This window comes from Rossellomorea sp. DUT-2 (assembly GCF_052665285.1).
Genome location: NZ_JBQPEO010000009.1, coordinates 1 through 57,671 on the forward strand (window position 1 = coordinate 1; position 57,671 = coordinate 57,671).

Annotated in this window: 53 protein-coding genes (1 of these 53 running past the window's edge); 8 read left to right on the forward strand and 45 right to left on the reverse strand. The window is 41.5% G+C overall.

All coding sequences use genetic code 11. The features are described from left to right. Positions 1 to 22 precede the first annotated feature (22 nt). From ACOSV2_RS21335 to ACOSV2_RS21370, 8 genes are all read right to left on the reverse strand, one after another. Positions 23 to 445 (reverse strand): RND transporter, encoded by a 423-nt coding sequence (locus tag ACOSV2_RS21335; RefSeq protein ID WP_428975036.1) that lies wholly within the window; start codon positions 443 to 445, stop codon positions 23 to 25. 158 nt (positions 446 to 603) lie between these two features. Then, entirely contained in the window at positions 604 to 741 is a 138-nt protein-coding gene (locus ACOSV2_RS21340; protein ID WP_428975037.1) for a hypothetical protein, read from the reverse strand. Between the two features lie 113 nt (positions 742 to 854). Further along, the gene (locus tag ACOSV2_RS21345; protein WP_428975038.1) at positions 855 to 1,523 is read right to left on the reverse strand and encodes a DNA alkylation repair protein; all 669 of its coding nucleotides are present in this window, start codon (positions 1,521 to 1,523) and stop codon (positions 855 to 857) included. Positions 1,524 to 1,865: 342 nt separating this feature from the next. Beyond that, positions 1,866 to 3,443 carry a SagB family peptide dehydrogenase gene (locus ACOSV2_RS21350; RefSeq protein WP_428975039.1) on the reverse strand — a complete coding sequence of 526 codons (1,578 nt, stop codon included), beginning with the start codon at positions 3,441 to 3,443 and terminating at the stop codon, positions 1,866 to 1,868. A gap of 20 nt (positions 3,444 to 3,463) precedes the next feature. After that, complete coding sequence (locus ACOSV2_RS21355) at positions 3,464 to 5,410, reverse strand: TOMM precursor leader peptide-binding protein (RefSeq protein WP_428975040.1); 1,947 nt, start codon at positions 5,408 to 5,410, stop codon at positions 3,464 to 3,466. After that, complete coding sequence (locus ACOSV2_RS21360; protein ID WP_428975041.1) at positions 5,407 to 7,311, reverse strand: putative thiazole-containing bacteriocin maturation protein; 1,905 nt, start codon at positions 7,309 to 7,311, stop codon at positions 5,407 to 5,409. The genes ACOSV2_RS21355 and ACOSV2_RS21360 overlap by 4 nt, the downstream gene beginning before the upstream one ends. Positions 7,312 to 7,446: 135 nt before the next feature. After that, complete coding sequence (locus tag ACOSV2_RS21365) at positions 7,447 to 7,716, reverse strand: heterocycloanthracin/sonorensin family bacteriocin (protein ID WP_428975042.1); 270 nt, start codon at positions 7,714 to 7,716, stop codon at positions 7,447 to 7,449. 290 nt (positions 7,717 to 8,006) lie between these two features. Continuing rightward, positions 8,007 to 8,948, reverse strand: coding sequence for a DHH family phosphoesterase (locus ACOSV2_RS21370; RefSeq protein WP_428975043.1), 942 nt, complete (start codon positions 8,946 to 8,948; stop codon positions 8,007 to 8,009). 93 nt (positions 8,949 to 9,041) lie between these two features. Between ACOSV2_RS21370 and ACOSV2_RS21375 the strand changes: the two genes are divergently transcribed. Further along, complete coding sequence (locus ACOSV2_RS21375) at positions 9,042 to 9,347, forward strand: YtpI family protein (RefSeq protein WP_148970857.1); 306 nt, start codon at positions 9,042 to 9,044, stop codon at positions 9,345 to 9,347. A gap of 360 nt (positions 9,348 to 9,707) precedes the next feature. Here the strand turns inward: ACOSV2_RS21375 and ACOSV2_RS21380 are convergent, their stop codons facing one another. From ACOSV2_RS21380 to ACOSV2_RS21395, 4 genes are all read right to left on the reverse strand, one after another. Continuing rightward, positions 9,708 to 11,027, reverse strand: a complete 1,320-nt coding sequence (locus tag ACOSV2_RS21380) for a DRTGG domain-containing protein (protein ID WP_428975044.1) — start codon at positions 11,025 to 11,027, stop codon at positions 9,708 to 9,710. Positions 11,028 to 11,332: 305 nt separating this feature from the next. Further along, positions 11,333 to 11,575, reverse strand: a complete 243-nt coding sequence (locus ACOSV2_RS21385) for a hypothetical protein (protein ID WP_428975045.1) — start codon at positions 11,573 to 11,575, stop codon at positions 11,333 to 11,335. 104 nt (positions 11,576 to 11,679) lie between these two features. Then, a complete protein-coding gene (locus ACOSV2_RS21390; protein WP_428975046.1) occupies positions 11,680 to 12,360 on the reverse strand; it encodes a metal-dependent hydrolase in 681 nt (226 codons plus the stop codon). Positions 12,361 to 12,526: 166 nt separating this feature from the next. Continuing rightward, positions 12,527 to 12,892 (reverse strand): winged helix-turn-helix transcriptional regulator, encoded by a 366-nt coding sequence (locus ACOSV2_RS21395; protein WP_219166601.1) that lies wholly within the window; start codon positions 12,890 to 12,892, stop codon positions 12,527 to 12,529. Between the two features lie 181 nt (positions 12,893 to 13,073). On the opposite strand from ACOSV2_RS21395, the gene hxlA reads away from it, so the two are divergent. Further along, positions 13,074 to 13,706, forward strand: coding sequence for a 3-hexulose-6-phosphate synthase (gene hxlA / locus ACOSV2_RS21400; RefSeq protein WP_044339358.1), 633 nt, complete (start codon positions 13,074 to 13,076; stop codon positions 13,704 to 13,706). Between the two features lie 7 nt (positions 13,707 to 13,713). Further along, complete coding sequence (gene hxlB / locus ACOSV2_RS21405; protein ID WP_341356776.1) at positions 13,714 to 14,271, forward strand: 6-phospho-3-hexuloisomerase; 558 nt, start codon at positions 13,714 to 13,716, stop codon at positions 14,269 to 14,271. Between the two features lie 162 nt (positions 14,272 to 14,433). On the opposite strand, the gene ald is transcribed toward hxlB, so the two are convergent. Next, positions 14,434 to 15,552 (reverse strand): alanine dehydrogenase, encoded by a 1,119-nt coding sequence (ald, locus tag ACOSV2_RS21410; RefSeq protein ID WP_428975047.1) that lies wholly within the window; start codon positions 15,550 to 15,552, stop codon positions 14,434 to 14,436. 241 nt (positions 15,553 to 15,793) lie between these two features. On the opposite strand from ald, the gene ACOSV2_RS21415 reads away from it, so the two are divergent. After that, on the forward strand, positions 15,794 to 17,122 hold the full coding sequence (locus tag ACOSV2_RS21415) for a purine-cytosine permease family protein (protein WP_428975048.1): 1,329 nt from the start codon (positions 15,794 to 15,796) through the stop codon (positions 17,120 to 17,122). 195 nt (positions 17,123 to 17,317) lie between these two features. Here the strand turns inward: ACOSV2_RS21415 and ACOSV2_RS21420 are convergent, their stop codons facing one another. The 7 genes from ACOSV2_RS21420 to ACOSV2_RS21450 form a co-directional block, all read right to left on the reverse strand. After that, a complete protein-coding gene (locus ACOSV2_RS21420) occupies positions 17,318 to 18,010 on the reverse strand; it encodes an HNH endonuclease (RefSeq protein WP_428975049.1) in 693 nt (230 codons plus the stop codon). Continuing rightward, on the reverse strand, positions 17,997 to 19,271 hold the full coding sequence (locus ACOSV2_RS21425) for an AAA family ATPase (RefSeq protein ID WP_428975050.1): 1,275 nt from the start codon (positions 19,269 to 19,271) through the stop codon (positions 17,997 to 17,999). Before ACOSV2_RS21425 ends, ACOSV2_RS21420 begins: the two co-directional genes overlap by 14 nt. 228 nt (positions 19,272 to 19,499) lie before the next feature. Then, positions 19,500 to 20,738 (reverse strand): PIN-like domain-containing protein, encoded by a 1,239-nt coding sequence (locus ACOSV2_RS21430; RefSeq protein WP_428975051.1) that lies wholly within the window; start codon positions 20,736 to 20,738, stop codon positions 19,500 to 19,502. A 13-nt stretch (positions 20,739 to 20,751) separates the two neighbouring features. Next, positions 20,752 to 21,018 (reverse strand): PIN-like domain-containing protein, encoded by a 267-nt coding sequence (locus ACOSV2_RS21435; protein WP_428975052.1) that lies wholly within the window; start codon positions 21,016 to 21,018, stop codon positions 20,752 to 20,754. A 711-nt stretch (positions 21,019 to 21,729) separates the two neighbouring features. Next, on the reverse strand, positions 21,730 to 21,969 hold the full coding sequence (locus ACOSV2_RS21440) for a hypothetical protein (protein ID WP_428975053.1): 240 nt from the start codon (positions 21,967 to 21,969) through the stop codon (positions 21,730 to 21,732). Between the two features lie 124 nt (positions 21,970 to 22,093). Further along, positions 22,094 to 22,516, reverse strand: coding sequence for a hypothetical protein (locus tag ACOSV2_RS21445; protein ID WP_428975054.1), 423 nt, complete (start codon positions 22,514 to 22,516; stop codon positions 22,094 to 22,096). A 365-nt stretch (positions 22,517 to 22,881) separates the two neighbouring features. Beyond that, entirely contained in the window at positions 22,882 to 26,112 is a 3,231-nt protein-coding gene (locus ACOSV2_RS21450; RefSeq protein ID WP_428975055.1) for an nSTAND3 domain-containing NTPase, read from the reverse strand. Between the two features lie 166 nt (positions 26,113 to 26,278). Between ACOSV2_RS21450 and ACOSV2_RS21455 the strand changes: the two genes are divergently transcribed. Continuing rightward, positions 26,279 to 26,689 carry a GIY-YIG nuclease family protein gene (locus ACOSV2_RS21455; RefSeq protein WP_428975056.1) on the forward strand — a complete coding sequence of 137 codons (411 nt, stop codon included), beginning with the start codon at positions 26,279 to 26,281 and terminating at the stop codon, positions 26,687 to 26,689. A gap of 665 nt (positions 26,690 to 27,354) precedes the next feature. Here the strand turns inward: ACOSV2_RS21455 and ACOSV2_RS21460 are convergent. The 11 genes from ACOSV2_RS21460 to ACOSV2_RS21510 all read right to left on the reverse strand — a co-directional run bounded on the left by ACOSV2_RS21460 (position 27,355) and on the right by ACOSV2_RS21510 (position 40,929). Further along, complete coding sequence (locus ACOSV2_RS21460) at positions 27,355 to 28,209, reverse strand: malate synthase (protein WP_428975057.1); 855 nt, start codon at positions 28,207 to 28,209, stop codon at positions 27,355 to 27,357. 749 nt (positions 28,210 to 28,958) lie between these two features. Then, the gene (locus ACOSV2_RS21465; protein WP_428975058.1) at positions 28,959 to 29,255 is read right to left on the reverse strand and encodes a hypothetical protein; all 297 of its coding nucleotides are present in this window, start codon (positions 29,253 to 29,255) and stop codon (positions 28,959 to 28,961) included. A gap of 145 nt (positions 29,256 to 29,400) precedes the next feature. Further along, the gene (locus ACOSV2_RS21470) at positions 29,401 to 32,463 is read right to left on the reverse strand and encodes an efflux RND transporter permease subunit (RefSeq protein ID WP_428975059.1); all 3,063 of its coding nucleotides are present in this window, start codon (positions 32,461 to 32,463) and stop codon (positions 29,401 to 29,403) included. A 106-nt stretch (positions 32,464 to 32,569) separates the two neighbouring features. Then, complete coding sequence (locus tag ACOSV2_RS21475; RefSeq protein ID WP_428975060.1) at positions 32,570 to 33,919, reverse strand: sensor histidine kinase; 1,350 nt, start codon at positions 33,917 to 33,919, stop codon at positions 32,570 to 32,572. Next, on the reverse strand, positions 33,912 to 34,589 hold the full coding sequence (locus tag ACOSV2_RS21480; protein WP_428975061.1) for a response regulator transcription factor: 678 nt from the start codon (positions 34,587 to 34,589) through the stop codon (positions 33,912 to 33,914). Before ACOSV2_RS21480 ends, ACOSV2_RS21475 begins: the two co-directional genes overlap by 8 nt. 675 nt (positions 34,590 to 35,264) lie before the next feature. Then, entirely contained in the window at positions 35,265 to 36,203 is a 939-nt protein-coding gene (gene rbsB, locus ACOSV2_RS21485; RefSeq protein WP_428975062.1) for a ribose ABC transporter substrate-binding protein RbsB, read from the reverse strand. A gap of 10 nt (positions 36,204 to 36,213) precedes the next feature. Beyond that, on the reverse strand, positions 36,214 to 37,167 hold the full coding sequence (rbsC, locus tag ACOSV2_RS21490; protein WP_428975063.1) for a ribose ABC transporter permease RbsC: 954 nt from the start codon (positions 37,165 to 37,167) through the stop codon (positions 36,214 to 36,216). Next, positions 37,160 to 38,650, reverse strand: a complete 1,491-nt coding sequence (locus ACOSV2_RS21495; RefSeq protein WP_428975064.1) for a sugar ABC transporter ATP-binding protein — start codon at positions 38,648 to 38,650, stop codon at positions 37,160 to 37,162. The genes rbsC and ACOSV2_RS21495 overlap by 8 nt, the downstream gene beginning before the upstream one ends. 18 nt (positions 38,651 to 38,668) lie before the next feature. Then, the gene (rbsD, locus tag ACOSV2_RS21500) at positions 38,669 to 39,055 is read right to left on the reverse strand and encodes a D-ribose pyranase (protein ID WP_428975065.1); all 387 of its coding nucleotides are present in this window, start codon (positions 39,053 to 39,055) and stop codon (positions 38,669 to 38,671) included. Then, on the reverse strand, positions 39,052 to 39,942 hold the full coding sequence (gene rbsK / locus ACOSV2_RS21505; RefSeq protein WP_428975066.1) for a ribokinase: 891 nt from the start codon (positions 39,940 to 39,942) through the stop codon (positions 39,052 to 39,054). The genes rbsD and rbsK overlap by 4 nt, the downstream gene beginning before the upstream one ends. A 6-nt stretch (positions 39,943 to 39,948) precedes the next feature. Further along, a complete protein-coding gene (locus ACOSV2_RS21510; protein ID WP_428975105.1) occupies positions 39,949 to 40,929 on the reverse strand; it encodes a LacI family DNA-binding transcriptional regulator in 981 nt (326 codons plus the stop codon). A 541-nt stretch (positions 40,930 to 41,470) separates the two neighbouring features. On the opposite strand from ACOSV2_RS21510, the gene ACOSV2_RS21515 reads away from it, so the two are divergent. Then, complete coding sequence (locus ACOSV2_RS21515) at positions 41,471 to 41,932, forward strand: NUDIX hydrolase (protein ID WP_428975067.1); 462 nt, start codon at positions 41,471 to 41,473, stop codon at positions 41,930 to 41,932. Between the two features lie 184 nt (positions 41,933 to 42,116). Then, entirely contained in the window at positions 42,117 to 42,626 is a 510-nt protein-coding gene (locus ACOSV2_RS21520) for a GNAT family N-acetyltransferase (protein WP_428976800.1), read from the forward strand. A gap of 419 nt (positions 42,627 to 43,045) precedes the next feature. Here the strand turns inward: ACOSV2_RS21520 and ACOSV2_RS21525 are convergent, their stop codons facing one another. Together ACOSV2_RS21525 and ACOSV2_RS21530 are read right to left on the reverse strand one after the other, a co-directional pair. After that, complete coding sequence (locus tag ACOSV2_RS21525; protein ID WP_428976801.1) at positions 43,046 to 43,678, reverse strand: type 1 glutamine amidotransferase family protein; 633 nt, start codon at positions 43,676 to 43,678, stop codon at positions 43,046 to 43,048. A gap of 74 nt (positions 43,679 to 43,752) precedes the next feature. Then, positions 43,753 to 44,715, reverse strand: a complete 963-nt coding sequence (locus ACOSV2_RS21530; protein ID WP_428976802.1) for a helix-turn-helix transcriptional regulator — start codon at positions 44,713 to 44,715, stop codon at positions 43,753 to 43,755. Positions 44,716 to 45,714: 999 nt separating this feature from the next. Here ACOSV2_RS21530 and ACOSV2_RS21535 point away from each other — a divergent pair. Then, positions 45,715 to 46,887 (forward strand): iron-containing alcohol dehydrogenase, encoded by a 1,173-nt coding sequence (locus tag ACOSV2_RS21535; RefSeq protein WP_428976803.1) that lies wholly within the window; start codon positions 45,715 to 45,717, stop codon positions 46,885 to 46,887. A gap of 378 nt (positions 46,888 to 47,265) precedes the next feature. Here the strand turns inward: ACOSV2_RS21535 and ACOSV2_RS21540 are convergent, their stop codons facing one another. The 12 genes from ACOSV2_RS21540 to ACOSV2_RS21595 form a co-directional block, all read right to left on the reverse strand. Further along, complete coding sequence (locus ACOSV2_RS21540; protein ID WP_428976804.1) at positions 47,266 to 47,748, reverse strand: DUF5661 family protein; 483 nt, start codon at positions 47,746 to 47,748, stop codon at positions 47,266 to 47,268. A gap of 73 nt (positions 47,749 to 47,821) precedes the next feature. Beyond that, the gene (locus ACOSV2_RS21545) at positions 47,822 to 48,283 is read right to left on the reverse strand and encodes a hydrogenase maturation protease (RefSeq protein WP_428976805.1); all 462 of its coding nucleotides are present in this window, start codon (positions 48,281 to 48,283) and stop codon (positions 47,822 to 47,824) included. Then, entirely contained in the window at positions 48,283 to 49,689 is a 1,407-nt protein-coding gene (locus ACOSV2_RS21550) for a nickel-dependent hydrogenase large subunit (protein ID WP_428976806.1), read from the reverse strand. The genes ACOSV2_RS21545 and ACOSV2_RS21550 overlap by 1 nt, the downstream gene beginning before the upstream one ends. Continuing rightward, on the reverse strand, positions 49,682 to 50,587 hold the full coding sequence (locus ACOSV2_RS21555; protein ID WP_428976807.1) for a hydrogenase small subunit: 906 nt from the start codon (positions 50,585 to 50,587) through the stop codon (positions 49,682 to 49,684). Before ACOSV2_RS21555 ends, ACOSV2_RS21550 begins: the two co-directional genes overlap by 8 nt. Further along, positions 50,587 to 51,096, reverse strand: coding sequence for a cytochrome b5 domain-containing protein (locus ACOSV2_RS21560; RefSeq protein ID WP_428976808.1), 510 nt, complete (start codon positions 51,094 to 51,096; stop codon positions 50,587 to 50,589). The genes ACOSV2_RS21555 and ACOSV2_RS21560 overlap by 1 nt, the downstream gene beginning before the upstream one ends. Before the next feature lie 38 nt (positions 51,097 to 51,134). Continuing rightward, positions 51,135 to 52,142 (reverse strand): hydrogenase expression/formation protein HypE, encoded by a 1,008-nt coding sequence (hypE, locus tag ACOSV2_RS21565; RefSeq protein WP_428976809.1) that lies wholly within the window; start codon positions 52,140 to 52,142, stop codon positions 51,135 to 51,137. A 5-nt stretch (positions 52,143 to 52,147) separates the two neighbouring features. Next, positions 52,148 to 53,254, reverse strand: coding sequence for a hydrogenase formation protein HypD (gene hypD / locus ACOSV2_RS21570; protein WP_428976810.1), 1,107 nt, complete (start codon positions 53,252 to 53,254; stop codon positions 52,148 to 52,150). Continuing rightward, positions 53,211 to 53,462 carry a HypC/HybG/HupF family hydrogenase formation chaperone gene (locus ACOSV2_RS21575; protein WP_428976823.1) on the reverse strand — a complete coding sequence of 84 codons (252 nt, stop codon included), beginning with the start codon at positions 53,460 to 53,462 and terminating at the stop codon, positions 53,211 to 53,213. The genes hypD and ACOSV2_RS21575 overlap by 44 nt, the downstream gene beginning before the upstream one ends. 25 nt (positions 53,463 to 53,487) lie before the next feature. Next, positions 53,488 to 55,779: a carbamoyltransferase HypF gene (gene hypF, locus ACOSV2_RS21580; protein WP_428976811.1), complete on the reverse strand. Its 2,292-nt coding sequence runs from the start codon at positions 55,777 to 55,779 to the stop codon at positions 53,488 to 53,490. Continuing rightward, a complete protein-coding gene (hypB, locus tag ACOSV2_RS21585; RefSeq protein ID WP_428976812.1) occupies positions 55,764 to 56,423 on the reverse strand; it encodes a hydrogenase nickel incorporation protein HypB in 660 nt (219 codons plus the stop codon). The genes hypF and hypB overlap by 16 nt, the downstream gene beginning before the upstream one ends. Next, positions 56,420 to 56,779, reverse strand: a complete 360-nt coding sequence (locus ACOSV2_RS21590) for a hydrogenase maturation nickel metallochaperone HypA/HybF (RefSeq protein ID WP_428976813.1) — start codon at positions 56,777 to 56,779, stop codon at positions 56,420 to 56,422. Before ACOSV2_RS21590 ends, hypB begins: the two co-directional genes overlap by 4 nt. A 609-nt stretch (positions 56,780 to 57,388) precedes the next feature. After that, a protein-coding gene (locus ACOSV2_RS21595) for a M20 family metallopeptidase (RefSeq protein WP_428976814.1) crosses the window boundary here: on the reverse strand, positions 57,389 to 57,671 show its final stretch. Its footprint extends 914 nt past the window's final position; 283 of the gene's 1,197 nt are visible here — the last part of the coding sequence; the start codon falls outside the window, past its right edge — the gene reads right to left on this strand; the stop codon is at positions 57,389 to 57,391.

The window sequence follows — 57,671 nt, forward strand, 5'->3', positions numbered from 1 at the left end:
AGAAGATGTCTTCTTAACCTTTTCACCTAAGAAAATAAACTGTATAGGAAATAATCATCGTGATGGCGACTAAAACAGATATTACTAGACCAATAACCCCTAGTATGCCAACCCATCCTACTGTATAGGTGATAAAATATAATTGATATCCGAAACCTAAAAGTATTATAGCTAAAGGAACATTAAAAGGAAATGTACGTTTCCAAACAAGTGCTAATACTACAGATAGGAAAAGCAATACTATTCCAAGGGTAGAATTTGCAGTGTCCCATCGGAATTCCATTCGAGATTGCCCCGCATCCTCAGCTTGTGGGTTGGACAGGTTTTTTACTCCTTCTGAAGCTTCGGAAATCAGAATAAGCCCCATCAGCACAATAATCCCGAATACAATCCAATTAATCTTTTGAAATTTCTTATTCCTCTTCAAAATTTGTTCTTTGGTCAAGCTCTCACCTCTCCGTTGTTAGAGAATGAAAAAAAGTTACTTAATTACTCAAAAGAAATTTCTTTAAGGGTTATTTCTTCTTCTGTTAACCTGCCCTTTACTTTAACAAGGGGGCTGCTTATTCAGCAAACACCTCCATTTATGGTTACAAAATTTCATTAATTGAAAATTAGCTTTAAATAATCTGCGTGACCTCTTATTAGTTCAATTTCTTCGTCAGTTGATACCCAAAAGAATTGAAAAGTAAGTCCTTTTTCTTCTCCTCCACCTGTAGGATTGTGCTCCCAGAATTCCAAAATTCCCCTCCAATAAAAAAAGGATCTGGAAGCTTACTTTCAGATCCTTTCCATATTGACGCTTTGAATTCCTTTATTTTCACATCAAACCCTTATGAATTTTTCAGTGGTAACTAATTATTAATTCGTTTGTTAACTTCAATCGTAATGAACTCCGGCAAATAATTGGGAGTACATCCTTTTGATACCATTTCATCTTTGTAAAGACCCGTTTTCTCACCAAGTTTCATACAACGTGCTCGATACTTTTCATCATAAACGCCTATCCAGCCTGCGGTAAAATTCATAGCCCATTGAACTTCCGGTTCTTCCTGCGTAATAGTAGCTTCAATTGCAGATAGTAAGTCTGCGGTGTTATCAGGCGGTGTTTGTCCAGTCCATCTCAATCTCGCTTGAAAATACCAGAAAGCTCGTCTTTGAAGAGCAGAAGGACTATTTTCCCATGACTCCATCAATGCAATGTTTTTCTTGTCTTTGGTGAACTGATTAGCCATTAACCAATCCATTAAGTTATTTCGCTCATCATATGTGTGAGTCTGCATATCCTGATCAAGCTTATTTAGTACATCTTGTGAAAGAAGTTTTTTGTCCATAATTAAGATTGCCAATAGTCTTGGCAAAAACTCTCCGGTTGACCAAAGTTCCATAGCTAGTTCGTGATCTTTTTTAATGTCCTTCGCGATTTTTCGTAAGTCGCCTAGCTTAGTTTTACTAGTGATCTGAGGTAGAATGTTTTCTGCTTTTGATGAGCGTTTTATTTCTGTGCTTTTATTAATATTCATTTGCCACAACTCCTTCTTAAAGCACTGTTAGTCCTTGGCAGGATATATCAATAAATAATTTTCATTATAAGTCTTATTGCATACAATTGTACCATAACAATGTAAAAGGAATGATTCATTTTGCCGTTATTTATGATACGGTTCCCCACTACCAGTGCTAAACTACATCTTCAACAATCTGGCCCTTTAACTGAATAACCATCAAAAAAACATCGCCTCATTTCATTCTGAAATGATATATCTCCGGTTAGAGAGGAACCTTCCCCGCTCTACTGTCAAAACAAAAAGGAGATGCAAATCCACTACAAACAGATTTACTCCCCTTATTCTCCTTACTCATGTTCAACTTAGCAAACTCCCTTTCATCCAAGCCCGCTCCCGAAAAGGTCCGATCGGTATTTGGATCAAGGTCGTTTGGCCCTTTGAATCTAGTTTGTAAATTCCATCCGTCAACGTTGTATCAAACCCAAGCAGCGGGTGTCCGCCAAACCCGCAGGCAGATGAAGACAAAAGCAGGCGCTGTACAAGCATTCCGGCTTCCATTTGCATGATTCTGTAGCCTCTGTAGCCCAGGGTGTCTTGATAGTAATCTTTGTTTCCTATGATATGAAGGCATAGGGGCACTTGAAGCAAATTGACGTTATCAAGTGACAGACCTGATTGAAGCTGAAGACGATAATCTCCTGAGCTGATTTCCTGCAATGAATGGCGGCCGATGTCATATGCGTATGCGCCATTCGGTACGCCTTCCACATTATAAAAACAGCCAAAAATAGAAACACCGGATTCACTACCGTAAGGAACTTCGTCGATGTCGCTACGGAACGAGTAGGACTGAGTGGCTTTTTTCAATATCGTCGCGAGTTTCTGCTGACTGACCTTACCCATGACAAAATCCATTTCAGGGGAATGGCGATTTTTGCATGCTTCAACAAAATCATACGTAAAGGACTCCACCTCTGGCAGAAGGATTTCGTTTTCCCCTGTTCTAAAAACCTGTTGTTTTCCTAGTTTCTGAAAATCGCCTGTTGAATCGATTTGGGAAGCCTCATTCACTGCCAGTAACATAGGAAACTCTCTAATCCTTTCCGACTTTTCGTAGAGTTCTGCAGAAATAGCCGGCAGCTCGCGGCATAATTCTTCTGCGCTGAGTGTCCGGAACACTCCCCTCCCAGTTCCAGCCCAATTCGTTGCAGCAACCGAAAGCGGGATGACGGAATAGACGCTTTCCTCCTCCTCTGTCAGCCCAAGCAAACGATTGATCGCTGAGTCCAGAAATTGAACATATACCCCTGACTCGAATCCGAACCGTTTGGCCGTTTCCAGCAGCTGTCCCTTGAGGACACCGGCATCCAGTCCCTGCAGCCGATAGGAAAAGTTATTGTATTTAAAGAAGTTTTTCCAAAATCGTGTGGAGACAAAGGCTGCGCCAAAACACGTTGAGATATCGCAGCGATTGCCGAGTGCCCGTTCTAAGTACGAATCGACATTCCCTTCCCGGAGCAGGACGAGGCGATGGTGGGCGACATCATAATGGTAGATTCCAGCGGGCAAATCATCCAACTTTAAATAGATATAGAGTTCATTTGGGTAAAGCGCCCCTCCTGATGGAGCAAACCGCCGATAGGAGTGGATGGGGTAAGACTCCTGATCCAGAGAATCATCCGGATCCACCGACTGGCTTACCCCGGTGATGCCATAGACATACCAGAGAAAGTGCCCGATTCTTTCTAAATCGGGTGTTGACGGCGGCTGGCTCTCGATCAGTGACACAGGTACTTCCAGAGACAATGGCACAGCCCGCAAATCCTGGTAAAGCTTGTAGGGAAGAGGGGCATCCTCCCAGTCCACTTCCCAGTTTGGCTGATTGGCCCGATTGATATTACATTGCAGATCTTGTAAAAATCCTTCCAGACTCATCCTCCTTACCTCCTAGTACCTTAAGGAAACGGATGCGGTTTTTGATTGAGCTGCTCATAGGTCAGCGGTCGGTCATAATATCCCAGTTCTGCAGGGACGTTAAGGACTCTATCCAACCCTGTCAGACGGGTGAGATGATGTCCGAATGTCATGGGAAGCATGCCGGGAATCAAGACTTTCACACAGTATAGTCCGTTCTTTTCAAGTTCTGGTGCGGTTTGATCAACGACAATGACATCAAGGTTCCGGTTTCGGAATCTTTCAAGAATATCCTTCAGGTCATCCGTAAGATCACTGTGATCGGAACTCCAATTGAATTCCTCCTTGAAACTTCGCGAAGGCCGGCTGTCATCCTGTAAAAATTTGAAACGTTCCTCGGCCTGGGGCAGTCCATACAGCATACCGTGATCATCCATCTGCCTTACGAGGGAATCATCGTCAAGCATTTTTTCGTAATTCCCCTTGTTCTTATCCAATTTTTCATCCAGATTCAGCATCATCCCGGCGAGCTCCTGAATCGCGCTTTTTGCCGCTCTCACTGGATCCAGATGGGCACCCGCCGCGAGGATCAGATTCAACCCTGTATCCTTCCTGTTCTTGGCCATCGCAAAGACGCTTGGAATTCCGTGCTCCATGGTAGAGTCATACAAATGTAGATCATACCCTGCGACCGCCCGCATCCGGTCAATCATTAACTGCAGTTCTTCGTCCTCTGCTGTAAGAGGGTCAAGACTCGGCAGGTTGAGCTCGGCATACCAGGTCAAAAGGAACGAATCCCGTTCGACCACCTCCATGATTCCGTAAAAAATCGCTTCCTCCCTGCTTCCTCCAAGTGCACAGCCATTGGACGTTTCATAGACAAAACCGGATGAGCTGCAGCCCAGACTGTAATAGGCAAGGAGCTCAGGGACAAGGAGCTGACGCTCATCGATGAGTGAATAACCCCACACCCAGTCCATTGCCCGATCAGGGTCAAACTTTTCAAATGGGAAACCCGGCATGGCGTACTGCTCGTCGGTGTGGACGCCGACCTTTAGGGGATTCAGTGCATGCTCCGCCAACTGTCGGTAGCTGTCATGGACGACTGTCCTTTTGCCCCGGGGCTGCAAACCGCAGTGACGTTCCAATCCTTCAAGAATGGCTGTCAGCTCGCTGTCTGAGTAGACTTGAGTCCGGCCGGCCGTCCCTTCATCCCCGGAGAACATCGGCATATTGACGCTCGCATCGGCAAATGGCGTCACCAGGTCATACATCTTGCTGTTGAAAAGTCCGGTCCGATTATCCAGATAGTCTTTGATCAGGACATTTTTCAGTTCATCCAGGGGAGTACAGCGGAAACTGCCGGCATGGATCTTCGGACTGGGTTTGAGGGAAACACGTGCTAACTCTGGTGAATCGTCTGATATCGGGCTGCAATTATGGCATAGTGAGTCGGGAACGAAAGAGTGCCAGGAGCTGTTCAATGTTTTCAAGTCGGTTAGACATACCCTTCCTTTGGAGTGTGGCTTTGCCCCTTCAAGGACCCGGCTAACTTCTGCTGCGATGATGTGAGCCATGTGCACTAAACCGGTATTCGAAGCCCATGGATCTTTTGTGATTCCACCCACTTCAGCGAGTTTTTCCTGTACCTCCCGCATTTCATTCCGTTCCTTTCCTCCAAGGAGACGTCTCAAATCGGCACATTGTGAGCATCCTGGTGTGTTCGGTAGAACCAATGGGCCGATGATTCCCTCTCCGAACGAAACGAAGCCTCTCATCCATGGGATAGACGACTCCCTCATCACTTCTTCTGCCATTTGATGCACAGCCGGATTCCATTTATCATCAAGTGTCAGCACCAGATCTGTCTGTGCCGGGAACTTTTTTTCAACGTTTTCTTGCCGGAAAACGGGATACCGCGCTGAAATTTGTGCACATACAAGGTCCGCAAGCAGCCCATCCCCCACAATCACCACGAAAGAATTCATCCGTTTTCCTCCTCTCGCAGCAGCACACCAAACACGCCTTCGAGCTCCTGTTTAAAAACGGACTCAATATTCAGTTCATATACCACTACCTGCTTCTGATTCCTTTTCAAGGTTTCGATTGCTTCTTTCAGGAGCTGGGTCCTGTCTTCACTAGCTGGAATGGTGATCCTCTCTGGCTTTCCTTGCTCTAACGCAACAACAACCGGTGTTGCGTCGAAAGCCTCCTTATCGTTCTGAGCTAGAAAGAGCGCTTGTTGCAGAGAGTTCCTCAGTGCCATGGTGATCGTTACATCGGTATTTCCATACCAGCCATTCCTTCCACGAACATAGACGACAGGAAATCCGGCCAATTCCTCCCCTAATCCGATTTCCGGCTGGCCTTGCATGGTGGTCAGTGCCTGTAGATAATAACGGCATGCCTCATCCTCAACCTTATCCAATTCAAGACGGGAAATCGTACTGCTTTGAACCGATTCTCTTTTCCTCAGCCCATCAGTCAAACACTTCCGAAGACCGCGGCCGAGGCATTCTGCAAACGTCGCTCCTGCGCAGGTGGCCATATACTCACCTGTCTCCCGAGGAACAATCAAACTGGCCAATCTTGAAGCGTATCTCTCTATCCCTCTTAACCCGGCTTCCCGGCGTGCTTCTACATGGGTCAAGCCGCTGCAGATCACCTCATCCAGCAGTTCCGCAGGACCCTCGGTCAGGACATCGACCGGCTGCACACGGCATTGAGCCAATGGCAGCTGCTTCGTATCTCCTTCTTCCCATACATGAAATATCCCCGTTTCTTTTGACGTTAGCAGAGTAAAGAGATATAGCACTTTCTCACGGTCAGATCTTTCTGAAACCTGTTCGATCCGTGACTCCACACTCTGAACCGCTTCAGCTGCTAAATGCCCTGTCTCCAGGGGATGGGATAAAAAAGAATGCCAGCTTCCTTCAAGCGTTTCTGTATCCATCAGAAAGATTCGATTTCTCTGATTGGATTTTGACACTCCCGTTAGCTCTTTGAATAGTTCAAAGACAATCATATTTGCAAGCATCGCTCCAGGGATCGCCGATTCCATCGAAAACTGATTTTCTTTTCGTAAGGCAGTAGAATGGACGCGCCTCCATGCAGATTCCCATCCAGCCTCGGAATCAGGGTGGATGATGGGTCCTGCGATTCCTGTCTGCCTGTTGCAAATCGCCGGAATCAACAGCTTCTTATCGGTCCGGCAAATGTCATGGAGGAGGTCCAATTCCTCAAGGTTTTCGTTTTGACTACCATATAAAATGGAATCAAAGGGCTTCAGGGTCTCCCGCCATCCGTCTTCACTGAATCCGACTTCCAGGAGGTCTACCTCCGGATCCGTTTTACGCGCATGTTCCACGAGTTCCTGCAGCCGCCCTCTATTCGTCGGTACCTCATCGGTCAAGAGCACCTGCAGCTTAGCCAATCCGGATTCAATCAGCGATGAAACGAGTGAAGTCAGAAATGGGCCAGATCCCACTGCCAGGACATTGGCCCCGCGGTAGGTTTCAAACCTTGAAGCGCCCGAACCTGCCAAACTGTCGACAAATTCGATCTGTGATGCGAATTTACTCACTGCATGTTGGGGCAGCTGGTGTGGCAGATCCTTGCTCACGTCCCGGACAAATCCGTTTTTATGCAAAACCTCCGCTATTTCCATGACCCTGTTTATATAAGGTTCAGGCAGTCCGTTCGTCAAATACTCAAGGGAGTACTCCCCATTAAACATCGGAAGCAGCTTCTCAACCCACTGATCGATTCCACGTCCCTCCATGCGGAAAGAGCATTGGTTATTCCTAAAGAAAACACCGCTGTTTGGTTCAGGGAGATAAAACGTATCCCTCTTTACTTTTAAACGCATAGAAGGGTCCAATTTTTCCATAGCGCTCCTCCTTACACCCGCTAATGTGACTATCATTATCATCGTATGTGTCTCACTTTGTCCCTTATGTATAAAAAAAGACCCCTGCACTGACTCGTACAGGGATCATGTTGAAAACGAAATTCTAAAAGCTGATTAACGGCCGCAGCGTCCACATCTGCCGCAACCGCCACACCGGCCACCTCCGCCGCATCTTCCGCACCCACCGCAACGGAAGCATCCACCACAGCCTCCACACCCAAAACAGCTAAAGAAGCATGAGAACCCAAAGCCAAAACAGCCGCCAAATCCAAGGAAGAGTCGTTCGTCATTAGGATCATACATGTTTTGATCCCATGAAACAGGTTGTGTTGCCTGGAAATCACCAACATTCAGATTTTGAATTTCATTGTGAAAATGATTCATCAATTTTATTACCTCCCAAGTAAGTTACCCATTGTCTCTCACAATTAAGGAACAAGAACAGTCGAGCTTTCCAAGAAAAAAATTCTGTCATTTAGGTAAATTCACTATATATGAACACTCCCAAACAATTTATGTCACCTTGCTGGGTATTGTGATTGATACAAAAGCCTATTTTACAGGGACATGAACAAAAAAATACTCCCGTCAATGGACCGGAGCTTGAACCTTTTTATCTAGTTCCGTCAGAACATGAAATAGAGGAGCCGGCATCTGCCGGCTCCTCTTAAGACTTATCTATGATTCCTGCACACTTCTCTTAAATCCTTCATCACTTCTTCTTTTTCTTCCCATGAATAAATCGAAGCCCCTGCTGCCAGTGGATGTCCTCCGCCGTTGTATTTTTTGGCGATGGTGTTGATGATTGGTCCTTTGGAACGGAGGCGGACCCTGATTTGATCACTTTCTTCAATGAAGAAAACCCATGCTTTGATGCCTTTTACGTTCCCCAATGTACTGACCAGTAAAGAAGCTTCTGAAGGAATGACCTGATGCTCTTCAAGAATTTCTTTCGTCATGATCATGCTTGCACAGCCATCCTGATCCATTTCGAAGTTTTGAAGGACATATCCGTGCAGCTTAATGACATTGGAATCAATCTCGTACATTTTATTGAATAGTTCATTACGGTCAAAATCAAAGCGAATCAATTCACCTGCGATATCGAACGTATTCTGGGTTGTACTTGGATAAAGGAATCTTCCCGTGTCCCCCACAATCCCGGCAAATAAAAGCCTTGCGCCCTCATCAGATAGCGTGAGTCCTTTATCCTTACCGAACAAGTAGAATTCATAGATCATTTCGCTTACTGAGCTTGCGGATGTATCGATCCATAAATAGTCTCCATATGCATCTTCATTGGGATGATGGTCGATTTTAACGAGCTTATCCCCTAATGTATAGCGTCTGTCACAGATCCGTTCTTCATTAGCCGTATCGCACACGATGATTAAAGCTCCTTCGAACACATGGTCTTCAATGACATCCAGGCGTTTTAAATAATGAAGACTTTCATCTTCTTGCCCGACGGCATAAACCTTTTTATCCGGGAAGGACGTTTTCAGCATTTCCACGAGGCCTCCCTGGGAGCCGTATGCGTCAGGATCCGGGCGAACATGTCTATGTACGATGATGGTTTCATATTGTTTGATGAGTTCCAGTATTTGTTCTTTCATGGGAATCTCCTTTGTAGTGGATTTTTTATTTGGCATTCTGTCCTGATATCTGTAAAATAGTAGCGAGAGAAGTCAACGATGGAGGACAAAACTATGTATTTTCTCGCACTACTGATTGTCGTAACATTCACGTTTTATGTCTTTTATAAAATCAGACAGGTTCGAACGAATCGACCAATGGAAAAGAAATGGTTATCGGCAAAGGCAAGCATTGCCCTTGGGCTATTTGTTGCCTTATTTGGTATAAACCAGCTGTTTTTATTCCCAGGAACGCTGACGTATTTTATCGGCGGTCTTTTTATCCTGATCGGGCTTGGAAGCTGCTGGGCAGGATATAAGCTGTACAAGCATGTGCTCCCGTATGCTCAGAGGGAAGCGAAAGAACTGGATAACCAATAAATGCGACAAAAGACTGGATGCTTATCCGGTCTTTTTTTTCTGATTTCTTAGTCAGTGGATTGATTTTTTCAGGTAAAAAAAGCATCCTTTTGTTCAATTATCGGGTGAAAGATGACCTTTTAAGTAGCCTATGGATGAAAAAGCGGTCATTCTTCAACTTTCCGAACCGATTTTGGCTACTTATGACCCTCTTCCCGGATTTATGAACCGGATTTCGTTACTTATGATCCTCTTTCCAGATTTATGATCCAGTTTCGGCAACTTATGAACCGGAAATTCATTTTATGAACCTTTTGTCGAACATTCTACAAGTGATTCCAGAAAATCTCACATCCATCATTTGCTTATTCAGAAACAAACTTAATGACGATCAATCAGCTGACAGATCATCAGGGATTTTCCGACCATTACACCTTCACAATATACTTCTACATCCACTTTACCAAATTTCCTTCCGACGTCGAGCACTTTCGGGTGAATTTCAAGCATACTCTCCATTTGAACAGGCTTGATGAAATAGATGGTCATATTTTCGATGACGATATCACCTTTTTTGTAGGGCTTCAATGAACGATTGGCCGCTTCTGTCATTAGTGTAGTGAATACGCCATACGAGATCGTACCAATTCCCGTGGTCATCTGAGGAGTCACCGCAAAAAGGTAGACTTCTTTATCGCCCTTCTTTTCACCCGCTGCTTCTACTCCGTTACTGATCAAATCATCAATCGTTTCCCCGACCTGTGGCTGCCTTTGGATCATTTGCAATGCCTTTAATACGTCCTGACGACTGATTATTCCCTGGAGCCTGTTTTGTTCATTCACTACGGGAAGTAATTCGATCCCTTCCCAGATCATGATATGGGCGGCAGAGGCTACGCTTGTATTCGGGCTGACGGTGATCGGTTGTTTGGTCATGATCTTATCGATCCCCGTATACTTTTCCTGCCCCATGACGTCTTTAGAGGTGACCATGCCATGTACTTTCAGGTTGTTATCCACTACCGGGAAACGGCTGTGGAACGTATACTGATTCTTTTCGTACCATTCCTCCAACGTATCATCTATATGCAAGTACGCTGTGTCATCTGCTTTTGTTAAAATATCTTCTACTAATACGATTTCTTTTTTGATGAGCTGATCATAGATGGCCCGGTTGATCATGGTCGCCACTGTAAAGGTGTCGTAGGAAGTAGAAATGATCGGGAGTTCGAGCTCATCTGCAAGCTTCTTGACATGATCCTCTGTATCGAATCCCCCGGTGATCAGGACGGCAGCACCGGCTCTCAGTGCGTGCTCATGGGCCTGGGTCCGGTTTCCGACGATCAATAGGTTCCCAGCTTCCGTGTATCTCATCATAGCCTCAAGCTTCATGGCTCCAATGACGAACTTATTGAGCATTTTATGTAATCCCGTTCTTCCACCCAATACTTGTCCATCAATGATATTGACCACTTCTGCATAGGTGAGCTTTTCGATGTTATCTTTCTTCTTTTGTTCGATCCGTATCGTCCCGACGCGCTCGATGGTGCTGACGTATCCTTTTGTTTCGGCATCCTTGATTGCTCTATATGCCGTTCCTTCGCTTACGGTCAATGCTTTTGCAATTTGGCGGACGGAGATTTTTTCACCGACTGGCAATGTATCTATGTAGTCTAATATTTGTTCGTGTTTAGTAGCCAAGCTTTTCACCCTTCTTTATAACGTCCTGCTTCATATGTTTATTATAATGTGAAAAGCGTGGTGTTTCAATTTTATCGGGGCTTTCGATAGTGAAAGCCCCACTTTAGATGAGAGAGTGCTGGTTGATTTTCGCTGCAGGGGCTAATCTAAAGTGGGGCGTGAGTTGAGCCTCCTCGGGCTAAAGCCCTGTGGGGTCTCAACTTTCCCGCTATTCCCGCAGGAGTCGAGCACCTTCCGCTCCAATCAACATCAGCGGTTCGGTTCTATCAAGTTCACGTAAAACAATACCCTATTAAATAAAAAACTCATCCAAATGATCTTGATCTGACTTTCCGCACCGGCTTGGATTTCAACTTCTTGCCCTTACTTGTTCCTTTAGGTGTGTAAAGAAGGGCTGCGAGGTTTCCGGCTACTACACAGGTGGCGAGTACGAGCCAGCCGATGGCGAAGATCCCTTCCTGGCCTTCTGCAAAGATGGACATGCGGGGGGCTCCGTAATAGATGAGGGCCCCTGTGAATAGTAGACAGAGAATGTATCGTTGTTTCATACGTTTTTCCTCCTCTCTAGGCTTGTATCATGTATATGCGAGAGAATGGAGGATATTGTGTAAACATGAGAAAAAGGGTGATGCAATTGCACCACCCATACCATTTAATATTCGATTACATCTCCAGCCTTCATGACCTGTCCTTCACAATCTTCAAGCAAGTCGATGAACTTCTGTGGGTCCTGCTTGATCGGCGGGAACGTGTCATAATGAATCGGCACGACTTTTTTCGCTTTTAAGAAGCTTGCTGCCGTCGCTGCATCCTCTGGTCCCATTGTGAAATTATCACCGATGGGTAGGAAGGCAAGGTCGATTGGATGACGTTCCCCGATCAGTTTCATGTCGGAGAATAGCCCCGTATCTCCTGCATGGAAAATGGTTTTTCCTTCAATCATTAAGAGAACGCCTGCTGGCATACCCATGTAGATGATTTCATTGCCGTCTGTGATCAGACCGGATCCGTGGAACGCCTGAGTTAGTTTCACTTTCCCGAAGTCAAACTCATAAGCTCCTCCGACATGCATCGGATGAGTTTTCACTAGTTGCCAGCTTAGGTAAGTAGCCAATTCGTGGTTAGCGATAACTAATGAATCGTTTTTCTTCGCCAACTCGACCGTGTCACCTACATGATCGTTGTGACCGTGTGTAAGGATGATCACATCGGGTTTCTCGTCATCCACTTTAAGATCTGTCAGTTCGTTTCCATTGATGAACGGATCGATAAGGATCGTTTTACCGTTTGTTTCGATTTTCACTACTGAATGTCCGTGATATGAAATCTTCATTTTGCATCTCCTCCAAATAAACTTATCTATTTTTCTTACTCTCGTATGCTATTTTATGTTATACCCCAATTTTATAAAAATAAGCGAGTAGTGGCAATTAAGTTGTTGTCTCTACTCATATAAAACAGTAAAAAAACCAAGGTTAACCCTTGGTTAGAAAGACTATCTATTTTACCGCTGATTGATCATCCGTTTCCTTTTCCAGTACATTCTCGATATAATCTTTGCCCCATTCATACATAGCCTCTAAGATTGGTAACAGTCTTTCCCCATGCTCGGTAAGTGAGTATTCAACTTTTGGTGGGACTACAGGATAAACTTCTCGGTGTACGATTAAATGATCTTCAAGTTCGCGTAGTTGGTTTACAAGCATTCTTTGGGTAATTCCCGGCATAAGGGACTTTAATTCACCAAATCGTTTCGTTCCTTCCTTGCCTAGATGCCATAAAATCAACATTTTCCATTTACCACCGATTACTGCGAGGGTTAATTCTTTTTCACAGTTAAAATTTTTCTCTCCTAAATTTGGCATTTACGTCAACTCCCCTTTATTTCATCCAATAGTATACTTTTTGTCACTATATGCGATAAATGTGCGTACTTTAAATTTATTTACATACTGATTATACTAAACAACATGCTAGTGAGTAAATACATTCTCATGACAACACTTAGCATAACCAATTAAAATTTATTATAAGGAGCGAATTTAAATGAAATTACAATTAGCATTAGATCTTGTGGATATTCCAGGAGCCATTGCATTAGTAAAAGAGGTAGAAGAGTATATTGATGTAGTAGAAATTGGTACACCTGTGGTGATCAATGAAGGCCTAAAAGCAGTGAAAGAAGTAAAAGCAGCATTCCCTGACTTAACCGTATTAGCGGACTTAAAAATTATGGATGCAGCCGGATATGAAGTAAGTCAAGCCTCTGCTGCAGGTGCTGACATCATTACGATTCTTGGAACGGCAGAAGACGAGTCAATCAAAGGCGCAGTAGAAGAAGCCCGAAAACAAGGTAAACAAATCCTTGTTGATATGATCGCCGTGAAAGACGTTGCAGCCCGTGCGAAGGAATTGGACGAACTTGGTGCCGATTATATCTGTGTACACACAGGTTATGATCTGCAAGCTGTAGGAAAAAATTCCTTTGAAGATCTACACACGATCAAAAGCGTTGTGAAAAATGCCAAAACGGCAATTGCCGGTGGAATCAAATTAGAAACACTACCTGAAGTTATTAAAGAACAGCCTGACCTCATCATTGTAGGTGGCGGGATTACAAGCAAAGAAGATAAACGAGCGACTGCACGTGAAATGCAGGAATTAATTCACCAAGGGTAATGAAACGATGAAGTCTACTCAATATTTAGCCAAAGTCGTGGAAGAATTAAGACAAACAGTGCACTTAATCTCTGATGAAGAGGCAGAGAAATTAGTAAACCTGATTTTAGAATCCAAGAAAATCTTTGTGGCTGGTGCTGGCAGATCTGGATTGATGGGGAAATCTTTTGTGATGCGAATGATGCACATGGGGATTGATGCCTATGTCGTTGGGGAAACAGTAACAGCTAACTTAGAAAAGGATGATCTATTAATCATTGGATCAGGTTCAGGAGAAACCAAAACGTTAGTGGCCATTGCTGAGAAAGCAAAAAGCTTGGGAGGTACCGTCGCAGCAATAACCATTTCTCCTGATTCAACCATTGGAGAATTAGCTGATTTGACCGTTACATTACCAGGAGTAACGAAAGACCAGTCCGAAGGTGATTACAAAACGATCCAACCAATGGGCTCTCTATTTGAGCAAACGATGTTGTTATTTTATGATGCCATCATCCTGCGATTTATGGAGAAAAAGGGATTGGATTCTACTAAAATGTATGGGAAACATGCAAATCTCGAATAGAGTAAAAAATACGGAAAAAGCCACATTTCAGGATGTGGCTTTTTCTGTATATTCCCATTTTGTTATGTAAAGTATTGCAGTCCAATCAACTTAAGGCATAATCTCTACTATATTTACATAAAAAAGCCGACTGAACATTCCCATGCAGTCGGCTTCGTGGTGTTATTGTTGCTCTAATTGTGTTCTTGTGTCTGAGTAGTCTACAGCGTGTGCTTCGGCTACGGCTTGGTATGTTACATATCCGTTCAATGTGTTGATACCTTTTAATAGCGCTTCGTTGTCTAAGCATGCTTTTTTGTAGCCTTTGTTTGCGATTTGAACCGCGTAAGGTACGGTTACGTTCGTCAACGCAATCGTAGACGTACGAGGTACGGCACCAGGCATGTTGGCAACGGCATAGTGTACAACGCCATGCTTCACGTAAGTTGGATCGTCATGAGTCGTGATGCGGTCCGTTGTTTCGAAGATTCCACCTTGGTCGATGGCGATATCAACGACAACTGAACCAGGCGTCATTGCTTTAATCATGTCTTCTGTTACCAATTTAGGTGCTTTCGCTCCTGGAATCAGAACAGCTCCGATGACAAGGTCAGCTTCTCTTACAGCTTGTTCGATATTTAATGGGTTGGACATAAGCGTTGTTACGTCGCTTCCGAAGATATCATCCAGCTGACGAAGGCGATCCGGGTTAAGGTCAAGGATTGTTACGTTGGCACCAAGTCCGACAGCCATTTTCGCTGCGTTCGTACCGGCAACCCCTCCACCGATGATCGTTACTTTACTGCGGCGAACCCCTGGTACACCTGAAAGTAATACACCTTTCCCACCGTGGATCTTCTCTAAGAACTGGGCACCGATTTGAGTCGCCATTCTTCCAGCCACTTCACTCATCGGAGTCAATAATGGAAGGGCACGATTCAGTTCAACCGTTTCGTACGCGATTCCGATCACTTTATTATCGATTAACGCTTTCGTTAATTCAGGTTCTGGAGCAAGATGTAAATATGTAAATAAGATAAGTCCCTCACGGAAATAAGAGTACTCACTTGGAAGTGGCTCTTTAACTTTCATGACCATGTCCATGGACCATGCTTCCGCTGCAGAATCAACGATGTGTCCACCTGCTGCTACGTAATCTTCGTCTGTGAATCCTGAGCCCAATCCAGCTCCTGATTCGATGTAAACCTCATGTCCATAAAGAACTAGATTCACAACACCTGCGGGAGTCATAGCCACCCGATTTTCATTATTTTTAATTTCCGTTGGTACACCAATACGCATACTAAGCCAACCTCCTAAATGCACTATTGCTCCTTGGAGCATTTACTTCCTAAATATAACACTATTCATATATAATAGCGAAGGGCAATTACTCACCCTGTAAGCACTTACATTCTAACAAATAAATAAGGAAATATCTCTATTTTTCTTTAAAAATTTTAATGATTATTTCTTCGCTTTTTTCCAAAAATTCTTTAAAATAGAAACAGTGCATCTTAGTATACCCAAAGGAGACTTTTTCATGAAACAACCCATGATCGAACGGCTCGGACTTGAAAAGGTCCCACCACAATTAAAATCAACCACATGGATCGAATATTTCATCATACAGCTCGCTTTCTCCGTGAACGCAGGAAACTTCCTCATCCCGGCTCTCGCCGTCCTTGAAGGAGGACTATCCTTCCAGGCAGCTTTCACAGCAACCGTACTCGGAGCAAGCGTCGCCTTCCTATTCGTATCATTCCTGTCTCTACCGGGCTCCCGCTACGGCCTGCCCGCCCAATATGTCCTACGGTCCATCATCGGAACCCGGCTGTCGATGCTCATCGCCTCCCCCATCCGGTCCCTGACGTCCCTCTACTGGTTCAGCGTACAGACCATCGGAGGAACCTTCGTCATCATCTCTATGGTGGAAAAAGTAACACCCTATACAATTCCATTCATTCCTGTCGCCATTGGACTGGCTATCATCATGACCCTTCTAGCCCTCATCGGCTTTGAAGCCGTCAAGAAAGCTACTAAACTATTCATTCCGATCCTCGTGATCGGTCAGGGAATCATCCTGTACCTGTTCCTGACAGAAGGTGCCGATTCCCTCCCAACACTAACACAAGGCCAGGAACCCTTCTCCATCGGAACGTTCCTATTCTACTCAAGCCTCGTCTTCGTCCAATACATCTCAGGCGTCAGCGCATCCTCCGACATCACCCGCTACAGCAAAAGCGACCGCCACGGATTCTGGGGGCTGTATGGAGGAAACGTTGTCGGATTCATGATGACCGCTCTGCTTGGAGGATTGAGTGCCAGTTTGTTCAAGGATCTGAATCCATTCGTGGCAGCGAGTCAGCTGACCGACTCCAGTCTGCTTCTTTTGGTAATCACGGCTTGTGCGATGGTGTCGATGATTTCGATTAATCTTAGTAATGCGTATACAGGGGGATATAGTTTGCTTAACGCACTACCGTCCCTATCGCGGATTCAAAGTGCCTTGCTATTTAGTGTTGCCGGAATCATTTTAAGTTCGTTTCCGCAGCTGGTTTATAATGCGCAGGAGTATATTTCTTATCTGGGGATCCTGATCATTCCGATATCGGCGATTGTGGTGGCTGATTATTTGGTTATTAGGAGAGGGAGGATTTCTGAGAGTGCGCTTGTACGGCTTGCGAGTGGGGAGTCTAATTTTAATCGTGAGGCGTTGGTTGTTTTAGTCATTGGGATGGTGTTTTATTTGGTGATTCCTGATTCGTTTTCGCCGGGGTTTAGTTGTTTTATTGTTACTTCTATTGTTTATATGTTTAGTAAGATACGAGGTAGGATGGAAAGACAGGTTCCTATTCATAAACATCAATAAAAAATGTGATCCAAGAAAAGACTTTCATTCTTTCAGGTAAATGAAAGCTAACAAGCGGGAATGATAATTTTCCTTTAGTCTTTTCTAAAAATAAAAAAATCGGGGGCAGGCCCCCAATGCATTAATACTTCACCGTGCCGAGGGTCTGTTCCATGAGTCAGAAAAATAGTAGATTTGATAGGAATTTATTTACACTTAACCTACAACTGTATCTTTACTTTGAAAGAGGTGATAAAATTCTTTTCTTAAATGAGGAATATCCTTGATAATCCAACGTTTAAATGCTGTAAAGGCCGAGGAATCCTTTAAATGACGATGTATTGATAGTTTAATACTATCGAGTTCATCATCATCTTCATCAAGAGCACTATACTTTACAAGGAGTTTTTGAAACTCAATAATCTCTTTTAATAAGTTTTTCCGTATATTTTCAGCTTCAACTGTTTTCAGAGGAGTAGATCCATTATATATTAGGTTTAATAGTTTAACAGTACTAATTGTCTTTTCATCATCATCTAATTCTTTTACTTCAACCTCTTTGAAAGGGTATGGATCCATTTTCAAATAAATACGTTCCTCTACTCTTTCTGAGTAATTTGTACAGTCAATTATATTGTCGAATTTATCAGACTTCAAATTATTACAATGCCCACATGCATAAAATAAATTTTCCCACTTAAACATCAGTTTACGATCATTTCTATGTGGAATAAAATGCTCCACATTTACTGTTGTAGGTGCCTTATACTCACATAAATAGCATTTATTCTTAAAATCAGTTCTTATTCTAGTTATTACATCTTCCAGTCTATAATTTGTTGAACTCGCCTTGTTTTTTTCTGTTATAAGGCTAGATGGGGCAGGCATCGATTTTTTAAAATAAATCATTCACTTCACTCTTTCGCATAAGTTCTAAATGATAAAACTTGGATTTTATTTCTGGAGCAATGGAGTCTGAAATATTGTTAAAATAATTTCTTAATTTATTAAGTTCTATGACTTCGTTTGAACTCAAAAGTTCTTCCTCTCTAACCAATCTTAGGTAAGTATCAAATTGATTCTTTATAATGTTAGAATACTGGTCTATATTAAAGTAGTCTTCAATTATACTTTCATAAGAATAGCTTGACATATCTTTTAATTGTTGTTTAGTTTCCATGTCGTATATAATTGCGTCATCAATTGAGCTTAATACAAAAGGAGAATGAGTAGAAACGATAAACTGAATGTTCGGAAAAAAGTTTGTCAAGAACCTTAAGACTTTTTTCTGTAAACTTACGTGGAGATGTGTTTCTATCTCATCAATTATTACTATTCCTTCTTCTTGGTGCCTTCTTTTATTTTTCATTCTCATAATAATTTCAGAAATAATATAAATTACAGAAGAGAATCCATCAGATAAATAGAGTAGGTTCATAGACTTTCCATTAAAATTAACATTAAAGGAAAGAGTCTTACGGTCAAACCGCAATTCTAATTTGTTAGTTTCAAATAATTCTTGCAAGTTTTCTTCAAATTTTTGGAACCATTTGTCAATACTCTCTACTTTAGCGTTGTTTCCCTCCTCATAAGCAAAAGCACGATCGGCTTTGAGATTAACAAGATACTGAACAAATTTAGAACTTGCTTGGTCCTTTATTGAATAGCGAGATGTAGCGGTAACAGTGATTCCCATTGGTTTTTCGAATGAATAGGCTCTTTTCGAATCAAAGAAGGCTACAATAAAACCACTTTTAAGTATTTTATGAATGTACTCTTCATCTTGAAATTCATTAAACTCTAGAGATACATACTTTCTTTGTTTGTTACTAACTCGCACTTCTTTTTCTAAATTTAATTTATATATTTCATTTAATAAGTAGTTGGTTTTTTCCACTTCTGTAAGACTAGATATAAGTTCTTCATTACTAATACTGAACAGATTATTAAAGTCTGTATAGTCGTTGTTTGGATTTTCATTCAAATTTTTCTTTTTATCGTATATTTTGTATGAATTTCTTTCAATAAGAATTAGTTGTTTTTTTAGTGCTTGTAACAAACTAGTTTTTCCGGAACCATTTTTACCGGTGATTATTAAGTGCTTTTTCTCATTAGAAGCTAAGTTAATATTATTGTTTTTATATCTAATACTTGTTAAAAAAGTCTCCATACTAGCACTCCCCATAATAAGATAATTATGTTTAATTACTTTTATTATAAATTGTAAAAAATGCTCTAAATTTATCCAAAACTTTTAAAAATCCACTAATAGTTTGAAAACATAGGGTTAGTCCCCTAGTACATTGATGCTTCACCGTGCCAAGGGTCTGACCCCAATATGCAGGTGGGTTTATCAACTTCCTATTTGCTTTATGAAATAACTACATTCCAGGAAAAATTATAAATCATACTGATCTTCGCAATTCTTGCAAAAACCCTGGCCACCCATAAATTCAAAAGCAACTTTTTTGCCACAGTTTGGGCAGATTTCTCCTTTTGAATTTGTCACCATACACCCTTCACATATAGGATGATCATTCATATCGAAGTATTTCCCGATTTCATTACCGCACTCTATGCAAAGTTCATCTTCAGTATAACTATAAACTTCTACAAGTTGCCCGCTAATAATTTCTACAATTCCATATGAATGGTCATTAATAAATTCTTCCAAATAAGATTCTATCCTACGAGTTACTTTTACACCTAATTCCCCTTCAAGTATATGTGTTGTAGAATCAGACAATATTATATCTTTTGTGTCATGATCTCTTCCCCAATATTGCTGAGATATAGCTTGGACCTTAATTTTCAACTTTAGATTATATTCTGCAACCCCATCATAGTACCCTTCAAATTCATACGATATTAATTCACTGTTAAGTAGTTCATCCTGAATTTCAAATTCACTTCCATCATAATTAGTTAATGTGGAGGTATCCACGAATCGATCTGTTGAATTTATTAGTGCTCCTATAATATCTCCTGTAATACCCCAACCCATAATATTTTCTATATAATTGTCTACGTCGTAACCTAATACCCATTCTACTGTAGTAGGAATTTCCATATTATTAATATCAGCTAACGCTGCAAATAATTCATTTGAAGTTACACCTAAGAGGTCCTTAGATGTCTGCATTTTAAACTCATTTATCAACTCTTGTCTAAAGCCAACGCGTTCTGAATTGTTTAATTCATACCAATCTTCTTTAACATCATCTGTAACAAATATTAAATTCAATTTCTTATCCCTACAGTAATTCATTGCTTCTCTCCAAATAAGCAAATCTCCATAAGCCTGTATTCCAGATTTGTCTTTTCCATCTTTATAACCTGGCGGCGTATTCTTTTTATAACGTTTTTCCCCTTCGGCACATAACAAATAAATTTCATCGAGAGAAAATGCTTGCAAAAGATTATTTTTATTGACTAATGAATCTATCAATCGTTTAATTTTATCATTATCTAGAAAACGGTTGTTTAATTCTTTTAAAGTATCTAATTCCGAAGCGTAATCTTTAAATGCATTTTCCACTTCTGTAATATGTTCTTCAATTTCGCCTTCTAATTTTTCAATATTAGGAAATTTGAATCCTTTTAAGATATCAAATTGCTTACTAATTTTATCCTTCATTTGGTCTAAGGGCTTATTTAAATATAGCAGTTACATTTTCAAATTTTCTTCTTTGCCGATGGAGGCAGGTACTATGGTTTCTGTCAAATTCTCTTTTAACTGTATCTGGAAGTATTAAATTATCAATAATCTTTTCAGACAATCCGACAAAAAAATCTGTTACTTCCGGTGAATATTCATATAAATTTAAATATATATTTGTATCAAAGACTATACAAAAATCATTCTCCTTAATAACCCTTTGAATTTCCTTTTTAATATCACTAAATTTTTTATCCATAACTCTTCTCCAATTATTAATATATTTTTAAAAATTTGGTCTGACCCCCAGCACAGGACGTTTCACATGCCGAGGGTTTTACCTTAAAAATGCTTTGGAGCAAATTCAGTATTAATAAAATCTGATGCAAGTTTTCATGATGTAGGTTTACCTACTAATATTGACAATTCCGGATAGACTTCCTTTACTTTCTCAGTGTGAAATAAATCGGTTAAGTATTTGTTCAAAGTGTTTACAGCATTCACACATTTCTCTGCTTCTTGGTAGTCAGGTAAGTGTCCCTCATGTACAACATCATTTCTTAATAGATATGTATTTTTCCACCATCCACCCACTGGAGAACTTGTATCTTTTATATCAAAATCTCCACCTAATTTTTTATGAAATTAATCTATTACCATACTTTTAAGGCGCAGTTTACTGCTTTTTGAATCTATTTCAGATTCTGAAAACCCATCATGCCTTAGTAAAAATTTATAGAGTGCAGTTAGAAATATTTCTCTACCGAAGTTTGAGAATCAATTACAGCTCTATTGTAATCTCCAGCATATAGATATCTTTTTGATAAATAGAACAATTCTGCTGCTTTATAAAAGGGATTATTCGGCAATATATCAATACCTTCCATGATTCTTTTGGTATCTGTATAAGAAAGATACTCACCACCTTGTTCAACCTTATTAAAGTTTAAATTGAACAAACCTTCTTTAACTAATTCAAACCTTTAAAGTCGATTATTGAATAGAAAATAATAAGGTCCAATAATTCTTTAGTAATTTTAGAAACATATGTATTTTTAGTAAGAACAATGATAGAAGAAATTAAATAGTTTAATTTCTCAATAAGTAGATCAAACTTTTGTGATAAAAAAGCTTCATTTTCGGCCAAGCTGAATTTATCTTTTGAAATATACACCATTTCAATTCTTGAACATTTTTTTGGAATACTCACTGGTTCCTCCCTATAAGTCAAAATAACTTCATCCATTGATTTTGCATTATAAGTCAATGTAACACCTGAAAGTCCACTTGAAATAGCTGGTGGGCTTTCATGATTAATATCTTTAGCGAGTTCCTCAAGAGATATAAGGCAATTCTTGTACCTTCATTTCTGAAAAAGATAATAAAAGGATTTTATTCAGTTCCTCGAATTGAGGTATCAAAACCGAGTTCTTAATAAAATTATGTGATTTTACAATATCCTTATTACCAAGAGTTATTAAATTTAATCTATTCATATTTTGTCCCCGCTCCTCTGGACTTCCATATTCTTCAACTACCAAATTTATTTGGCCTATATCCCTAAGATAAAGATAGAAAGGTTTGAGGAAAATTTCACAATTCAAGACTGGTTTTCTTTTTTCACCCTCTTTAGTTAAACTTATATAATTACTTCCATCTTGTAATGTAAATCCCTTCAAGCCATGTTTCTTTAAGCCCTGGTACTCTTCATTATTAGAAGTAACCTGATGCATTAAAAGGTCATAAACTACAAGCAATACTTGCTGCAGTTCTCTAGGTGTTAATTGATACCCTAAACTTTAATATCTTTTGTCGATAAAATCGGTAAGGGGATGGGGATAAACGGCCGACTGATTGATTTTATAAATACCAATACATATAATCTTTTCTATATGGTTTTATTTCTTTTTGATTTGACTTCTCTTACTACAGTTAGGGTACGTTTTTATTCTCAATCTTACAAATACCCCCTCAAAGAAACCTAGCTAAAAGATAGCTAGAATTCTTGAGGGGGTCCCTTTAATTTATTTATGTATAGTATTGTTAAATAATCCCTAATTGGTATAATTTAAAGTTATTATATTCTTTAAATTAATTACTGTAAATAGAAGTAATACCAATACTATAAATCAATAAATTGTTTAAAGTTTACATTTTTTGTTAAGTCCAATTGTTTAAGGAATATTGTGACAGTTTCTTTATTTTCAATACGCATTTCTCTTGAGTAGTATTCGAAGTTAAGACATTTGTACACTTTCTGGTTAAGTAAGTTCAAATCAATAGATTCCTTTATATTATTAAATATTTTTCCATCAAATCCTTTTAGGAAATCCAGAAAGTTTATTATGCTATTAAGATCAATTTGATCAAAGCTTGAAATGGCATTTGCTATTTCTTTAGACTTATTTATTAAAAAACTTTGTAAAAGCTTTCTATCACTATTATTAAGTATATATAAAATGACTTCAAGGGCCTGCCATTCAAGGCGATCTTTTGAATACGCACCCCGATACATAGGAATATATATATCGTTTGATAAATGATCATTAATTAATTTAGGAGATACAGCAAACTGAAAAGCATTCTTTTCCAATAATTTTTCCTTATTTTCAAAAATAAAATCATCAATGATTTTGATGTATTTCTGATCAATGAATAAAAAGAGAAACTCATTTATCTCACTGTGAAACTCTAGCCATACATTATTTGCATCAAATTTCTTGTTTATACGATCTAGGTCTAGAGATTTTATAAGTAAACCATACTTGTTGGGGTCAATTTTTTTAATAATATGATAGAAATGAGAGAGATTATGCCATTTTCGGAATGGCACTTTTATTAGATCTTCTGCTAATTGCTCTGGATTTATATAACTAACTATTCTTTCAGAAATCTTTTTCTGAGGTTTTTTTATATATTCTCTTTTTGATTTTAGGGAATTAAACCCCATTAAAAAGGCAGTAAATGTAAAGCCCAGAGAATTCCAAGCTTCTAATGGATCTTGTTTAAATGCAGCTTTAAAGCTTTCATCTTTCAAGTAAAAAAACTTATTAGCTAACTCTTTATCATATGAATAAATAGTCTCAATAAATTCTACTAAGCTCTCAAATTCCGGCTTACTGTTTTGCATAGAAAGTAACTGTTTTTCTATTTTCTTTTCATCTAACATTTGTCTAAACTTCCAAGCATTATCTCTATTAAATAGAAGACCTAACCTTGAAATAAATTTACTCCATTGAAAAAGATGATCTTTTTGAAGGGTAGATACTCTACCTGCTACTTTTTCTATATTTAATCTATTCCCAAGTTCTTTTGCCTCTTCATGGTGAGTATTATATAACTCATTGATAACTCTACTTAATGGATATGCTGTTTCGTTAGTAACATGTTCAATTTCAAATAAAATATGAGATGAATACTTATAAATATCAAAGGGCTCATACCCCCTAATAGACCTCTTTAGAACATCAATAAAATACATTGCATCCACATTAATTCTTTGGGCACTCGTCCTAATACTCTCATCGACTATATTATAAAATTCATTAACAGAAATTTTAGAAGCTATACAATGATTAATGCCACCAGAGAATGTTGCATTTAAAAACCAAACTTTCCCTAGTAATGAATTCTTACTCGATAACAACTCTTCTTTAATTACCTCTTCATATTTCGTTCTATTTTCTTTGTCGTTATTAAAAATATAATTCAACTGCTTCTTAGCAGCTTCGTAATGTATCATTCTTATATTTGAAGAATCAATTAACTTTTTTCTCCTCAACTGTTCTAATGTACGATTGACCCACTCTTCCTCTTCTGAAAAGTATGTTTTTGCAACTTTACTAAGCCAGTTTAAATCAACAACTTTATCCTTTGAAATTATTTGTTTCAAAGAAAGCAAAAAGATTATTCTTTGTGATGAATTTAATTCTTTTGCCTGGAAGTAGTTTGCCTCTGTGTCCTTCCAACCCCCTCTCAAAAAATAATTAAACATCCATAAATTCCCTTGTTGAGATGCCACACTTATTCTATCTTCAAAAGACTCTTGCATAAAGAAATCCCCTATATCATTATCGATACTAGAAATTACCTCTGTCACAGTCGCTTTATTTTTAAGATAAAATTCTCTTAAACCTTCTATATTCTCGACATTTACTATAGAGACTACAGCTGAATCAACTTCAATATCGTCAGTGACAGATAGGATGAATTTTTGATTCTCAGAACTTTTTTCTTGTAATTTTAATAATAGTGAATTAGGCAGAACTTGAGCATCATCAATAATATAAATGGCTCTTGGATTAAAAGGTATATTTAGATTAGTTACATCAGTAAAATTCTCCACCCTAAACCTAATAATTTCGTAACCCTCTTTTAAAAAGCTATAAGCAATTTGATAGCTAGAAATGGACTTTCCCGATCCTGGCTTTCCTTTTATTATTACATAGTTATTTAACTTTAAGATTCTTATAGCTCTCTCTACTTGAGGAAGTTTTGGGCATATTTCGACATCTTGTGGAGTTAATTTATAACCTAATATCGCCCTTCCTATACTCTTATTCTGATTTTGAAAATTTAAAAACTCCCAATCCTTATATTTTTCACTATCAATTGTTTCCTCTACTAGTCTTTCAAAAAACTCCCTTGCGGTATATTGAATAGAATCTTCACTTATGGAGAAAGGGGATACCCTATATACTTTCCACCTATTTTCAAAAGGGCTAATTAAATCCTTTACTATTTGTGTGTCATTTTCAGAATAACCTACAATAACAAGGGTTCTAGGTCTTTCCTTTGCTAACATATTAACATATTCTTTTTCATTTTCAGTAACTCTCCCTGGGGAATTGGGTAAAATCCAGCTTGTGGATAAATTTAAAACATCTCCATGGGGTTTAATCATGTTTTTCTTCCTAGCATTGATATGTGTACCATACAACTCAGACCATGATAACTCTAATAAACTATCCCAATTAAAAGAAACTACAAGTTCAAAAAAGTTTTCATGAATCAACCTGGCAATGTTTTTATGAATTTCTGGGGGGAGAATAATCTTGTCATTTAACTTTTTAAAAATACTCTTAAATTGGTGTAGAGCATCTTCATTTTGTTCAATATATCCAAAAGCTTCTTTTAACTTTTCACTTTCTTCCCCAATTCTATTTTTTGTACTTCCCGTTCCAATGAATTTATCATCAATATCCGGATAGCAACTCACAACTTCCCACACTATTGGAGCAAGTTGAGAATATAATGGCATACCGGGTTCAAATGAAACACCAGCCCCCACTATTACGACTGCATTGTTCACCTTTATATCGTTCAATAATGATTGAAATAACTTAGAAGACATATTTTCCCCCTACATAACTAGTATCTTTTAATACAAATTGAGTGTTTAAAGTGAATGAAAACCTCGAAAGTGGTATTATAACAATAATTAATGTAAAACTTTGTAATTAATTATATAAACTAATTAGTTGCTTTTCAAATTAACATGAACTTGAAAGGAAAAATTTATGGATGACATAAAAGAGGAAATTTTTGAACACTCCCGTAATATTTACAACACAATAGCTGATCTACTATTAACAGTTGATATGGAAGAAGTTATTACATCCAATGGGTATTTCAAAGACGCACATGAAACCACAAAGAAAGGATCATTTATATACTTATTATATGATTCACATGATAGATTGCTTTATGTAGGAGAAACTGGTACTTCAATAAAAAAGAGACTAATAAGTGATGGGAGTGGGGCACATCGTTCAACAAACCCTGAGTTGTACAAACAAATTAAGTATATTAAATACTTCAAATCTTCTGAAGATAACTTACTTAATTCTATGGAGAGAAAAATGATTGAACAAGCAACAACAATTTATCTAAAGCCCAAGTACTATAGCAAAAAGATTTGGTCTTACTAGATAAAGTCTTAAGGGAGTCACCACAGATAATTCATCTATTTCAACCACTTTAGTTTTGTCCTTAATAATCCTAGGTAACTTAGTAAATAAAATGACAATGCAAAGAACCCATAAAGCTTAGGGTTAGGGGTTCTTTTTAGATTGACAGTGGTTAGAGCCATGATTCTCTAAAGGACTTTAGAAAGAATTTCTCTTAATTAATAATTCATAATTTACTCTGCTCTTTAATTGATGCTTTTCTAATTCTTTTTCTAAATTTCCCTTCTTACAAACCCATCTTTGCAATAGGGTTTGTCGATTAAAATTTCTTATATCTTCTCTGTATGGACAATAAATATTTTCAAATTTCGCTACCTCTTCTCAATTATTCATCCAAACTTTTGGGTTTTCACTAGATGGTGTCCAACTAAACAATTTATTCCATAACCCACCAAAAAATTAATACCCAAAACTGTACCTATAAACAACTCAGATATATTTACATAAGGAATTTGAGAAGAATGATAATGCTGTTCATATTTGTAGTGAAAAATGGGGTCAGACCCCAATATCACAAAAACACTAAAAGGGACAAGGCGGCCGCCTTGTCCCTTTTTTAACACTATTCGAAGTGAACCTAACACACTCTCTCACCTTATATGCGCCAGTTCCCCCGCTGTTCTTATCTAAGCACGCAATAATGCTCCATTCGGCTCTTTTAACTCCTGCTCTACTATTTGATTCATCTTAGAGAAGTGGTCCAGAAATTGTTGTGCCAACTCTTGTTCCTCCGTGTCACTTTTCAATGAAACGATGTCGCGCAAAATCTGAGCCATCCAGGAATTATCAAAATATCGGTACTTGCCTGTATTCCATGTCGTTTGCTGAGGGGATTTTTCATTGACATAGTACTTCCAGAAAGGCATCTGTTTCGATTCCTCGTCTGTCAGTTGGAGTCTGTAATGGGAATGGGCAGGAATATTTCCATCTTCACAAAATTTACCGATGAAATGATCCTTCACCATATATACACCTAAGATCCGCCTGTCTTTTTCAGGCATGCCGGGATCGACTGCTGTCAGCAAGACCGCACTGTTTTGGTGTAAGCGACTGGGCTTGTTTGGCTTACCCTTATTAGTACCACTTTTTATTTCACCAGAGGAAACCGTCCAATCTGAAAAGGAGCTACTCTGTTCTTCTGTATCGCACCTGTAAACCATCTGCGATTCGGGATGAAGTTTATGATTTTTCATACTTTTTTCATGACCCACTCGAAGCTCCTGGTTTCTTCTTTGCCGTGCCTTTTCCTCTTCTTTCTGCATTTCTTCCTCTTTGAGTTCCATTTCCTGCTCGTGTAAAATTTTTTCAAGTGAATTGGCAGCACTTTTATCATGCAGTTTCAAGTGCTGTCCAAATACATCCGGGTAAACAAATTTTTTATTTTCCGAGGCGAAATGGATTTCAACTACCGTATCATTATGATTAACGATACTTCCAATACCAAACCGCTCATGTGTAACTTTCTTATTGATTAAATTCAATATATTAGTCCTCCTTGTATAAACACTCGGGTACTATTGCCTAAAAAGCTCACAAAAACTGTTTGAATTTCCCTTCGGAATAAATAAGATAGAAAACGAAACGTTCAATGTAAAAAATCACCAGATAATAATCATACCATTTTTTTGATAAAAATACAACTTTAGTATTGACAACCTATTTTATTGAGAGGTAAAATGAAGTTTTGTTTAAATCTTGATGATTGGTACAACCCTGCGTTTTAGGTTTTTCTCCGGTTAAATGGGGAAGGATCCCATTCGACTTTTTTCATTAATCTGGAAAAGCCCACTTTCAAACTAATGACCTTATCAGCCATTGATGATGTAGATTTGAATTCTCCTCTTCTCTTCCAAGTGCTCGAACCAGAACTCCTCCGTATGAACTACTCAAACATCATGATTACATCATCCTGACAATGAAATGCAAACCGGGGACGGTTCTTACTCTACTTTTTGGGTGAATTCCGGAGATGGTCGAAAGGAAAAGGTAGAGGCGGAACCGTCGCCACTCTACCCCAATTGTAATTGAGGAAAGTAATAGAGCACTTTGGTGGAATTTAGGCTCAATTGGCTCCATTATTGCTGTTATTATTTTCGGACTTATATTTATACTAATGCACCCAGGTACATTCGATTGCACAACTCTGGTTAGTCGTATAGTTTTTATCCCTACTTATCTACTTTGTTTTAAATCTCTCAGCTCTAAATCTCTCACTTCCTTCCCTACCCCTCTACCTCCTAACAGGCACAAAAGAACCATAAACACCAATAAACGTCATTTCCTTCCCCATAAACCGGGTTGTATGAACAGTAAAAAAAACATAATCATGATACTCTGAATTACTTTTAATCATTTTCTCCCCTAACGCCTTCAACGTTTTATTCTCTAAAGGTTGGTTCGCCCCAACTCTTTCACTGACAACACCTAGCAGCCACTCTGCGTACTTATCCTCTGTAGGCTTTGTCACATACATGCTGCTCAATAATACCACCATCACGGCAACACTAACGATGATCCACTTCTTCATCACGATCCCCCCTATAGGAACAGGCAGAATGCTCATCCTGCCTGTTAGTTAATACATATATGTTAGAAGAACACTGGAGATGTATTCAATCAAACCGACATCCCCTCTTAAAATGAAACATTCTGGTACTTTATCTAACTTATGTTTAAGATAACCTTCTCCATTTCCCTACTGCACTGTACAGAACGGGTATGAAGACAAGGGTGAGCAGTGTGCTGGTGGTCAGTCCGCCAATGACTGTGATGGCGAGTCCTTTTGATATCACACCTGAAGAGGATGTGGATAAAGCAAGTGGGACGAGTGCCAGGATTGTAGCAAGTGCCGTCATCAGGATGGGGCGGAAGCGCGTTGTACAGGCTTCGACCACTGCATGTTCTAAGGTCATTCCGCTGATGCGATTGGCTTCTACGCGGTCCAGCATGACCACCGCATTGGTGACGACGATCCCGATTAGCATCAGCATCCCGATCATTCCACTCATGGATAGGGTTTCACCTGTGATCAGGAGAGCCCCTAGAGAGCCGATTGGGACAAATATCAATGATGAAAGGATCACAAATGGGGTGATGACTCCTCCGTATGTGATGGTGAGCGTTAAGAACACCAGTCCTATGGCAATCATCATGGCCTGACCAAGGTCACGGAAGCCTTCTGTCATCATGTCTTGTCCGCCACCGACTTCCCATTCGACTTCTTCGGAGATGGGTAGTGAGGCCACATCTTTTTCTACTTGTTCAGTGACGGCACCAACTTCTTCACTAACACTTTCTGCTGATAATGTGTAGGCAAGTTTGCCGTCTTTATGCTGAATACTTGCTGGAATGAACTGTTCCTCAATCGTTGCGAGTTCGATTAAAGGTTTTGGTCCCTGCGGTGTGAGGATCTCCGTATTTTCCAGTTCTTCTTTGTCACGGATGAGCTCGTTGTATGTTACCACTACCTCAAGCTCTTTGCTGTCAACCTCCATGACACCCGCTGACAATTCATTCATTTTTTCCTTTAGCTGCTGGTGGATACTATATTGATTGACGCCTAGTTCAACGGCTTCATCTGTTAGTTCCAATTTGTATTTCGTTTGAAGCTTTTGTGCAGAGCTGGACACATCCGTTAATTGCTCATTTTCACGTAGTGCACCTTCCAGCTGATCGGCAGCATCGAGGAGAGCCTCTACATTCTCCCCGAAGAGGGTGATGTCAATCGTCTTTCCAGACGGAGGTCCTTCCTGCTGTACCTCTTGCGTTTGAACGGTGCTTTCTTTATATGATCCTGAGACCAGTTCTGTTATTTCTTCTTCCAGGGCTTTTCGTTCTGTTGTCACGGTGTACCCATCTTTTAATTGAATAAAGAAGGTGGCTTTATAATCAGCCGATGCTTTTTGCTTTAATTGATTCGTGTTATTGACGGATCCGACAGAGCCTTGAACGTACTCTACGGACGCTTCGTTCATTAGCGTGTCTTCTATTTCTTTTGCAAGCGTATTGGTTTCTTCAAGTGTTGCGGACACTGGAAGTTCAATGTCTGCCTCTACTGCACTTGCTGGGCCACTTGGCAGAAAGGACTTGCCGATTAAAGGGACCATGAAGAGGGCTCCGGCCAATAATATAACAGCACTTACCATGAACATCTTTTTATGGTTCAGTGAACCTTTTAATAACCGGTTGTATGCTTTTTGAATCCAACCCTGTTTCTGCTCATGTCGTCCTTCTTTTAAAAGGGCCAAAGCCAATACCGGGATGAGGATGAATGCCACAAGCAGGGAAAGAACAATGGATGTCACCACGGCAATCGAGAACGGTTTAAAGAACTCTCCTACAATTCCCCCTACAAAAGCCAAGGGCAGAAACACAACTACGGTGGCCACCGTAGACGACGTAACCGCTCCGATGACTTCTTTAGTAGCGTTCAGAATGAGCTCCCGTTTTGACAGCTCTTTTTTCTTATGCATCCATTGGAACATGTTCTCGATGACGACAATACTATCGTCGACAATCCGGCCGATGGCCACTGCCATCCCGCCAAGAGTCATGATGTTTAAGGAGTATCCCAAATAATCAAGAACGGCAATGGTCCCTAAGATCGAAATCGGTAATGATAATATGGCAATGAACGTGGCCCGAAAATTTCTTAAAAACAACAGGATGATCATGATTGTAAATAAGGCACCGAATCCGCCTTCCTTTAATAGGGAGTTGACGGATTTCTCTACCTCTTTCCCTTGATCAGTGATGGCATATACTTCATAGTCATATGAATCATTGAAGTCTTCCACCTCTTCTTTTAAAAGCTCAACCACCTCTGCCGTATTCGCATCCTGTGTTTTCGTTACATTTAACAAAAGTGCCGGTTTTCCATTATAGCGGGTGATGCTGTTCTGTTCGTCAACTTCTTTGATTTCAGCCACATCACTTAAGGAAATGAACGTTGACTGCTGAGGCTTGGAGGGAGTTGAAGCCTTTCCATTGGGCTGGTTCCCTTGTTGAGGGACAGGGATTTGGATCTTCTTCATCTCTTCAACGCTGGAAATGTCCTCTTCTATACTAACCGGGATCTGCCCTTCTTCATCCAGACTTCCAAGCGGCATCACGTGATTTTTCTCGTTCAACACATTGATGATGCTTGTCACGGTTACCCCTTTCTCAGCTGCTTTTTCTTCGTCTACTTCTACGACCAGCTTGGTTGTGGATGTTCCTGAGACTGTTACGTCACTCACACCTGCAATGGTTTGAAGCTGTGATACAAGGCTATCCGTTACATCATCTTGTAACGCTGTTAATTCATCATCTGCAAAGGCAATCTGATAGATAGGCTTTGCACTGGCTGATAACCGTTTATACGTAAGAGTGGCATCTTCAGGCAGCGAAAGCTTACTGATGGCTGATTGAATGTCACGTTCCCGTTCATCCATGTCTTCATCAAAGTCATAGCTTACTTGAATCATGGCACTGTTTGCCCCTGTTGTACTCGTTAATTCTTCATATGGGGCCAGTTGTTCAACCGCTTCCTCGATTGGCAGTGTGATATCCTGCTCCACTTCTTCGGAGGAATGGTTCGGATAACCCACCTGTATCATAAGGGTTGGAACCTCCACGTCAGGGTAGGTTTCCAACTTAATCGTATTTGTTGATAGTAAACCAGCTGCTACCACCAGGATCGTTAACACAAGGATGGCAACACTATTTTTCAAGCTGAAATCAATCCATTTTTTCATCTTCCGCATGTCTCCTTTCGATTATGATTTCACTATAAAAGAGAAATGTGCCCTGAATATGACCAAGAAACATAAAAAAAGGCAGACTCTATAGAAGAGTTTGCCGTTATTTCGGGAGAACGATATGAATAGAAGTTCCTGCTCCAACTTCACTTTCAATGGAGATTTCACCTTCATGAAGGTCAATGATTTTCTTGACAATGGCCAGCCCTAATCCACTGCCCTGTCCTGAAGGGACCCTTGCTTTGTCCACCTTGTAAAACCGGTCAAAAATAGACGGAAGATCCTTTTCAGGAATCCCCATTCCCGTGTCGGAAAAATCAACGTGGATGTTGTTTTCTATCTCCCTTACCGCTACTTTAATTTCGCCACAGGGATTGGAGTATTTGATACTGTTGGTGAGTAAGTTATGCCATACCTGCTCTAATTGCAATCGGTCTGCTGTGATCTCAGCTTTCTCCACCTTTTCTAAATCCAACTCAAGTTCTTTTTCAAGCCATTGGGGCTGATGGCTTAAGAAAACGTGCCTGATTTGTTGATCGAGGCGAAAGGTTTCTTTCTCCAGTAATGAATCCTTACTTTCCAACACGGAAAGTTTTAATAAGTTCTCACTCAGCTTTGCAAGTCGTTCACTTTCTTTTTGAATAATGGTTAAGTAATGATCCCGCTGTTCTTTTGAAAACTCATTTTCCTTTAACGCAACAGCAAATCCCCTGATCGATGTCAAAGGTGATTGTAAGTCATGTGAAACATTGGATATAAATTCTTTTCTCATCGTTTCGAGTTTCATCAGTTCCGTAGTCATTTTGTTAAAGCTTCTGACCAATTCGCCGATTTCATCTTTTTGCTTAATGGAGTTAATTTGCTTGAAGTCACCTTTTGCAATTTTGGTTGTCAACGCGGTAAGCTTTTTGATTGGATTGACTAATAGGTAAGCTGCCAGTAAATAAAGAAGGCTGCCAATCATCAACACATACATTAATACGGTAATCAGAGCCTCTTTAATAACATCAATGCGCTCCATGATTCTTGGCTTGAGAAAGAGCGCATATCTCGTTTCCTCCACTTGAAATGGCAAACCGATTGTCACTTTCTTTAACAATCTTTTTTCCGTGGATTTCACCCGATACACGCCTCCATTCAGCACTTTCTGGACGTCAGAAGAGGCTGCCAATGGTTCATCCGTATGTTTTCCAAACACCTTCACTTCTCCATCTTCTGAATAGAGGGCTATCGTCATGGCTGGTATACCCGCTAAATAGCTTTCAAGGTTCTCTTGTCCCGTCGTTTTCTGTAACTGAATGATCCCCTTTCCAGCCTGGATCATTTCTTCCTCCAACTCATTTAACACACGTTCTTGATAATAGCTGAAAGTGATAAAAAAAGCGGCTGTCAAACTTATTCCTACAACCAAAATGAATGTGACTACAACGCGAACATATAACGTGTTAAACAACCTTCAATACCTCTAAACGATAGCCCAGTCCCCTGATTGTCACGATATCAAAAGCCGTTTGTTGATTTAATTTTTTTCTTATTTTCTTAATATGTGAATCGACGGTTCGATCAAAGCCTTCAAAATCACTTCCCCAAACTTCTTCTATTAACTGGTCTCTCGAGAACACTTGACCAGGATGACTGGCAAGTTTGTACAGGAGTTGAAACTCTTTTAAAGGAAAAAGAACAGGCTCATGATTAACGGTCACTTCCATCCTGTTCGCATCGATGATGACATTTCCAATGGTTACTCTATCTGCCGTATTGATTTTGTATCTCCTCAACAGCGCTTTAATCCGCATCATTAACTCATGTGCATCAAATGGCTTGACAATATAATCATCCGTCCCTTGCTGAAAGCCTTTTACTTTATCTTCGCTCTCACCCTTAGCCGTAACCATTAAAATCGGCAGGTCATATAACTCCCTTATTTCCTTACAAAGCTCCCAGCCGTTTTTATTTGGCATCATCACATCAATGATACATAAATGAATGGTGCGCTCAGATAAAAGATTCGCAGCCTCTACACCATCGTTTGCTTCTACAACTGTAAATCCCTCTTTTTTCAAATAGATCCCGATCAGTTCCCTGATGAAATGATCATCATCTGCAACTAAAATGGTGGCCAAGATAACACCTCATTCTAAAAAAATATCTTTATGTACAACCAGGAGTAAGAATTATATCGATTGTCACCATTATAGTATAGGTGACGAGATAAAAATAATGTCACTGCATATTCTTCATTTGCTTTATTGCGCACTCAACACAATGTCTGATTCATCTGCATGAGGAACGTTTTCCTGAATACAATAGAAGTTTTTATTATTTTTATGGTACATCGGAAATGTGACGTGAGTATGACCCACTAGATCTAAATGAAGTTGTTTCATTGCGCAGGAAGATTCTACAATGACTGCTCAAAATCGTGTATCGAGGGTTTGACCCCAAAATCTTCAAATGATGAACTGCCACTGATATTTAATCGTCAGTATTGTCTGGTCGAATGTAAATGTATGAAACAGTCCAGTAATCATTCTGAGCGTAAATTTCTCCAGGCGTTTTCGTATGTATCATTAAAATCCCCTCCTCAAAAAGATTATTAATGCAATACCAGTTTTTCATTCGATCTGCATTATTATAGATTCATGAGTTGTTCATCTTTTTGCATCAAATCTAATAGATGAAATCTATTTGGTTGCGAACCTGATTACAATTAATGCCACGTACCAAGGGTCTAACTTCATTATCCAAAAGAAAAAGCCCCTTCCGCACAAACACACGAAAGGAGCTTCCCACCTAGTCTATTCTTCTGTTGCCTCTATATTCTCCTCCGTTACCAACTTCAACGGAACCGGAATCTTCTTGTCTACTTTCTTCCCTGACAACACATCAGCCCCAGCCTGAACGGCCAACTGACCGATCTTCTCAGGCTGCTGAGCGACAGTCGCAGACAGATTACCATTACGAATGCTAGTCATTGCATCTTCATTTCCATCAAATCCAACGACTAAAACGTCACGACCAGAACTCTGGATCGCCTGCAGTGCACCCAACGCCATTTCGTCATTATGAGCGAAAACGGCTTTGATATCTGGATTCCCCTGGATCAGGTTCTCCATCGTATTCAATCCTTCGGTACGATCGAAGTTTGCAGTCTGCTTGGCCACGACATTTAGCTTTTCATCGGCGATGTTGTGGAATCCTGCTCCCCGCTCACGAGTGGCGGATGCTCCAGGGACACCTTCAAGTTCAGCAACCTTCGATCCTTCACCAAGCTGTTCGACGAGATATTGGCCGGCCATTTCGCCGCCTTTTTCGTTATCCGAGCTGACTAGTGTTGCGACGTCTCCTTTTTCCGCTGAGCGGTCAAGGGTGACAACGGGAATACCCAGGCTGTTGGCGGATTGTACGGCTGTGGAGATGGCCGCTGAGTCCGTCGGGTTGATGAGTAAGACGTTGACGCCCTGCTGGATGAGGTCTTCTACGTCATTGATTTGCTTGGCGGCGTCATTCTGTGCATCAACGACGACGACTTCCATGCCTTGTTTCTTCGCTTCGTCTTCTACCCCGTTTTTCATGGAGACGAAGAATGGGTTATTCAGTGTTGAAACGGATAGTCCGATTTTGATGTCTTCAGGGTTCGAGCTTTTATTTGGCTTAGCCCATTCCGGCGGCTGCAGGGAGCAGGCGCCGAGGAATAGGAGTGACAAACTGATTAGTAGTAACCATGCTTTTTTCATAGTATCCCTCCTACGCTGCTTTCTTTCGGTCGATGAGAACCGCGATGATGATGACGACACCCTTTACGACCATTTGGAAGAAGGATGACACGCCGAGCAGGTTCAGACCGTTGTTTAACGTTCCGATGATGAGTGCACCGATCAGTGTTCCGACGATCAGTCCGCGTCCGCCTGACAGGCTTGTCCCGCCTAGAACGACAGCGGCGATGGCATCGAGTTCATAGGATGTACCCGCTGTCGGCTGGGCTGAATTCAGGCGTGACGTCAGGATAGCTCCTGCGAGTGCTGCCAGTAAACCGGCCAGAGAGTAGACCATCACTTTGATGCGTGGTACTTTGATACCTGAGATCAGGGCTGCTTTTTCATTTCCACCGATGGCATATGTTTTGCGGCCGAACGGGGTTTTGTGCAGGATCACCCACAGGATCGCGAACGTCAGGATCATCGTGACGGCCGGTACTGGGATTCCTAGGAAGTATCCTCTTCCAAACAGTTGGAAGGCATAGCTGTCGCCAAGTCCCGTGATTGGATTTCCGTCAGTATACACAAGCGTCAATCCGCGGAACATTGTCATGGTTGCAAGTGTCGCGATGAATGGCGCCATTTTTCCTTTTGTGATGAGTAGTCCGTTGACCATTCCCATTAACGCTCCAAGTAGGCATCCGATCAGGATCGCAAGGATTGGGTCGATTCCCGATACCATCATCCCTGCCATGAGGGCACTGGATAAGGCGAGGATCGAGCCGACGGATAAATCGATTCCTCCGGTCAAAATGACGAAGGTCATCCCGTAGGCAATCAGGGCGTTGATCGCGACCTGTCGTAGTAGATTCAATAAGTTCAAGGGTTCTAGAAAACTAGGGTTGATGATGGATACGGTCGCAATCAGCACAAACAGTCCGAGTAGAGGACCGAGCTTTTGCATCAGATTGCCGACGTGATTCGTTTTGAGTGCGTTATTCATGTGCGTGACCTCCTGTCGCCAATGTCATGATTTTTTCCTGTGTTGCGTCTTCCTTAGATAGCTCTCCTGCGATGGTCCCTTCATGGACGACGAGGATGCGGTCGCTCATTCCGAGTACCTCTGGCAGCTCGGATGATACCATCACGATCGCGACGCCGCGGTCGGTGAGCTCGTTCATCAGTTGATAGATTTCACGTTTCGCTCCGACATCGACTCCCCGTGTTGGTTCGTCGAGGATGAGCACTTTCGGACCGATTCCGATCCATTTGGCGATGACCACCTTTTGCTGATTCCCGCCGGAAAGGTTCCGTGCGTGAGTCCGGGCTGATTCGGTTTTGATCGTCAGCCGTTTGATGAGCATTTCCACAAAGTCCTGTTCGCTTTTATCATTGATCAAGCCTTTCTTCGTGAAGCTGTAGAGGCTTGGAAGGGCGATATTATCCTTTAGGGAAAAATCGAGGACGAGACCTTCATCCTTCCGATCCTCGGTGATGAATCCAAGACCGAGCTTCACTGCCTGATCAGGTGTTTTAATGGTGACCGGTTTCCCGTTCACAAGGATTTCTCCATCATATCGCCCATCTAGTCCAAAGATGGTGCGCATGATTTCCGTCCGGCCTGCCCCCATCAATCCTGACACGCCGACGATTTCTCCTGAACGTGCTTCGAAGCTTACTTTCTCAAACAGTCCCTTTTTGGTAAGGTTCCGTACTTCAAGCATCGTTTCTCCTGGTTTGGAATCCCGTGCCGGGAAGCGGTCCGTCAGTTCACGTCCAACCATTTTCTTCACGACCTCATCGAAGTTCGTCTCGGGGATCGGCGTCGTATCCACCGTGCGTCCGTCCCGCATGACCGTGATGGTGTCACAAATCGTAAAGATCTCTTCCATCCGGTGGGAGATGTAGACGATCGACACGCCGGCTTTCTTTAAGGAACGGATGACGGTGAAGAGCGTCTCGATTTCCCGGTCCGTCAAGGCCGCCGTTGGCTCGTCCATGATGATGACTTTTGCATCCGTCATAAGGGCTTTGGCGATTTCGATCATTTGCTGCTGCCCGACCGAGCACTGACCCGCTTCTTTTGTGAGAGGGATGGAAATGTTCAGTTTCTTAAACTGCTCATTCGCAACCGCTTTCATTTTCCTCGTATTGATGAGACCGAATTGTGTAACCGGTTCCTTATTGATGAAAAGATTCTCAAGGACGGTCAACTCAGGCCAGACGTTCATCTCCTGATGGATGAAGGCAATGCCGAATTCCTCGGCCTGCTTCGGATCTTCAAACGTCATTTCGTTCCCGTCGATGGTGATCGTTCCCTGATCCTTCTTGTGAAGACCAGTCAGGATGTTCATCAGGGTCGACTTTCCGGCACCGTTTTCTCCCATCAGGGCATGGACTTCACCTTCCCCGATCTCGATGTCCACGCCTTCTAGGACAGAATTTGTTCCAAATGCTTTATGGATATTCTTCATGCTGATCTGCATGCTACTACCCCCTTTGTTTTAAAAAATGACTCCCGCGTGAAGGATACAATTCGCGTACGGTGTGACTTCCCCCGTGCGGATGACGGCCTTCGCTTTATGGGTTTCTTTCTTGAACTCTTCATGGGATACATACTGGATCCCGTCAAACCAAGAGGTCATCTGTTCGTGAACCCCTGCATTCGTTTCGACTTCCTCTGCAAGTGTGACTGTTTCGATGACCATTTCTTCCTTTAACAGTTCTACCACGTCAAGGAAGGATGGCTCTCCCGGTTTCAATGCCAAGTCGATTTTGACGACGTCTGACGGAATTGGGAGACCGGCATCGGCAACGACGATTGTATCCGTGTGGCCGAGATCGGCTAGTATTTTTGCAATGTGACTGTTCAAGATGCCATGTCGTTTCATTCTGCCAGCTTCCTTTCCACTTCGTCTCTTGTCGGCATTCCGCCCTGTGCCCCGAAACCGGTCACGGAAAGGGATGCGGCGCGGTTTGCGAATCGAAGACTTTCTTCCATTGATTGTCCTTCAGCCACGGCCGTTCCAAATGCGGCATTGAAAGTATCGCCGGCTCCTGTCGTATCGACGACTTCGACTTTGAAGGAAGGAACGAGGATTTCTTTTGTTCCGTTATGATAGCGGACTCCCGCTGCTCCTTCGGTGATGATGACTTTGTCAGGATATTGTTTCAGCGCTTCTGACGGCTTCATTCCTTTAAAGAGCACATCTGCTTCATGTTCATTCGGTGTCAGGTAGCTGGCACCATCGATGACTTTTTGTGAAATCTTTCGTGCCGGAGCCGGATTGAGTAGCAGTGGGACTTCAATCTTGCTGCACAGGTCTGCCACGTACTCTACCGTTTCCTCAGGGATTTCCTGCTGAATCATGATGAGATCACATGTTTTGAGGAAATCGGCTGTCTTTTCTACGTACTCTGGTGTCACAAGATCATTGGCCCCTTTTACGACGACAATGCTGTTGTCCCCTTCAGCGAGGATGATATGGGCGGTTCCGGATTTTTCACCTGTAACCGGTTCCACATGGTCGGTGTGAACACCGTTATTCTTAAAGTTTTCTAAAATCTCTTGACCGTACGGATCATCGCCTATACATCCGATCATGTAAACATCTGCCCCAAGCCTTGCTGCGGCAACGGCCTGGTTGGCTCCTTTCCCGCCTGGTACCGTGTCAAAGCTGTCGCCCAGTACCGTTTCTCCTGCACCGGGTCGTTTGGCTGATGTGACCACCAAATCCATGGATGAACTGCCGATCACGGCAATTTTCGCTTTTTTCATCTTCCTTCATCCCTTTCGTGTTGTGCTTCGCTGTATGAGTTCAACCGGAAGCTGAACAGTTGTATCGATATCTTTTTCTTTTCGTATCATTTTAATCAGAAGTGCCGCGGCCTGTCTGCCCATTTCGTAAGCTGGCTGCCTGATAGTCGAGAGCGCCGGATAAGAAAGGCTGCTCTGGGGGATGTCATCGTAGCCGATGATCTGCAAGTCTTCAGGTATCTTCTTCCCGATCCTCAGGGCCTCATGGAGAATCGCGATCCCGACGATATCATTGCTCGCGATGACCCCGTCCGTATCAGGATAGGTGGCGAACAGTTCCTCTGCCCAGCCCTTTGCATCTTCAAAGGAGAACGAGGTCGTCGACATCACGGTGAAATCAACGTCGGTCCCGCTTAGGTACTCGACGGCACCACGGAATCGGTCCTGTGCCGGCTTGACGTGGACCGGTCCCTTCATGACGGTGATCCGCTTCGCCCCTTTTTCAACCAGGGTCTTTGCCGCCAGGCGTCCCCCTTTGCGTCCGTCCGCGTAAACAGCCGGATAATTGTCCGTGGTCCGGTCAAGGAGGACGAGTGGGAGATTCAATTCACTATACAGCTGATCATGCTCCACATGATTGGTCGCAGAAATCATGCCGACGACATTGTTTTGAACAAAGGTCTGGATATAATCCATTTCCTTCTGGATGTTCTCGTCGCTGTTACCGAGAAGGAGCCTGAATCCAGCCTCACTCACTTCATCCTCGACCCCTCTCGCCAGCTGCGGGAAGTACGGGTTTGTGATATCCGGAAGCAGCAGTCCGATCAGCCTTGACTCCCGTTTGTAGAGAGAGCGTGCGACCTCATTCGGGCTGTAATTCAGCTTCTCGATCGCCCCCATCACTTTCTTCCTCGTCTCGGCTCCTACATAGCCGTTATCATTCAGCACCCGGGAGACCGTCGCAACCGACACCCCCGCTTCACTCGCCACATCCTTGATTGTTGCCACGCTTGTCACTTCCTGTTCGTTTGGTTGGTTATTTGTGTAACCGGTTACACATAAAATAACACATAGTTGTAATCGTTTGCAATAGTTTCGTTTCTTTTTTAAGGGAAAGATGTTTTGATAAGAAATGAGTGTCAATTACTTGTCCGTTTTTTCATCAAAAAAAAACATATCATAAACTGACAGATCAGCGACATACCATGTGGTAAAATAAGGATATAAATGAAATAGGAATGTGGCACTAACTGAAAACCAGCTAAATGAACCGGCAGTACCCTCTTCAGTTATTGTGCAAGATAGCGAAGTAAGAAACTAAATTTAAGGGGAGAAAGAGATTGGAGAAGGATAGGTTAGAACTGATTAAGGTTGGAAGTTTAGTAGTTATTGCCATTAGTTTGGCTATTATTGCTTGGCGAATGGGTAAGGTAGTTAAATATCTATACGATATAGCTCTGAAGTAAAACTCTTTTCTTTAAGCGGCGTTTGTTAAACCACCAGCCGCCCTTTGTTCAAGTAACGGGCAGGTAGAATTGAGGAGAAATGGATGTCTCAGGATGGAATTGTATTAATAGCAAGTGTATCAATCCTTAGTAATGATAAAGTGTTAATGATAAAAGAGAATAAACCCACTGCTGTCCTTAAGTGGAACTTTCCCAGTGGTCATATAGAGTATGACATTCTTTATTCAGCTCAGAGGGAAGTAAAAGAGGAAACGGGGTTAGATGTAAAACTGATTGGTACGACTGGAGTATATAATTTTATCAGTAATACGAATAATCAAGTCATTTTGTTTCATTTTATTGGTGAGGTTACTGGGGGCACATTATATCTCGAAGAAGATGAAATAACTGATAGTAAATGGATAAAAATAAAAGACCTATTAGCATTTGAAAATGAGGAATTACGAGAACCGCATGTATTAAAACAAATACTTAATAACTTATTGGAAGAAAACATCTATTCAATCAGCGTCATTAATGAACAACTTTTTAAGGGGTTTAACTAAAGACCAGCTGATCCTGTTAAGGCTATCGCCTTTATAATTAACAGGCAGGTTACTTGAAGAAGGAATCCAAATAATCGGTATCGAATTATTTTATAAATTTCATAAGGAGATAACAAACGATGCAGTTCAATACCGTTCACACTGATAGATTATTTATGTAATGTACGAAAGGCTGGAATAAGTCATGGTAAAAAAAGAAGCACCGATAATTCAAACAGAACGACTGGTTTTACGTCCGAGAGCGGAAAAAGACATTCCCAATATGATTAAAATGTTAAACAATGATGATGTAAGAGAATTTCTAGGGATTAATCCCCCTCGTGATGAACACTCAATGTTAGAAATGGTTAGGAATCGTACTGAAACAAAATGGACGGTCGCCTTAAAGGATACGGATGAATTCATCGGTGATGTAATGATTCCAGAAATAGCAGAAGGTTATCTTGGCGGGATTGGTTATCGATTCATGAGGGAGCATTGGGGAAGCGGTTTTGCGTATGAAGCGGTTTCCGCGGTCATTGAGCATAGTAAAAGCACATTAAACCTTAAACGCCTATTTGCTACTATAGATAATAAAAATATACCGTCAAAAAAGTTAATTGAAAAACTCGGATTTACTTTGGTGGCAGTGTTGCCTGAATCGCATTTACACGGCAGAGTTGCCGATGTAGCTTACTATTCTCGTATAGTATAAGTAGTTTTACGCTCTCCTGAGAAAAATGGACAAACTGGTGAGTGATTAAACAACTAATAATTATGATTACAAAACAAAGAGACTCGTCAATCGACGAATCTCTTTACTTTTTATAGCTGCAAGTTTGGATGCACTATTTTTGCATGAGCACGAGAAAATAAGCGGAGGTTTTCCGCTTATGCAAAGAAAAATCACTCATTATTGTATTTCTTGAGTCAATAGGCGGAATCTTTCCGTCTATTAATCAATTGCCGAATATGACGTCGCTTCCAATTAATGCGGATGGATTGATTCCTTCATCAACTTAATAATAGGGCTATCATCAAGAAAATGCGTGTGTACAACCATAATTGAAGTGCAAAATAAAAAGCCTAACTTCTCTACAAATCGAAATAGAGAAATTGGGCTTTTCAGTACCTTCATTTATTTATTGAATTCATTAACTGGAAGAAGTATTCAGGTTTATGAGTCTTATTTAGGTGATACCATGAATCTAATGTATCTGGTGTAAACACATCTATTCTTTTCAGTACCTCCATTGCAAATTCCAGAGGAGCTATTCCTGATGCAGTAACTAAATTCGCATGGGATACCGCAGGTCCCGACTCATAGAACTTTTCTCCATTATAGTTAGGACATACCATTTTCGTATATTCCAAGTTATTGCTTGTATGCTTTCTAGTATCTAAGTATCCCATATTCGCGAGGCCCTCAGTTGCACCACAGATTGCAGCAACAATCGTGCCCATCTTTAAAGCTTGGCCAATTCTTTCCAAGATCGGTTGATGAATTTCTTCATTCCAAGTAGTCCCTCCTGGTAAGATTAAAAGATCTTTCCTCTCCAGAGTACATTCATCAAGGGAAATATCCGGTTTTATGCTCAGTCCTCCCATTGTCGTAATCATTTCTTTAGTAGCTCCAACTGTCGTGACTTTTATAGGTGCTACATCTTTTTTGAAGTATCTCCCTGAGTTTAGTTCGGCCATTAAATATCCATATTCCCAGTCTGACATTGTATTAAATACATATAGAAAAGCATTTTTTGTTTGCATCCAATCACACTCCAATCACCATTGATATAGTCATTATAATAAAACTACCCTGACAGTTAGCGTCAGGGTAGTTCTCATACTTGATGAAATTCTATTAATTCCGACAGTACCTCAATAATTCTTTTCTTAAGACTGATTGGCTCAATCACTTTAATCGATTGATTGTACGGTAAAAGTAAATAAGGTACATATGTATGGATGATCTCTTTTTCAAGAAGAAAAACGGCTTGATCTGAAGTCCGTTCTTGTAAATAATGTCCCAGAAACCAATGTTGGCAAATATCATCCAATACACTTTTATCCCCATTAAGAACCAAAGACATAATCCCTTCCTTATCCTCTATAGTTGGAAGAAGTTTTTTTATAAAAAAGTCACGTGCTGAAAAATTTTCTGGTCGGTTAAACGTATTCTCGGTTAGCATGAGACTTTCCATTCGATCTACTCTAAAACTACGAATATCATTTCTAAGATGACAAAATCCAATCACATACCACTTATGATTCCAATAAATCATTCTGTACGGATCGACCAATCTATCATTTAATTGCTTTTCGCCACTTTTATGATAAAGAATGTTGACTGAGTACCCGTCCGCTACTGCCTGCTCCAATTCTTTCAAAAAAGGTTCCATAGCGTCTGAGCGTAATCCACTTATGACTTCTAGACTCGTTACATGTTGATTGATCTTTGTTTCCTGCTCATGATTTGAGTATTTACTTAGTTTGGAAATGGCCCTATTGAGTGCTTCACCTCCATAATATCCGGCTTCCTCTGCAAAAACAGCCGCGTGAAATAGTGAAGTTTGCTCCTCAAAATCAAAAAAAAGTGGAGCCTCAATAAAATTATTCAATAAAGAGTATCCACCGTTATGTCCTGGTTCTGAAACGATCGGTACGCCACTTGTTGAAATGGTATCAATATAACGATACACCGTCCTTATATTCATCTCTAACCTTTCTGAAATTTGCTTTGCCGTCACTTTTTCACCTGAACGAAGCATCCATAGAATCGCTAACATATTGTCAATTTTAGGCATATATTTCCACCTCTAAATCCCTCTATATATAATTAATAACCGTCTTACAATACCAATTATTTCAAATATTATGATTTCGAACAATCTTCTTATGCCCTTAAATGACCCTTGAATAAACAGAGAAAAAACGCTGAAGATAGTTCGGCTACCCGATCTATCTTCAGCTTTAGCCCCCTTTAGTTGAAGATGATAGTATTAACCATCATTTGACCTGAAGATAAATTCACTTGTGATTACAGCTAAAATTATGGCGACTATTATTAGAATGAACTCGAATACAGTGTTTTCTAAATTAAACGACGTTACCAGGTAAAGTAATAGGTTCAAATATATTACTATTAAAAAAATAGCAGTAGCATACTTCAAAATTTTCTTAGTGAAATTTTTCAATATTATTTTTCTCCGTTCTTCTCTAAAATGCTTTTTATACCTTATTGAACCTTCTTAAAATATTGTTATTCCATTAACCTGCCCTTTAATGGAAGATCCGCTTCTTCACTACCTTATTTTACCACAGGTATACACCTAAATATTGTTGAGTGTTTTAACTTTCTTATGAATTAGAAACCCTCCATTCCCCTTTAGTTAAAGACCTGAATTCAAGATACTTATAGATTAGTTTTCCATTGTTTAATAAATTCATATCGTGCAATTCACTAATTTAAAAGAAGAAAATATTCCCATTATTCTGCCCAACTATAAAAAAATAGCAGTGGTAGAAAAATAGACTTATAGTTTATTTCCATCCTTATGAAGATCGGAGAGATCTTAGGTTTGGGGCAAGTAACATGGTGATTTTCACCTTTCATTCGTATGTGAATTCTGTCTTACCACAAGACCGTTATGAAACTTTCCAGATACTTAGCGAGCAAACGATGATGTTTTATCCATTCAAGAAATGGGAATATTACATTCCATTGCCCTCCGATGAACGGCATGGGCAATTTTTTCACTGAAAACGATAATTAATGAATGAAACTTAAGGAGGCTATTTTTACTATGAGTCGTTTTACAATTCCACGCGATATTTATTTCGAAGAGAATGCACTTGAAGTGTTACGGTCTTTTGAAGGTAAAAAAGCCGCACTTGTTATTGGAGGAGGCTCTGTTAAACGTAACGGAAACCTCACTAAGGTACAGGAACACCTGGCAGCTGCCAATATAGAAACAAAAGTACTGGAAGGCTACAATACAGAGCCGACCTTTGAAATGGTCAAAAAAGGAGCAAAAGACCTGGAGGAGTTCCAGCCGGATTGGATAATCGGCATCGGCGGAGGGTCCGCGATGGATTCTGCCAAAGCGATCTGGCTCTATTATGAGCACCCGGACCTTGCTTTTGAAGATGCAATTAAGCCATTCGAACTGCCGCGTCTTCGCAATAAAGCGAAATTCGCTGGTATTCCGACGACAAGCGGAAGTGGTTCGGAAGTATCCAACCTTTCTGTTTTAGCCGATGAAACAACGAACGTGAAATATCCAGTTGCTGACTTCGAATTAACGCCGGATGTCGCCATTATCGATCCGGTTATGATTAAAGAACTGCCGAAGCACATTGCTGCTTATACCGGTATGGACGCATTCACGCACTCCATCGAAGCTTATGTAGCGAAACCGCGTACCATGTATACGGATATCCTGTCATTAGGCGCAGCTGAAGTGATCAAAGATAACCTTCTTGCTTCTTATCAAGGTAACCAGGAAGCCGCTAAGAAAATGCACACCATTCAAGCCATGGCAGGCATGGCCTTTGCCAACGCTGTACTCGGTAACGTGCACAGCCTTGCCCACAAAAGTGGTCCAACGTTCGGCATTCCGCATGGCTATGCCAATGCGATTTACCTGCCTTACGTCATCCAGTTTAACCGTGAGGTCGTGGAAGATCGCTTTGCTGAAATCGCCCGCCGTCTTAACCTGAAAGGAAATAACGATACCGAATTGACTGATTCTCTTGTTGAATATATCTATCAATTGAACAAAGATCTCGGTCTTGCTACTACCCTTCAGGACTACGGTGTATCCGAAGAAGAGTTCAACAAGCATGTTGATACAATGGCTGAAAATGCTATGGAAGATCCATGTACAGGTACCAATCCACGTGAAACTAGTCTAGAGCAAATGAAAGAGCTATTTAAAGCCGCTTTTTATGGCAAGGAATCTTTAGTGAAAGCGTAAAGATCAATTGAACAAATAAGTAAAGCAGAGCTTAGGGGATTTCCCAGGCTCTGCTTTTTACTAGTGAACATGATTATTCCCCAAGAATTACTGGTCATCCCTGTCTTCTTCTCTTCCTCTTTTTCTTTCCAGTTTACGGCATTTCAGGTGATGTTAGGTAGATACGATAAGCAAAGGTCCCAGGTCATCGCTTCCATCAAAGATGTTTCCTATTTTCGTAATGATGAAGGTTACCATTGTGGCAAAGATGACGATGGAATAGAATCCCGCTCCAATGCCTAAGCAAACCGGGGACGGATCTTACGCTACTTCTTGGCTTTTAGGGGCATTAGTTGAAAGAAAAAGTAGAAACGGAACCGTCCCCACCTACTTGGAATTTCACTTGTTCCAATACGCTTTTGCCTCATCTTCAAGAACTTTCAACCTTCTATAGTAATCAGGAAATTCATTTAAATGAGCCAATGCAATTTTACCAGTAGTAATGGGATCGTCTGCCGTAACATTTGTTGGATTGTATTTTTTCCCGTGTTCAAGTTCAGTATTTACTCCCATCCAAAACTCAGTTAAATTAAATTTACTATTGGTAAAATCGATCCCTAAAAGTAATGCTATGGCTGCTGCTTCTTCTTTGGAATAGCTTGTCTTGAAGGTGTTTGGCTGGGTGGCAGTAGGTCTGTACCTATTTGTTTCTTTCAACGTTGCCTCTGACTTGGCAGCATGAACAGCACCATATGGATGGTTGGGAGGAGTATATCCCCTGGAAGCAGGCTGTCTTACATAGTTATGCATGGCTGGATTGATATCGTGTTGATATTGATTTTGATATGGGTACAAGCCGGAAACATGGTACATTTTTTTCATTCCCTTCACCTATATACAAAACCATGATATGCCTGCGCTCGGGGAATGTTCTTCTATTCTTATGAACGAATGGTTATTCTTCATTCTTGGCAATTAGCTTGTCAATGGTGGCTGATACATCCCGTAAGATCGTTTTCCATTTTTCTTTTAAAGAGTTGCTCAGTCCAATATGAAACCTTATCTCGTAAGGCTCCACTCCTATAAGATACCCCGGGATTGATTCCCTTTGCTGATAAAGTGATTGAAACAAGTGAAAGTTATGCGCCGATATGTCTAACGTTTGATATTCATGTAAATTTTCAAGCGGATAAACGGTAAGCTCCCCGGGATTGTTCCCTGTATATACCGCATCCACAATGATGACAAAGGTGGCTTTCTTTATTTGACCCATGCAGTAATCAATATCCGATTCACCAATCAAAAAAGATACATGAGGTGTATGATTCAGCTTGGATATCTCCTCAACCAGATAAATGCCAATTCCATCATCCATCATTAATTGATTGCCAATACCTAAAACAATTATTTTTTCCATTAAAACACCTTTATCGTTTGCACTTGTTTTCCTGGTCTATAGACATGAGTGGCGCAGGACATACACGGATCAAAGGAACGAAGAATCCTGCCAATCTCTGCAGGGTTATCCGGATCCTGAATGGGTGTACCGATTAAGGCTTCTTCGGCGGTTCCTCTAAAGCCATGATCATCCTTGGTCGAGAAATCCCATGTGGAAGGAGTGATGATTTGATAGAAAGAGATTTTCTTATCTTGGATCTTTAACCAATGGCCCAGTGCCCCTCTCGTCGTATCCACCAGTCCTCTCCCGGATGCCGATTCCGGAAGTTCATATTTTCTCTGCACGTCTACTCCTGGAATGATTTGCTGAAGTAATGTTTTCATGATTTCCGTGATCTTCTTTGCCTCCAGTGCTCTGGCAATCGTCCGATCCATTGCCGAGATCCCGTTAGTATACGCTCCACTCAGGATTAATCTTGCCAACGGTCCCACCTCAAAGGGGAGGCCGGCATATCTTGGTGCCTTTACCCAGGAATAAGCTTTTTCTTTGTCCATATCCGGCTCGGTCAATGCTTCAGCTGGCTGAGTGCTGTTATTAGTAGATTTATAATAGGAATAATCTATTTTTTCTTTAATTTTATCTTCATCAAACGGTTCAACGGTTTCCATGGTAGATACAAGCGGGTCCACATATAATGTGCCCAGATTTTTATAATGGTTAAAAGCACCGTAGGTTAATAGATTGCCATACCCTCCGCCTAATCGAAAATAGTCTGGATAAAAGTGTGCAATGTCATAGACATCAGGGATCATTTTTTCATCAATAAAACGAATGATCTTCTCCAAAATAGAATCAATGTGAGCAACCTTCTCAGCTGTTGCCTGTGTCGTGATCCCTCCAATGAAAACACCATGATTATGAGGGGCTTTTCCGCCCAGAACGGCTAACATTTCGTGAGCGAGACGACTGAACGTTAGGGAATCAAAATAATGCTTAGAAATGCGGTCATTGATGTTCTTTGGTAATCGAAAATCGTCATGGTCCGCCTGAAAAAGAGAGTTTTGTTCAATCTTTACATAATCAGGAACGGTGTATTGATAGAAATGGCGGATATGATTTTGTAAAAACTCACAGCAATGAATGATATCCCGCAAATATCTCCCTTGTTCCATTGGTTCAATATTTAAAGCATCTTCTAAAGCAAGGGATGAAGCCATTGAGTGGGCTGCAGAACAAATGCCGCATATTCGCTGAGTAAAATAAACCGCATCGAACGGACTTCTTCCTACTAACATTTGCTCAAAACCCCTGAATAAATTGCCTTTTGTTTTGACATCGACGACTTGATTCTGGTCGACCACTACATCAATTTCCATAAAGCCACTAATTCGTGTCAACGGATTAATCACGATTCTCTTACTCATCCTTTACCACCCTTGTTGTGTCATAGCTAATGAACGGCGCCATGGCATCCGGAAAACCAAACTGTGCACAGCCGATGCATGGCGTATTATCTCCAATCGGCCAATTCACGTGACCATTCCATTGCCTTGTCGGGCAATCCACCCTCGTCACGGGACCGCGGCACCCAAGCTTAAATAAACATGTTTTATCCCCTAATTTTTCAGCGAATATCCCCCGGTCAAAAAACGGCCTTCTGGGACAGCGGTCATGGATTAGCGTGCTGTAAAACATTAAAGGCCGGTCTAAATTGTCTGTATCCGGCGCCCCATATAATAAAAGATGCGCCAATGTCCCCAGGAACCAATCTGGATGGACAGGGCATCCTGGAAGCTTAATCAGGGTTTTATCAGGCAGGACCTGCTGCAGCCCTACAGATTCGGATGGGTTCGGTTTGGCTGCTGACACCCCGCCATGTGTGGCACAAGCCCCCACTGCTAAAATATAGGATGCCTTTTCCCCGAGCATTTTAGCTGCTTGAAGACCTGTAAGAGGCTTTCCTTTCCAGCTGCCGATGATGTTGTATAACCCATTGTTTCTTAATGCGACGGCTCCTTCAACGGCTAGAATATACTCATCATCCATCGCCTCCATCAGTTTCTCAATCGCCCGCTCTCCCTCGGAAGCCATTAAACTATTGCAATAACGAAGATCGACCATTGAATTAAGCGTGTACTCAAAGTCCGGATTCTGACCGTTCAACAAGGAAATGATATTACCCGAACAACCATTCAACTCTAAGTATATGAGGTTTTTTTTCTTGATCACCTTTCTTTTCAGACTGTTCAATGCCGTAGTGGCTAACCTTTCAGCAATGGCTTCATTTGTTAAAGACTCCGGCGGCAGAATTTGTCCTTCCATTAAACCAGCCTCCCTGCAATGGGTAATGTAGCTAAGATCGATTGTTGCCCGGCATGGCAAGAAGCAAATTCCTGCGTATACTCTTTGCCTGCTGTTAAGCCAAAGTGAGTAGCAGCTGCCCAAGCCCGATTCGTTGTCATATCATACACAATGCCATTAACCGCAACATAAGCCGGGCTTCCATTTTTCCCGGTGAATGTGGCTAATTCTTCAGGTGTAAACGTTCGTTGATTGGACGGTGATATAGACTGAGTGGGTAAAGAAGGAACGGAAGGATTTTGTGACTGATTTACATTCCCCGAAGGAACTGGACCTGTATGATGACTGTTCTTCGCTTGATTTGCCAGCCATTCACTAAGAAAATGAATCGAAGAGAGTGCATCCCATAACCGCTGAAGGATTTGCGCTTTCCGGGAAGGATCACTCAATGTTGATAACGTATATAGATCCTGCCGGGATTGTGTCACAAGATGATTTATCTGCGTTCTAATCATTTCGATGCTTTCCATGATGTTCTCCCCCTTTGGCCAATTCCACTATCAAATGATTAACAAATTCTGGGCAAAAGCTGACCTGACAGGCGGGTGAGTCTTCTTGTCGTGCCCACAGCCGTTCGTAAAAGCAGTTTCCCGGTTTGGACATGACAGGATGTAATGTGACCGATCACACTTGCATCCCTTCCTGCTTCATGGCCCTTCAAAATATCAATGACCTTTTGTTCATCCTTTGAATCCACGATGATCACTACCTTCCCTTCATTCGCTAGATAAAGGGGTTCATAGCCTAAAATATCACATGCCCCTTGTACATCAGCGCGTACCGGAATAGAAGCTTCATCCATTTCAAAGGTGAAATGAAAGACTTCACATAGCTCTACGAGTGTTGTGGCCAATCCACCTCTTGTCGGATCCCGCATGACCCGGATACCTTCGACTCCTCCCTGGAGTTCATGAATCAGGTGGTTCAATGAGGCACAATCGCTCCTGACATCAGTGAGCAGCCCAAGCTCCTGGCGTGCACTCAGAATTGCGACCCCGTGATCCCCTATGGTACCGCTGATGATGACGGAATCCCCTTCTTTAACCATTTCAGGTTTCAAGCGATGCTGTTCTCTCATCACACCGATTCCTGTCGTGTTAATGAACAGGCCGTCCACACTCCCCTTTTCGACTACTTTTGTATCACCCGCAATTATGTTGACCCCGGCTTTCTCTGCTTCCCCCGCCATCGTGTTGACGATTTCTTTAAGACTTTTTATCGGGAACCCTTCTTCAAGAATAAAACCAGCAGTTATCACAAGAGGAACAGCCCCGCTTACAGCCAGATCGTTCACTGTTCCTGTTACAGCCAGCTTCCCGATATTTCCACCTGGAAAGATCAGGGGTTTGACTACATAGCTATCCGTTGTGACAGCAATGGTTTGTGCAGGGATATCAAGAATTGCAGAATCAAACTTGGTTTGCTCTGAATGTCCAAATGACCGGATAAAGACATCCTGTATCAGTCTATGTGTTAATTCGCCGCCTTCTCCGTGAGCCAGACTGATTCGCTGCATGGAAGCTACACCTCCCTCATGAATTGATAATGCGCTGCACAGGTTCCCTCTGTTGATACCATACAAGGACCGATTGGATGAGTGGGAGTGCATCCTTTGTTGAACAGTACACACTCTTCCGGGGTAATCAATCCGCGGACGATTTCACCACAGCGGCACTTTGTTACTCTTGGCTCCCCTACCGAAATCTTAAACTTCTTTTTAGCGTCGAACCTCGCATACCTCTCTTTAAGAACCAATCCGCTATCGGGAATTGTACCAATCCCTCTCCATGCCTCGTCATGGGGTTCTAAATATTCTTCCAGTAAACGTTGGGCCAAGAGGTTTCCTTTATCTCTTACAACATATGTATAATCGTTGATGATTTTAACCTTTTTTTCCAACTGGTAATGCAGCAGTTTATAAATCCCACTGAGCAATTGAACGGGTTCAAAGCCGGTAATGACACCCGAAACAGAAAATTCTTCCGCTAAATAACGGTAGCTGTGCTCTCCAATCACAACGGAGACATGACCAGGCAAGAGAAATCCGTCAAGCTTCACTTCGCCCGAATGAAGAAGTGCTCTTAGGACAGGTTCCACCAATTTCGTTGTCATCCAGATCGAAAAATTTTTTACATCCTTTCTTTCTGCCTCGCGAACGGCAAGAACGAGAATGGGAATGGTCGTTTCAAATCCGATTCCTAAGAAGATGACTTCCTTATCGGGATTTTCCTCTGCTATTTTCACGCTGTCCAATGGAGAGTATACAACTCTGATATCCTTTCCTTCTGTTTTCGCTTTCATTAAGGTCGATGTAGAACCTGGTACACGCATCATGTCGCCAAATGTACAAAGGATGGTGCCTTGCTCTTCTGATAATTGAATCATGGCATCGATCGACTTTTGATCTGTGACACATACGGGACATCCCGGCCCGGCAATCAGCTGTACATCATCTTTCAATCTCGCTTTTATCCCTGTTTTGGCCAGTGCCATCGTATGAGAACCGCATACCTCCATGAATACTGGAATCTGGCCATTTTCTTCTTTAAATTTCTTTGCTAAATCGATGACGGCTCCAACTGAATTACGAGTCAAGACCGGATCCGAAAAAAGGTCCATGCTTCCCATCTAACACATTCCTCCATTCTTCTATACTCTCTTCGGCATATTTCTCATCCACTACGGTAAGGGCCTGCCCTGCATGAAGCAATACATAATCACCAACCCTCACCTCCGGAACAAAAAAAGTCCCCACAAACATCCTCGAGCCCATTACATCCACCAGGGCTTCCTGACCTTCCATTTCAATGACTTTTGCCGGTACTCCCAAGCACAAATCCATTCGCCACCTTCATTTTCGTTTATCTTCCTTCAAGCGTATGAGCAGCAATGATGATCTGCCCTAATGATAATCCCCCATCGTGACAAGGGACATTTCTATGGGTGTAGACGTTAACCCCCTCTTTTTGGAGGCCTTGCCGGATCTCCCTTGCCAGGAAAACATTTTGAAATGATCCTCCTGACAGTACGACCGTTCTATTTAATTCCGGTCTGTTCCTGAATAGTTCTAAAACCATCTGTATACAGCAAGACACCAAGGTGGTATGAAATTTCTGAGCGATGGCTGTAATGGGTTGTTGGAATTTATCTTGGATGATTTCATCAATCATCGGGGATAAGTCAAGTTGAAACTGGTTTGGGCTGCTTCTAATTACATGAAAGGAATACGTTTCCCCTGTGCTTTCAAGTTTCGTTCTATTCATATAATCAGATAATTTGATTGCCGCTTCCCCTTCATATGTTGAAACCTGACATATACCGAGAATGGCACTAACGGCATCAAATAAGCGGCCGCAGGTTCCAGCCATCGGCGTATTGATCTGATGAACAATCATTTGGTCCATGATCTTTATTTCCTTTACTCTCTCAGGAAAAAGCTTCATACATAATTCTTTTCCACTCTCCGGCCAGTAATAAAGCAGCATCCCCACTGCATTCCTCCACGGTTCTTTCACGGCTTTTTCCCCGCCTGGAAGAGGAGTGTATGTCAAATGAGCAAGTCGTTCATATGATTGTGCGTCTCCATATAAGAATTCAAATCCCCAGATATTCCCGTCTTCTCCGTATCCGGTACCATCTAAGATGATCCCCGCACATGGCTCGTTCAGACCATTATCCTCCATGCAAGATACATGGTGTGCATGGTGGTGCTGAACGGATATGGTTTTACCCTTGAGTTTTTTAGCAATGGAAGGTGATGCATATAAGGGATGCTTGTCGACAACGGTCCTTATTTCGTTAACCCCAAGATATTCTTTATAATGACGGAGCTGGTAATCAAAGGAGGAGATCATTTCTTCGTTTTCTAAATCACCCACATGAGGACTCATGACAATGGTATCCCCGCTCCCGACGGAAAATGTATTCTTTTGATTTCCCCCTAACGCAATCATACGATCCACGTCCGATGTTGTCTTAAGGGGCTCTGGAACGTATCCTCTTGCACGCCGTACAAATAATGGATGTTCTCCGTCACACTGAACGACGGAATCATCAATGGGAAAATCGATTCGGCGATTATGAGTTAAGGTATAATCACACATGTTTCGTACATGTTTTAAATGTTCATCTTTATATAAAATGGGATGACCTGAAGGATTAGCACTCGTCATCACGATACAGTCCAACCTATGATCGTTAAACAAAAGATGATGCAAAGGAGTATAGGGCAGCATCACCCCGAGCGTCGACAAACCCGGGGAAATAGTGGGCGGTAAGCCGTCCCCTCCTTTACTCCTTAAAATAACAATCGGCATTTCAGGGCTCATCAGAATATCTTCTTCGATTCTTGAGATATGACAAAGACCCCTAGCCGCCTCTAACGACTTGACCATGACCGCCAAAGGTTTCTGCGGCCGTTTCTTTCGCAGTCTTAGCCGGTCAACAGCCCATCCTTGATACGCATCGCAAGCCAAATGGAAGCCGCCGATTCCTTTAATGGCCACAATATGACCTTGTTTGATCAAATCAATCGTCCGGGTAATGGCTGATTGATCTTCAGCCAATGATTCACCGCCTTGATTATGGAGGGATAAGGTTGGTCCACAATCCGGACAACAGATAGGCTGGGCATGATGCCGCCGATTCAATGGATCTTCATACTCCACTTGGCAGTCAGGGCACATAGGAAAATCCTTCATTGTCGTATATGGACGATCATATGGAAGACGATTGATAATCGTATAGCGTGGGCCGCACTGAGTGCAATTAATAAATGGATAGTGATAACGCCGATTACTGGGGTCCATCATTTCCTCCAAACATTGCTCACATATTCCCGCATCTGCAGGGATCCAGGGAACAGCCCTCCCGTTTTCCCGGCTGGGGATGATCGTAAACTCTTTATAATGGGCAAGTGGAGCAGGATGAATGGTTATCTCAGTGATTTTCGCCAATTTCGGCGGATTTCTTTTGATTTCGTCCACCATATTCCCTAACTGTCCTTCCTCTCCTTCAGCCAGGATGATGACCCCATTCAGGTTATTTTGTACCGTCCCGTTGAGATGATATTTTTTTGAAAGCTGATAGATAAAGGGGCGAAAACCTACTCCCTGCACCTTTCCTTTCACTGTTACTTTTATGGCTGTGTACATTTTTCATGAGCATCCTTTATCCAATTGACCCAATCTTCCATCCCTTCACCCGTTTTAGCGGATAATGCTTTCAACTGGGCCTGCGGGTTTATTTCTTTTAAATTTCTAATGGCTTCCTCTATATTGAAAGATACATACGGCAGGATGTCGATTTTATTCACGATCGTTAAATCGGTACGTCTAAACATGACTGGATATTTGGGGATTTTATCGTTTCCTTCAGGGACACTTAAAACCACCACTTTATAATCTTGTCCTAAATCATACCCAGAGGGGCAAACCAAATTCCCGATGTTTTCAATGAAGAGAATGTCTATCGAATCCAGGTCGAAATCCGGAAGCGTTTTAGCAATCATCCTGGCATCAAGGTGACATCCTCCCACCGTATTAATCTGAACCGTTTTGACGCCCAGCGAACGTATTCTTTCCGCATCCATTTCCGTTGCAAGGTCGCCTTCGATCACAGCCATACGGAACTCATTATTTAAGGCCTTGATCGTTTCTTCCAATAAAGTTGTTTTGCCCGCTCCTGGAGAGCTCATCAAGTTAATGACAAGCGTATGGCTTTTTTTGAACGTTTCTCTATTGAATGCAGCAGCCAAGTTTTGATCTTTTAACACATCTTCCTGCAGTTTGATTTTCACGATTCATCACTTCCTTCGTATGATTCAACCCGAAAGGTTTTACCTGAAACGAGTAAACAATCAGGCAGCCCGCACTTTGGACAAAGCGCCACTCTATAGTCGGGTGTAAACTCCAGCAAACACGTTTGGCATCTTGATCTCGCCACTTCACGTATCATTTCTAATTCCGTCGTTTCATCGATAATGCCCAAACCCTGTTTCTGAAAATGGAAAAATGCCAACTCCAGTGCATCAGGCAGTACATTGGATAAATCACCAACAATCACATTTATATTAGACACTTTCCTGATCCCATTTACTTTGGCATCTTCCGAAACTATTTTAATGATCTCAGACATAAGCGACATCTCATGCATCCTTAACACCTCTCACTTTCATATCTATGCTCGTCTCCATTAAAAAGAACAGCTTGGACCGTTGCGCACTTGAGCTAGTATAAGAGGATGTTCCAATCACGCAAAAAGGCCTTTGATCGGCTCTGAAAAGCGGATGAAAGGCTTTGAAACTATAATATTAGGATAGTGCCCCTCATGGATGGGGAATGAATTTCTCTACAAATCTAAATAGAGAAATTGAGCATTTCAGTAATATGATACTATTGAGCAATCCCCCTTTGGAGGAATAAGCATTTTATCTATATTTTTGAAATTATAAACCAAGCGTTTGGTTACTTATGTATCAGATTTTTTAGTTCTGTTAAATAGACGGAAAAATTCCCGTTAATTAGTAATTTAATAGAAAAATGGCTGAAATAGACGGAAAAATTCCGCCTATTTACTCAAAAAGTACAAAAATAGGTGATTTTTCTATTCATAAGCGGAAAACCTCCGCTTATTTCCCCCGAAAATAAGTTCCATTCAGAATATAACCGGAATAACTCCGCTTATTTTACCGTCACCGATTCTCCTATAAAGGGCAAGCTCTCTCACAAAAAAGACAGCCCTCATCTGGCTGTCTTCTCATCCTTATTGACTTGTACCAAACTCTTCCCATATTTCCTCCAAAAGCCCCTTATCCGTCAGCAGTTCATACCCCGTCAGCGCAAGTGCCTTTGCCCCGATCACAAGGGCACGGTCACCCTCGTTGGATTTAGCCGCTTCCCTGAATTCGTTCGTGTGGACAACGAGGGATTCGGGGCCGATTTTGATGTAGGGGTGGATGGTCGGGACCAACCGGCTGACGTTTCCGGCGTCGGATGAGCCGAGTCCCTTTCGTTCCGTATCGTCGAAGGATTCCCCTAATGACTCG

What these genes read in the sequence shown, in the direction of transcription:
- ACOSV2_RS21385 (WP_428975045.1), bottom strand. Translation starts at nt 11,575, where the DNA reads ATGAAACAACGATACATTCTCTGTCTACTATTCACAGGGGCCCTCATC.
- ACOSV2_RS21395 (WP_219166601.1), bottom strand. Translation starts at nt 12,892, where the DNA reads ATGCCAAATTTAGGAGAGAAAAATTTTAACTGTGAAAAAGAATTAACC.
- ACOSV2_RS21555 (WP_428976807.1), bottom strand. Translation starts at nt 50,587, where the DNA reads ATGGAAGGACAAATTCTGCCGCCGGAGTCTTTAACAAATGAAGCCATT.
- ACOSV2_RS21350 (WP_428975039.1), bottom strand. Translation starts at nt 3,443, where the DNA reads ATGAGTCTGGAAGGATTTTTACAAGATCTGCAATGTAATATCAATCGG.
- ACOSV2_RS21375 (WP_148970857.1), top strand. Translation starts at nt 9,042, where the DNA reads ATGTATTTTCTCGCACTACTGATTGTCGTAACATTCACGTTTTATGTC.
- ACOSV2_RS21420 (WP_428975049.1), bottom strand. Translation starts at nt 18,010, where the DNA reads ATGATTTATTTTAAAAAATCGATGCCTGCCCCATCTAGCCTTATAACA.
- ACOSV2_RS21470 (WP_428975059.1), bottom strand. Translation starts at nt 32,463, where the DNA reads ATGAAAAAATGGATTGATTTCAGCTTGAAAAATAGTGTTGCCATCCTT.
- ACOSV2_RS21450 (WP_428975055.1), bottom strand. Translation starts at nt 26,112, where the DNA reads ATGTCTTCTAAGTTATTTCAATCATTATTGAACGATATAAAGGTGAAC.
- ACOSV2_RS21425 (WP_428975050.1), bottom strand. Translation starts at nt 19,271, where the DNA reads ATGGAGACTTTTTTAACAAGTATTAGATATAAAAACAATAATATTAAC.
- rbsC (WP_428975063.1), bottom strand. Translation starts at nt 37,167, where the DNA reads ATGAATAACGCACTCAAAACGAATCACGTCGGCAATCTGATGCAAAAG.
- ACOSV2_RS21390 (WP_428975046.1), bottom strand. Translation starts at nt 12,360, where the DNA reads ATGAAGATTTCATATCACGGACATTCAGTAGTGAAAATCGAAACAAAC.
- ACOSV2_RS21520 (WP_428976800.1), top strand. Translation starts at nt 42,117, where the DNA reads ATGGTAAAAAAAGAAGCACCGATAATTCAAACAGAACGACTGGTTTTA.
- ACOSV2_RS21455 (WP_428975056.1), top strand. Translation starts at nt 26,279, where the DNA reads ATGGATGACATAAAAGAGGAAATTTTTGAACACTCCCGTAATATTTAC.
- ACOSV2_RS21560 (WP_428976808.1), bottom strand. Translation starts at nt 51,096, where the DNA reads ATGGAAAGCATCGAAATGATTAGAACGCAGATAAATCATCTTGTGACA.
- hypF (WP_428976811.1), bottom strand. Translation starts at nt 55,779, where the DNA reads ATGTACACAGCCATAAAAGTAACAGTGAAAGGAAAGGTGCAGGGAGTA.
- ACOSV2_RS21545 (WP_428976805.1), bottom strand. Translation starts at nt 48,283, where the DNA reads ATGGAAAAAATAATTGTTTTAGGTATTGGCAATCAATTAATGATGGAT.
- ACOSV2_RS21360 (WP_428975041.1), bottom strand. Translation starts at nt 7,311, where the DNA reads ATGGAAAAATTGGACCCTTCTATGCGTTTAAAAGTAAAGAGGGATACG.
- ACOSV2_RS21550 (WP_428976806.1), bottom strand. Translation starts at nt 49,689, where the DNA reads ATGAGTAAGAGAATCGTGATTAATCCGTTGACACGAATTAGTGGCTTT.
- ACOSV2_RS21355 (WP_428975040.1), bottom strand. Translation starts at nt 5,410, where the DNA reads ATGAATTCTTTCGTGGTGATTGTGGGGGATGGGCTGCTTGCGGACCTT.
- ald (WP_428975047.1), bottom strand. Translation starts at nt 15,552, where the DNA reads ATGCGTATTGGTGTACCAACGGAAATTAAAAATAATGAAAATCGGGTG.
- ACOSV2_RS21515 (WP_428975067.1), top strand. Translation starts at nt 41,471, where the DNA reads ATGTCTCAGGATGGAATTGTATTAATAGCAAGTGTATCAATCCTTAGT.
- rbsK (WP_428975066.1), bottom strand. Translation starts at nt 39,942, where the DNA reads ATGAAAAAAGCGAAAATTGCCGTGATCGGCAGTTCATCCATGGATTTG.
- ACOSV2_RS21540 (WP_428976804.1), bottom strand. Translation starts at nt 47,748, where the DNA reads ATGAAAAAAATGTACCATGTTTCCGGCTTGTACCCATATCAAAATCAA.
- ACOSV2_RS21530 (WP_428976802.1), bottom strand. Translation starts at nt 44,715, where the DNA reads ATGCCTAAAATTGACAATATGTTAGCGATTCTATGGATGCTTCGTTCA.
- ACOSV2_RS21535 (WP_428976803.1), top strand. Translation starts at nt 45,715, where the DNA reads ATGAGTCGTTTTACAATTCCACGCGATATTTATTTCGAAGAGAATGCA.
- ACOSV2_RS21590 (WP_428976813.1), bottom strand. Translation starts at nt 56,779, where the DNA reads ATGCATGAGATGTCGCTTATGTCTGAGATCATTAAAATAGTTTCGGAA.
- ACOSV2_RS21415 (WP_428975048.1), top strand. Translation starts at nt 15,794, where the DNA reads ATGAAACAACCCATGATCGAACGGCTCGGACTTGAAAAGGTCCCACCA.
- ACOSV2_RS21345 (WP_428975038.1), bottom strand. Translation starts at nt 1,523, where the DNA reads ATGAATATTAATAAAAGCACAGAAATAAAACGCTCATCAAAAGCAGAA.
- ACOSV2_RS21435 (WP_428975052.1), bottom strand. Translation starts at nt 21,018, where the DNA reads ATGGATAAAAAATTTAGTGATATTAAAAAGGAAATTCAAAGGGTTATT.
- hxlA (WP_044339358.1), top strand. Translation starts at nt 13,074, where the DNA reads ATGAAATTACAATTAGCATTAGATCTTGTGGATATTCCAGGAGCCATT.
- ACOSV2_RS21465 (WP_428975058.1), bottom strand. Translation starts at nt 29,255, where the DNA reads ATGAAGAAGTGGATCATCGTTAGTGTTGCCGTGATGGTGGTATTATTG.
- rbsD (WP_428975065.1), bottom strand. Translation starts at nt 39,055, where the DNA reads ATGAAACGACATGGCATCTTGAACAGTCACATTGCAAAAATACTAGCC.
- hypE (WP_428976809.1), bottom strand. Translation starts at nt 52,142, where the DNA reads ATGCAGCGAATCAGTCTGGCTCACGGAGAAGGCGGCGAATTAACACAT.
- ACOSV2_RS21370 (WP_428975043.1), bottom strand. Translation starts at nt 8,948, where the DNA reads ATGAAAGAACAAATACTGGAACTCATCAAACAATATGAAACCATCATC.
- ACOSV2_RS21525 (WP_428976801.1), bottom strand. Translation starts at nt 43,678, where the DNA reads ATGCAAACAAAAAATGCTTTTCTATATGTATTTAATACAATGTCAGAC.
- ACOSV2_RS21365 (WP_428975042.1), bottom strand. Translation starts at nt 7,716, where the DNA reads ATGAATCATTTTCACAATGAAATTCAAAATCTGAATGTTGGTGATTTC.
- ACOSV2_RS21495 (WP_428975064.1), bottom strand. Translation starts at nt 38,650, where the DNA reads ATGCAGATCAGCATGAAGAATATCCATAAAGCATTTGGAACAAATTCT.
- rbsB (WP_428975062.1), bottom strand. Translation starts at nt 36,203, where the DNA reads ATGAAAAAAGCATGGTTACTACTAATCAGTTTGTCACTCCTATTCCTC.
- ACOSV2_RS21430 (WP_428975051.1), bottom strand. Translation starts at nt 20,738, where the DNA reads ATGAAGGATAAAATTAGTAAGCAATTTGATATCTTAAAAGGATTCAAA.
- hypD (WP_428976810.1), bottom strand. Translation starts at nt 53,254, where the DNA reads ATGGGAAGCATGGACCTTTTTTCGGATCCGGTCTTGACTCGTAATTCA.
- hxlB (WP_341356776.1), top strand. Translation starts at nt 13,714, where the DNA reads ATGAAGTCTACTCAATATTTAGCCAAAGTCGTGGAAGAATTAAGACAA.